Origin of the sequence: Clostridium bowmanii (assembly GCF_018861315.1) — a bacterium.
GTDB classification, from domain to species: Bacteria; Bacillota; Clostridia; order Clostridiales; family Clostridiaceae; genus Clostridium_AD; species Clostridium_AD bowmanii.
This window is the reverse complement of the sequence record NZ_JAHLDL010000020.1, coordinates 1-57,671: the sequence shown is the minus strand read 5'-3', so window position 1 is coordinate 57,671 and position 57,671 is coordinate 1. Positions and strand designations below refer to the sequence as shown.

At 31.4% G+C, this 57,671-nt stretch carries 51 protein-coding genes (1 of these 51 running past the window's edge); 14 read left to right on the top strand and 37 right to left on the bottom strand.

Annotation, left to right across the window (positions count from 1 at the left end; genetic code table 11):
* From KPL51_RS14165 to KPL51_RS14150, 4 genes are all read right to left on the bottom strand, one after another.
* Positions 1-905, bottom strand: the 5' portion of a protein-coding gene (locus KPL51_RS14165; protein ID WP_376770091.1) for a phosphodiester glycosidase family protein. The gene continues 103 nt to the left of window position 1, outside the view; 905 of the gene's 1,008 nt are visible here — the first part of the coding sequence; the start codon lies at positions 903-905; the stop codon falls past the left edge of the window.
* An 88-nt stretch (positions 906-993) separates the two neighbouring features.
* Complete coding sequence (locus KPL51_RS14160; RefSeq protein ID WP_216162834.1) at positions 994-2,853, bottom strand: M56 family metallopeptidase; 1,860 nt, start codon at positions 2,851-2,853, stop codon at positions 994-996.
* A 12-nt stretch (positions 2,854-2,865) separates the two neighbouring features.
* On the bottom strand, positions 2,866-3,249 hold the full coding sequence (locus KPL51_RS14155; RefSeq protein ID WP_216162831.1) for a BlaI/MecI/CopY family transcriptional regulator: 384 nt from the start codon (positions 3,247-3,249) through the stop codon (positions 2,866-2,868).
* Positions 3,250-3,602: 353 nt separating this feature from the next.
* Positions 3,603-3,986, bottom strand: coding sequence for a hypothetical protein (locus tag KPL51_RS14150; RefSeq protein WP_216162829.1), 384 nt, complete (start codon positions 3,984-3,986; stop codon positions 3,603-3,605).
* 295 nt (positions 3,987-4,281) lie between these two features.
* On the opposite strand from KPL51_RS14150, the gene KPL51_RS14145 reads away from it, so the two are divergent.
* The 5 genes from KPL51_RS14145 (at position 4,282) to KPL51_RS14125 (ending at position 7,687) form a co-directional block, all read left to right on the top strand.
* Positions 4,282-5,133 carry a Rossmann-like and DUF2520 domain-containing protein gene (locus KPL51_RS14145; RefSeq protein ID WP_216162826.1) on the top strand — a complete coding sequence of 284 codons (852 nt, stop codon included), beginning with the start codon at positions 4,282-4,284 and terminating at the stop codon, positions 5,131-5,133.
* Between the two features lie 3 nt (positions 5,134-5,136).
* Entirely contained in the window at positions 5,137-5,964 is an 828-nt protein-coding gene (panB, locus tag KPL51_RS14140; protein WP_216162822.1) for a 3-methyl-2-oxobutanoate hydroxymethyltransferase, read from the top strand.
* 62 nt (positions 5,965-6,026) lie between these two features.
* Complete coding sequence (gene panC, locus KPL51_RS14135; protein WP_216162819.1) at positions 6,027-6,875, top strand: pantoate--beta-alanine ligase; 849 nt, start codon at positions 6,027-6,029, stop codon at positions 6,873-6,875.
* A 67-nt stretch (positions 6,876-6,942) separates the two neighbouring features.
* A complete protein-coding gene (gene panD, locus KPL51_RS14130) occupies positions 6,943-7,326 on the top strand; it encodes an aspartate 1-decarboxylase (RefSeq protein WP_216162816.1) in 384 nt (127 codons plus the stop codon).
* Positions 7,327-7,465: 139 nt separating this feature from the next.
* Positions 7,466-7,687 carry a DUF378 domain-containing protein gene (locus KPL51_RS14125; RefSeq protein ID WP_216162813.1) on the top strand — a complete coding sequence of 74 codons (222 nt, stop codon included), beginning with the start codon at positions 7,466-7,468 and terminating at the stop codon, positions 7,685-7,687.
* A gap of 206 nt (positions 7,688-7,893) precedes the next feature.
* Here the strand turns inward: KPL51_RS14125 and KPL51_RS14120 are convergent, their stop codons facing one another.
* The gene (locus tag KPL51_RS14120) at positions 7,894-8,334 is read right to left on the bottom strand and encodes a hypothetical protein (protein ID WP_216162810.1); all 441 of its coding nucleotides are present in this window, start codon (positions 8,332-8,334) and stop codon (positions 7,894-7,896) included.
* A 57-nt stretch (positions 8,335-8,391) separates the two neighbouring features.
* Here KPL51_RS14120 and KPL51_RS14115 point away from each other — a divergent pair, with 57 nt between their 5' ends.
* On the top strand, positions 8,392-8,700 hold the full coding sequence (locus KPL51_RS14115; RefSeq protein WP_216162806.1) for a hypothetical protein: 309 nt from the start codon (positions 8,392-8,394) through the stop codon (positions 8,698-8,700).
* 153 nt (positions 8,701-8,853) lie between these two features.
* Positions 8,854-10,302 carry an NADP-dependent glyceraldehyde-3-phosphate dehydrogenase gene (locus KPL51_RS14110; protein WP_280526772.1) on the top strand — a complete coding sequence of 483 codons (1,449 nt, stop codon included), beginning with the start codon at positions 8,854-8,856 and terminating at the stop codon, positions 10,300-10,302.
* Between the two features lie 65 nt (positions 10,303-10,367).
* Here the strand turns inward: KPL51_RS14110 and KPL51_RS14105 are convergent, their stop codons facing one another.
* Positions 10,368-11,096, bottom strand: a complete 729-nt coding sequence (locus KPL51_RS14105) for a lysophospholipid acyltransferase family protein (RefSeq protein ID WP_216162803.1) — start codon at positions 11,094-11,096, stop codon at positions 10,368-10,370.
* Positions 11,097-11,305: 209 nt separating this feature from the next.
* On the opposite strand from KPL51_RS14105, the gene KPL51_RS14100 reads away from it, so the two are divergent.
* Positions 11,306-12,193 (top strand): ComEC/Rec2 family competence protein, encoded by an 888-nt coding sequence (locus KPL51_RS14100; RefSeq protein WP_216162800.1) that lies wholly within the window; start codon positions 11,306-11,308, stop codon positions 12,191-12,193.
* Positions 12,194-12,551: 358 nt separating this feature from the next.
* Here KPL51_RS14100 and KPL51_RS14095 read toward each other — a convergent pair whose 3' ends face one another.
* The 6 genes from KPL51_RS14095 to KPL51_RS14070 all read right to left on the bottom strand — a co-directional run bounded on the left by KPL51_RS14095 (position 12,552) and on the right by KPL51_RS14070 (position 19,926).
* Positions 12,552-13,334, bottom strand: coding sequence for a serine hydrolase (locus KPL51_RS14095; protein ID WP_216162797.1), 783 nt, complete (start codon positions 13,332-13,334; stop codon positions 12,552-12,554).
* A 92-nt stretch (positions 13,335-13,426) separates the two neighbouring features.
* Positions 13,427-14,524: a 6-phosphofructokinase gene (locus KPL51_RS14090; protein WP_216162794.1), complete on the bottom strand. Its 1,098-nt coding sequence runs from the start codon at positions 14,522-14,524 to the stop codon at positions 13,427-13,429.
* Between the two features lie 252 nt (positions 14,525-14,776).
* Complete coding sequence (locus tag KPL51_RS14085; protein ID WP_216162791.1) at positions 14,777-15,604, bottom strand: undecaprenyl-diphosphate phosphatase; 828 nt, start codon at positions 15,602-15,604, stop codon at positions 14,777-14,779.
* A gap of 100 nt (positions 15,605-15,704) precedes the next feature.
* Entirely contained in the window at positions 15,705-16,817 is a 1,113-nt protein-coding gene (locus KPL51_RS14080) for a hypothetical protein (RefSeq protein WP_216162789.1), read from the bottom strand.
* A 214-nt stretch (positions 16,818-17,031) separates the two neighbouring features.
* Entirely contained in the window at positions 17,032-18,609 is a 1,578-nt protein-coding gene (pckA, locus tag KPL51_RS14075) for a phosphoenolpyruvate carboxykinase (ATP) (protein ID WP_216162787.1), read from the bottom strand.
* 459 nt (positions 18,610-19,068) lie between these two features.
* A complete protein-coding gene (locus tag KPL51_RS14070) occupies positions 19,069-19,926 on the bottom strand; it encodes a DMT family transporter (protein WP_224853516.1) in 858 nt (285 codons plus the stop codon).
* 233 nt (positions 19,927-20,159) lie between these two features.
* On the opposite strand from KPL51_RS14070, the gene KPL51_RS14065 reads away from it, so the two are divergent.
* From KPL51_RS14065 to KPL51_RS14055, 3 genes are all read left to right on the top strand, one after another.
* Positions 20,160-21,368, top strand: coding sequence for a CapA family protein (locus tag KPL51_RS14065; RefSeq protein ID WP_216162784.1), 1,209 nt, complete (start codon positions 20,160-20,162; stop codon positions 21,366-21,368).
* Positions 21,369-21,558: 190 nt separating this feature from the next.
* Positions 21,559-22,917, top strand: coding sequence for a Mur ligase family protein (locus KPL51_RS14060; RefSeq protein ID WP_216162780.1), 1,359 nt, complete (start codon positions 21,559-21,561; stop codon positions 22,915-22,917).
* Between the two features lie 41 nt (positions 22,918-22,958).
* Positions 22,959-23,684, top strand: coding sequence for a type 1 glutamine amidotransferase (locus tag KPL51_RS14055; protein ID WP_216162777.1), 726 nt, complete (start codon positions 22,959-22,961; stop codon positions 23,682-23,684).
* A 127-nt stretch (positions 23,685-23,811) separates the two neighbouring features.
* Here the strand turns inward: KPL51_RS14055 and KPL51_RS14050 are convergent, their stop codons facing one another.
* From KPL51_RS14050 to KPL51_RS14035, 4 genes are all read right to left on the bottom strand, one after another.
* On the bottom strand, positions 23,812-25,104 hold the full coding sequence (locus tag KPL51_RS14050) for a helix-turn-helix domain-containing protein (protein ID WP_216162774.1): 1,293 nt from the start codon (positions 25,102-25,104) through the stop codon (positions 23,812-23,814).
* Positions 25,105-25,171: 67 nt separating this feature from the next.
* Complete coding sequence (locus KPL51_RS14045) at positions 25,172-26,470, bottom strand: helix-turn-helix domain-containing protein (RefSeq protein ID WP_216162771.1); 1,299 nt, start codon at positions 26,468-26,470, stop codon at positions 25,172-25,174.
* Between the two features lie 206 nt (positions 26,471-26,676).
* Complete coding sequence (locus KPL51_RS14040; RefSeq protein ID WP_216162768.1) at positions 26,677-26,853, bottom strand: YtxH domain-containing protein; 177 nt, start codon at positions 26,851-26,853, stop codon at positions 26,677-26,679.
* A 61-nt stretch (positions 26,854-26,914) separates the two neighbouring features.
* Positions 26,915-27,901 carry a ribonuclease H1 domain-containing protein gene (locus KPL51_RS14035; RefSeq protein WP_216162766.1) on the bottom strand — a complete coding sequence of 329 codons (987 nt, stop codon included), beginning with the start codon at positions 27,899-27,901 and terminating at the stop codon, positions 26,915-26,917.
* A 423-nt stretch (positions 27,902-28,324) separates the two neighbouring features.
* Between KPL51_RS14035 and KPL51_RS14030 the strand changes: the two genes are divergently transcribed.
* Positions 28,325-30,085, top strand: coding sequence for an ATP-dependent metallopeptidase FtsH/Yme1/Tma family protein (locus KPL51_RS14030; protein WP_216162763.1), 1,761 nt, complete (start codon positions 28,325-28,327; stop codon positions 30,083-30,085).
* Between the two features lie 193 nt (positions 30,086-30,278).
* Here the strand turns inward: KPL51_RS14030 and KPL51_RS14025 are convergent, their stop codons facing one another.
* From KPL51_RS14025 to KPL51_RS14000, 6 genes are all read right to left on the bottom strand, one after another.
* Positions 30,279-31,283: a rhomboid family intramembrane serine protease gene (locus tag KPL51_RS14025; RefSeq protein WP_216162759.1), complete on the bottom strand. Its 1,005-nt coding sequence runs from the start codon at positions 31,281-31,283 to the stop codon at positions 30,279-30,281.
* A 49-nt stretch (positions 31,284-31,332) separates the two neighbouring features.
* Positions 31,333-32,391 carry an HD-GYP domain-containing protein gene (locus tag KPL51_RS14020; RefSeq protein ID WP_216162756.1) on the bottom strand — a complete coding sequence of 353 codons (1,059 nt, stop codon included), beginning with the start codon at positions 32,389-32,391 and terminating at the stop codon, positions 31,333-31,335.
* Between the two features lie 145 nt (positions 32,392-32,536).
* Positions 32,537-32,935 carry a DUF6762 family protein gene (locus tag KPL51_RS14015; protein WP_216162753.1) on the bottom strand — a complete coding sequence of 133 codons (399 nt, stop codon included), beginning with the start codon at positions 32,933-32,935 and terminating at the stop codon, positions 32,537-32,539.
* Between the two features lie 15 nt (positions 32,936-32,950).
* A complete protein-coding gene (locus tag KPL51_RS14010) occupies positions 32,951-33,385 on the bottom strand; it encodes a Fur family transcriptional regulator (RefSeq protein WP_216162751.1) in 435 nt (144 codons plus the stop codon).
* Between the two features lie 193 nt (positions 33,386-33,578).
* On the bottom strand, positions 33,579-35,039 hold the full coding sequence (locus KPL51_RS14005) for an aminoacyl-histidine dipeptidase (RefSeq protein WP_216162748.1): 1,461 nt from the start codon (positions 35,037-35,039) through the stop codon (positions 33,579-33,581).
* Between the two features lie 17 nt (positions 35,040-35,056).
* Positions 35,057-35,605: a manganese efflux pump MntP gene (locus KPL51_RS14000; protein ID WP_216162745.1), complete on the bottom strand. Its 549-nt coding sequence runs from the start codon at positions 35,603-35,605 to the stop codon at positions 35,057-35,059.
* A 219-nt stretch (positions 35,606-35,824) separates the two neighbouring features.
* Here KPL51_RS14000 and KPL51_RS13995 point away from each other — a divergent pair, with 219 nt between their 5' ends.
* Positions 35,825-36,766 (top strand): magnesium transporter CorA family protein, encoded by a 942-nt coding sequence (locus tag KPL51_RS13995; protein WP_216162742.1) that lies wholly within the window; start codon positions 35,825-35,827, stop codon positions 36,764-36,766.
* Between the two features lie 338 nt (positions 36,767-37,104).
* Positions 37,105-38,556, top strand: a complete 1,452-nt coding sequence (locus tag KPL51_RS13990; RefSeq protein WP_216162739.1) for a polysaccharide deacetylase family protein — start codon at positions 37,105-37,107, stop codon at positions 38,554-38,556.
* 113 nt (positions 38,557-38,669) lie between these two features.
* On the opposite strand, the gene KPL51_RS13985 is transcribed toward KPL51_RS13990, so the two are convergent.
* The 15 genes from KPL51_RS13985 to KPL51_RS13915 all read right to left on the bottom strand — a co-directional run bounded on the left by KPL51_RS13985 (position 38,670) and on the right by KPL51_RS13915 (position 57,430).
* Complete coding sequence (locus tag KPL51_RS13985; RefSeq protein ID WP_216162736.1) at positions 38,670-39,035, bottom strand: hypothetical protein; 366 nt, start codon at positions 39,033-39,035, stop codon at positions 38,670-38,672.
* 149 nt (positions 39,036-39,184) lie between these two features.
* Positions 39,185-42,586 (bottom strand): cell wall-binding repeat-containing protein, encoded by a 3,402-nt coding sequence (locus tag KPL51_RS13980; protein ID WP_216162733.1) that lies wholly within the window; start codon positions 42,584-42,586, stop codon positions 39,185-39,187.
* Positions 42,587-42,847: 261 nt separating this feature from the next.
* Positions 42,848-43,678: an SLAP domain-containing protein gene (locus KPL51_RS13975; RefSeq protein WP_216162730.1), complete on the bottom strand. Its 831-nt coding sequence runs from the start codon at positions 43,676-43,678 to the stop codon at positions 42,848-42,850.
* A gap of 170 nt (positions 43,679-43,848) precedes the next feature.
* The gene (locus tag KPL51_RS13970) at positions 43,849-45,612 is read right to left on the bottom strand and encodes a transglutaminase-like domain-containing protein (protein WP_216162727.1); all 1,764 of its coding nucleotides are present in this window, start codon (positions 45,610-45,612) and stop codon (positions 43,849-43,851) included.
* 75 nt (positions 45,613-45,687) lie between these two features.
* Positions 45,688-47,214 carry an efflux RND transporter periplasmic adaptor subunit gene (locus tag KPL51_RS13965; protein ID WP_216162724.1) on the bottom strand — a complete coding sequence of 509 codons (1,527 nt, stop codon included), beginning with the start codon at positions 47,212-47,214 and terminating at the stop codon, positions 45,688-45,690.
* A 111-nt stretch (positions 47,215-47,325) separates the two neighbouring features.
* A complete protein-coding gene (locus KPL51_RS13960; protein ID WP_216162721.1) occupies positions 47,326-49,644 on the bottom strand; it encodes an ABC transporter permease in 2,319 nt (772 codons plus the stop codon).
* Between the two features lie 5 nt (positions 49,645-49,649).
* On the bottom strand, positions 49,650-50,354 hold the full coding sequence (locus tag KPL51_RS13955) for an ABC transporter ATP-binding protein (protein WP_280526771.1): 705 nt from the start codon (positions 50,352-50,354) through the stop codon (positions 49,650-49,652).
* Positions 50,355-50,490: 136 nt separating this feature from the next.
* The gene (locus tag KPL51_RS13950; protein ID WP_216162718.1) at positions 50,491-51,051 is read right to left on the bottom strand and encodes a transposase; all 561 of its coding nucleotides are present in this window, start codon (positions 51,049-51,051) and stop codon (positions 50,491-50,493) included.
* 179 nt (positions 51,052-51,230) lie between these two features.
* Complete coding sequence (locus KPL51_RS13945) at positions 51,231-52,709, bottom strand: S-layer homology domain-containing protein (RefSeq protein WP_216162715.1); 1,479 nt, start codon at positions 52,707-52,709, stop codon at positions 51,231-51,233.
* A gap of 62 nt (positions 52,710-52,771) precedes the next feature.
* Complete coding sequence (locus KPL51_RS13940; RefSeq protein WP_216162712.1) at positions 52,772-53,950, bottom strand: ABC transporter permease; 1,179 nt, start codon at positions 53,948-53,950, stop codon at positions 52,772-52,774.
* Positions 53,947-55,737 (bottom strand): ATP-binding cassette domain-containing protein, encoded by a 1,791-nt coding sequence (locus tag KPL51_RS24325; RefSeq protein WP_216162709.1) that lies wholly within the window; start codon positions 55,735-55,737, stop codon positions 53,947-53,949. The genes KPL51_RS13940 and KPL51_RS24325 overlap by 4 nt, the downstream gene beginning before the upstream one ends.
* Before the next feature lie 142 nt (positions 55,738-55,879).
* Positions 55,880-56,371, bottom strand: a complete 492-nt coding sequence (locus KPL51_RS13930; RefSeq protein WP_216162706.1) for an AAA-type ATPase lid domain-containing protein — start codon at positions 56,369-56,371, stop codon at positions 55,880-55,882.
* 5 nt (positions 56,372-56,376) lie between these two features.
* Positions 56,377-56,523, bottom strand: coding sequence for a hypothetical protein (locus KPL51_RS13925; protein ID WP_216162703.1), 147 nt, complete (start codon positions 56,521-56,523; stop codon positions 56,377-56,379).
* Positions 56,524-56,822: 299 nt separating this feature from the next.
* Positions 56,823-57,263, bottom strand: coding sequence for a Uma2 family endonuclease (locus KPL51_RS13920; protein WP_216162700.1), 441 nt, complete (start codon positions 57,261-57,263; stop codon positions 56,823-56,825).
* Positions 57,260-57,430, bottom strand: coding sequence for a DUF3990 domain-containing protein (locus KPL51_RS13915; protein WP_446681736.1), 171 nt, complete (start codon positions 57,428-57,430; stop codon positions 57,260-57,262). The genes KPL51_RS13920 and KPL51_RS13915 overlap by 4 nt, the downstream gene beginning before the upstream one ends.
* Positions 57,431-57,671: the final 241 nt, after the last annotated feature.

The following is a 57,671-nucleotide window of genomic DNA, read 5'->3' as shown; positions in this document are numbered from 1 at the left end:
GAACCTCCATCTAAATTAGTAGCATTAATAGCTCCATAATCATATAATACATCCTGTGCTTCTTTTAACGTAGCTCCTAAACTTCCCAGCTTCCTACCGTCAATTACTAAAAACATTATCGCTCCATCACCTCTTTGCGCTACACATGTTCTAGGTGCAATACCCCAACCACCATCACCTTTAGTAATAGTTTTTTGTCCACTAACTATAAGTGCTGGTCCAAAAGATATTGCCTCAGTTACTCCATCCGTTTTCATCTCAGAAAGACTATGAGGACCAACTAATAATTTACCTGAGCTAGTCATTGCTACAACTTCTGTTTTTTTATTTTCATCAGTTATATCATTCGCAACAATTTTTCCATTAGCCATTATAATTCCGGCTGGATTTGCTCCTGTCCCTGTGTATTTTGTTCCATTGTCTTCATCTTTAAATCCACCACCATTGATTGCCGCAATTGCATTATTATCCTTTGCAATATCACTAGTTAGTTGTCCTTCTTTATGAAGCAAACTAGTGTAACCTACTTTTAACCTAGTTGGGTCATTAATTATTAATATGTAACCATTAAATTTATTTCCGTTTACATCATATCTTTCTATAGTATCATCATTTTTATTTTCTACTTTTACACCGTCTAAGTTAGTTTGTACTAATGCATCTACTGTTTGCGTACTCATAATTTTTGCTATTGCCTCTTTAGACAAAAATGTCGTTGCAAGCCATTGAAGTGAATACGTAGTCATTGCCGCACCTACCATTGTCGTCTTCACATTTTTAAAAGGACCATAGTAAATCATAAATGGACCAGTAATTGCAGTAAAAATAGTTTCAAAAATTATAAAGCTTATAACAAGTTTTATTTTTATTGTTTGTTTATTTTTATTTTTTTTCATATTTACCATCCCTTTAGTTTTGTCAGCAACATAGGTGTTCTAAGGTGAACCATTGCTAATTAATTCGCATTAGAAAATATATCAAAATATTAGCTTTTTAAGGTAACACCATAAAAGTAGATCCTACTTCTCTTTCACCTTTACTGCCAGGATCATCAATCATCTTATCTCCACTTTCAATTAGTTTTCCGCACGGAGTATTAATTACTTTACCGTTATAGTACATAGTTGTTGAGCTTCCTCCATCAAGATTAGATGCGTTTACAGCCCCATACTGTAAAAGTATATTTTGTACATCTAGTAATGTAGCTCCTATAGACTTAACACTTCTACCATCAATGGTTAATAAAATTACTGAACCATCTTTTTTCTGACCTATAGCTGTTCTTGGAGCTATACCCCAACCACCCTCGCCTTGTGTAATTGTAGGTTTACCATTGACGATAAGTGCAGGTCCAAAACTAACAGCTTCCGCTACATTAAGCTTATTTAATTCATTCAAGGAATATTTACCAACTAGAAGGATACCTTTATTTGTAAAAGCGACTATATCGCTTTTACTCGTATTGTCTTTTAAATCATTGAAAATAACCTTTCCATCGTGCATTATGAGCCCTAATGGAGATAATGTTTCGCTTGAACTTTCAGCAAACCCTGTAAACCCTCCAGCATTAATAGCGCATATTGCATTACTTTCTTTTGCTATTTGACTTGTTGTTTTTGTAATTTTTGAAATATCTTTGTTAAAACCAACAACAATTTTCTTATCACCTGGTATTATTAACATTGTACCTTTAAAATGTTTGCCTGTAATATCATATTGTGTAATAGAATTTGTTTTATTATCATTATTTAAAGTTGTAATAGATTTTGAGGCCTGTTCGTATTTATTATCCGCAAGCACTGGTTTATTTTTAGCATTAGTAAGCATTACTCCGCCCAATACAGTTAATGTTACAATAGGTACAATCGACCACTTATAAGAATTTTTCTTAAATAAAGAAATCATAGTAATTCTCCTTTTAATTTGAGATTTGTCACTTATAATGGATGACATCCCATAAACCTTCGGAGTCTTTTTATAACTTTCTAACAACTTTATAATAGTTTTACCATAATTTATGTAATCATCGCATTTAACATGAGATAATACTAATGCATCACAAGCGAGTTCCTTATCATTACGCATCCTATAAAATGAATACCATATGATAGGATTAAACCAATGTATTATTTGGAGTATTCCTGATAAGCAACTTACTATTATATCGAGACGTTTTACATGGGCTAATTCATGTAAAATTATATATTCTAACTCATTTTTATTCACATAATTTTCAATACCAATAGGTAGTAATAATTTAGGGCTTATAAACCCATAAATACATGGTGTTTTAATTCCATTAGTATAGATGATTTTTATATTAGATTTTATGTTTAATTTGTTTTTGCACTGTAGTAAAAGCAGTAAAACGTCCTCATTATCACATACCTTACCACTCTTTACCTTGACCTTTAATTTCATGGTCATTACAATTGTATAAGAAGCGATTATAATAACCACCAGTAACCAAAGACAACTTATCAATTGTAAATACACTTGGCTCTGATTAGTATCGGATTTATTGGTTTGTAAATTCGTCGCCGCAATATCTGGAGCTGCATTTGTATTGCTCTCTTTATTATTAGAAATTTCGATTGCCTTGTTATTTATTGAATAAGGTACTTGTACAACAGTTGTACTTTTGAAGTTTATAATATTAAATATACTTAATGAGCTTTGTATCCCGTATGGTATTAATAATCTAATTATAACAATAAGCCAAATAGCATAGTGCCACCTGACACCTAACTTGTCTTTAATAAAAAACTTGAAGGCAAGAATTATTAAGCTTAAAATACTTGCTAAAGCGGTTGAATATAATACCCATTTAAAAATAGATATTAGTAGTATCATAAATACACCTATTTAACCTTTCTTCTTATCAAGAATGTTTTTAAGTTCTTTAATTTCCTCATCAGATAATTTTGAGTCAATTAAAAAGTTTGCAATCATACCATTTAACGAGCCATTAAACACTCGATTTATAAAGGATTCACTCTCTGCTTTTATGCATTCATTCTCTAGTAATAAAGGGAAGTAATAGTATGTTTTTTTATTGTTTTTATCTATTGTATAACCTAGTACTTCTTTTTTTACTAAACGATTTATTAAAGTTCTAATAGTATTTGCTTTCCAATCAGTATTTTTACTTAAAGCATCTACGATTTCATTAGCAGTGCAGGTATCATTTCCCCAAACACATTTCATAACTTCCCATTCTGAATTTGATATTTTAGGTGCGTTAATCATTTCATCATCCCTTTTTAAATAAATTATATTTTACAATTTATAACTTTATAATACATATTACACATGTAATATGTATTTGTCAAATGCAATATATATTTGTGAATATAAGTTATATACATATTTTCAAACTCTACTTTTGGGATTTTATGATTTTAAAAATATATGAGAAAAAATTTTTGATTAATTAGGACAATTTATTGGGTAATCCAACATTTTAATATAAATCCAGAAGAAACATATTATATTAGAGACGTGTAGATTGTAAAAAGAAATAGCAGATAAATTTTTTCCTATAATGTATATAACACAAAAGGAGTATGAATTTCTCAATGAAATTCATACTCCTTTTTTAATTATTTGTTATCATTAATATTGTTTTTAATTCTATTTGGTTTAACCTTAGGCCTCATTACAATATCGTTCTTCTTATCTTTTTTAGAAGAAGCTATGCCTGAATAATTTGTTTTAGGAATATTTTTCTTTTTGATAAATCCTGATAAATCCATAAACCATAAAAATAAAAAAACAAATGTTCCTGGTATTATGTAGTTAGCTACATATTTGGGCATAGTTGGCCATGCTAACGTAGGCACTATAAATAATACCATAGCGAGTGCAAGTATTATCCATTTATTAACTTTTACCTTATATAATACATAAGATTTTAAAACATTATATATCACAAGAATAATAATTGATAATACAACGATGCTAAGTATTGTCATAAAGGTACTCATTTTATCCCCTCTTTTCTATAATCGGCATTAAAATAGCCTATACTATATATTATCAGACATAAACTAATATATATCAATAGTTTATGCTTTAATTTATATAATTATATTTGTATTCAAAAATAATTTATGCTAAAATATTTTATGGGTAGTATCTGAAAAGAACTGCACCGAATTGTTTAACATATTATTTATAATTTTTCTGCTCATATCTTTATGAATGAGACAGCTATACAGGAGTCTCCCACCCTCAGACATTGAGGTCTTTTTTATACTGTATTGCATTGGAGGCGATATTATGGTTATCGGCTTTATTGGATGTGGAAAGGTAGGTTTTTCTCTTGGAAAATATTTTTCATCCAAAGGAATAAGTTTATCTGGATACTATAGTAAATTTTACGAAGATGCTATAGATGCATCTGTGTTTACTAATTCAAGAGCTTATGAAAACATTGATGATTTAACACGGGATAGTTCACTAATTTTTATTACTACTCCTGATGATTTCATTCATGACGTACTGCAGAGATTAGCAAATTTAGATTTAACTAATAAAATAATATGTCATACTAGTGGTTCCTTAACTTCTAGCAATTTTTTAGATATAAACAATTCGGATGCATTCGCATATTCAATTCACCCTATTTTCGCATTTTCTGATAAATATAACTCCTATAAAAGTATGCAAAACGCTTATTTCTCTATTGAAGGACCAGACATACATATACATGAGCTTAAAGATTTCATTAACTCTTTAGGTAATAAATCACTTGTTATTAACAAAGATAATAAAGTGCTTTACCACTTGGCTAGTGTCACAGTATCTAATTTAGTTTTATCTTTAATTAATACCGGTTGTAGTTACCTAAGTCAATGTGGACTTAGTGAAAATGATGCTCTAGAGGCATTATTGCCATTAATCCAAAATAACATTGATAATATAAAAGAAAATGGCTTTATTAGTGCTTTAACTGGTCCCGTTGAAAGAAATGATTTAGAAACAGTGAAGCATCATATAGATTCTATTCCTAAATATGATGCCCCCATGTATAAAAATTTATCACTAAACCTACTACACTTATCAGAAAAAAAACATAGCGAAAGAGATTATAACAAGCTTGAAGAATATTTAAAAATGCAGGAGGAGTAACAATTGAAAAATTCTATTTTAACCTTTATATCTGCAAAAAAATCAGGCAAAAAATTAACAATGCTTACAGCCTATGATTACTCCATGGCGAAACTCATTGATGAATGTGGTGTTAATGGCATTTTAGTAGGAGACTCCCTAGGCATGGTTTGCCTTGGCTACAAGGACACCTTAAGTGTAACAATGGATGATATGATACATCATACTAAAGCCGTTGCTAGAGGTACTACAAATGCCCTTGTAATTGGTGATATGCCTTTTATGTCTTATCAAACCTCACTATATGATGCAGTGAAAAATGCTGGAAGATTTGTACAAGAAGCTGGAGCTCAGGCAGTAAAACTCGAAGGTGGCGCCATAGTTTGCCCACAAATTCAAGCTATAGTGGATGCTCAAATACCTGTAATGGGTCATATTGGTTTAACTCCTCAATCTGTTAATATGTTTGGCGGCTTTAAAGTTCAAGGTAAGGATATGATCCATGCTAAAAAACTTATAGAGGATGCTAAAAAAATAGAAGCTGCAGGTGCCTTTGCTATTGTACTCGAATGTATACCCTCTAAACTGGCTGATATTATATCAAAGGAAATATCTATACCAACTATTGGAATAGGTGCTGGTGGTGGCTGTGATGGACAAATTTTAGTGTATCAAGATATGCTTAATATGTTCTCAGACCTCAAACCTAAGTTTGCAAAAAACTTTGCAAATGTTGGAGACCTTATGAGAGATGGATTTAAATCATATGTTAAAGAAGTAACTGAAGGAACTTTCCCAAGCATAGAACACTGTTTTAAAATAGACGATGAAATTTTAAACAAATTATATTAGAAAAGGAAGTGAACGTGGCATTAATAGTGTATATATAATTACATCTTAAAATGCCCCCAAAAATGAATATTGCAAAAACTATTGAAGAAGTTAGAAGTCAGGTAAACTCTTGGAAAAAAGAAGGGTATAGCATTGCCTTAGTTCCTACTATGGGATATTTACATGAAGGACACGTTAGTCTTATAAAACGTGCTGCAAATGAAAATCAAAAAGTTGTGGTAAGTATATTTGTAAATCCTATACAATTCGGTCCTAGTGAAGATTTAGCATCTTACCCAAGAGATTTAGATAGAGATAAAATTCTATGTGAAGGTGCAGGCGCCAATTTAATCTTTGCTCCAGAAGCCTCAGAAATGTATTATGTGGATGCTCAAACAAATGTCAGTGTAAATGGGCTCACAAACGGCTTATGTGGTGCTAAAAGACCTGGTCATTTTAACGGTGTATGCACTGTAGTTTCAAAACTTTTTAATATAGTTTGCGCTGATAAAGCTTATTTTGGAGAAAAAGATGCGCAGCAGTTAGCTGTAATAAAACGAATGGTTAGAGATTTAAATTTTCCTATAGAAATTATAGGTTGCCCTATTGTACGAGAAGCTGATGGACTTGCAAAAAGTTCACGTAATAATTATTTATCAACGGATGAAAGAACCGCGGCATTAATTCTAAACAAAAGCTTAAATAGTGCTAAAGAACTTTTATTGACCCATGAAAAATCTGCTGAGAATTTAACGGAAACCATAAAAAAACAAATTCAAAGTGAAGTTTTAGCTAAAATTGATTATATAGAAGTTGTAGATGCCCTATCACTTACCGCTATAGACCTTATTGATAAACCTGTCCTTGTTGCTATCGCAGTTTATATTGGCAAAACAAGATTAATAGATAATTTTATATGGCAATCAAAATAAAAAAATCAGGGGTACATAACAGTTAATAACTGTTATGTACCCCTGAGGAATACAGGAGGGTCAACAATTGATAATAACTATGTTAAAATCTAAAATACACAGAGCCACTATTACAGAAGCAAAATTAAACTATGTAGGAAGCATAACTATCGATAAATCACTAATGGACAATGCACACATCCTAGAATATGAAAAGGTTCAAATAGTTGATATCGACAACGGAGAAAGATTTGAGACCTATGCCATTGCCGGAGAATCTGATAGTGGAGTTATGTGTATAAATGGTGCCGCTGCAAGATGTGTGCAACCTGGAGATAAAATAATAATTATGACTTATTGCCAAATTCATGAAGAAGAAGCTAGAAAATTTAAGCCTACAGTAGTATTTGTTGATGAAACCAATAATGTAGAAGAAATAACCCACTACGAAATACATGGAGAAATTAAATAATTTCCTAGATATTTTTCATATTATTTCGTGGTTTATTAAATTTTTTAATAATTAATTAATTTTTTTAATAATATAGTAATAATTTCTCGAAAATTGCAAACAATAATACTGAAAACTTATTAAAAAGGAGATGTATACGTTGAAAGCATTAGATATTACTGCACTAGTATTAGTTATTATTGGAGCAATAAATTGGGGATTAATTGGATTTTTCCGATTTGACCTAGTATCAAGCTTATTTGGTACTGGCACAGCATTTACTAGAATCATATTTGCTCTAGTAGGCATTTGTGGTCTATATTCACTATCTTTTTTAGGAAGAGATAGGGGTACAGACAGAGATACAACTGAGGTTAGATAATTTCAATATAAATGTGCAAAGCACAATAAAAAGAAGCTGAGATTTCAAATTCAGCTTCTTTTTATTAGTTACGAAACAGCTTGCATAAAATAATGTGAATAACTTTCTTATAGTGTAAATTAAAATATAAATCTTTTTATACGCAAAAAAAAGTATATATTACGTATAATACATTTGAGCAAGCTTCAGAACTTCTTATTTTATTTTTAATTAAATCTTAACTGAACCAAAGCAGTTTTATCTGTAACCCTTATTACAATTAAACTGTAGGTATCTTTTTGGTCTATATCTTGTATGATCTTCGAAAATTTTTCATCTAACATCCTTAGAACACTACCTGATTTAGTTTGAATTTCATACCCTTTAGAGTTTTTTATTATAAATAGATTTTCCCACTGGTGAGGAGTATATTTATTAAAAATCATTTCAAAAATTATTCCCTGTTCATGAAGTAATCTTATTAGACTATTATACTCATCACATAACACATCGTTCTCACACTTCAAGTTTTGCATAGCATAATTATTATGTTCTAATAAATTGTTTTGCTGCATTATTTCTACTTCATACTGACTCTTTTTTTGATCCAGCTTAATAGTTTTATTTTTAATTTTCTCTAAATAATAGTCATTACCACTTTTATCCATTAACTTTACCTTGCCTTTCCTAGTATTCATTAGGTAGAATATAATCGAGGTGATTATATGAATAAGTTTATAGACTGGATTATTTCCAGTTTAAAATATATGTGTAAAAAAAACAAATCATATCTAATTGAATTTTATAATGATACAAAGTTTTTGATCAATAAGCATTCTACATTAAACAAATTATATAACCCAATTATCAGTGAAAAAATTGACATAAACAAGTCTTTACAAGAAACTTTAAAAATTTTAAAAAATAAAAACAGTGAATCCAAAAGTAATATATTAAAACTAGAAAGTAAAAATAAAGTAATTCAGTCTAAAATATCTATAATTCAAGAACTCTTAACTAAAAGACACGATTAATTATTTCCATAGATGATATATAACTAATATAATCAATAATATATTTATCTTTCGTCAATACTATAATGAGGTACAAACAAATAAATAGCAAGTTTATGCTTGTTATTCATTTCATCCTACCTAGCATACAATTTTAAAGCGAGGTGTTTTATATTGTTCCATAGTATGTGCGAAGATAAAATATACAAAAATTTATTTAATGGAGATTGGGTTGCATCAACTAATACTATAGATGTTTTTTCTCCAGTTGACAACAATTTAGTAGGCACCATCCCTGCTATGAGTAAAGATGAGGCTAATTTAGTTATTGCAAATTCAAAAGCTTCTCAAAAGGATTGGGCAAACATGGCAATTAGCTCTCGTGCGTCGATTTTGCATAAATGTGCTGCACTACTTGATGAAAATGTTGATTACTTATCAGTCATCATGCAAAATGAAATTGCAAAAGATAAACACTCCTGCGATGCTGAGATAAAAAGAACCGCAGACTTTATTAGATTTACTGCAGATGCTGGAAAAAATTTAGAAGGTGAAACTATAGGTGCAGATAATTTCCCTGGTTTTAAGAAAAACAAAATATCCTTTGTCACCAAAGTACCAGTAGGCATTGTTCTAGCAATTTCGCCTTTTAACTATCCCATTAATCTTTCTGCCTCTAAAATAGCCCCAGCCCTTATTGGTGGGAATAGTGTAATTTTAAAGCCCTCTACTCAAGGAGCTATCAGTGCACTCCATCTGGCTGCAATTTTTCATGAAGCCGGTGTTCCACATGGAGTTTTAAACACAATAACAGGTAGAGGCTCTGAAATAGGTGATTATTTAGTAACCCACAAGGATATTAATTTTATTAACTTTACTGGAAGTACGGAAGTAGGAAAACATATTGCTGTAATTGCCGGTATGGTACCTATGATTATGGAGCTTGGTGGCAAAGATGCTGCTATAGTCCTCTGTGATGCTGATATTGAAAGTGCTGGAAAAGATATTGTTGCTGGTGCCTTTAGCTATTCTGGGCAAAGATGCACCGCAGTTAAAAGAATTCTAGTTATTAATGATGTTGCAGACAGCCTCATTATTGAATTAATGAAAAATATAAAATTATTAAAGGTAGGTGCCCCACAAGATGATTGCGAAGTAACTCCACTTATAGATAATAGTGCTGCAGACTATGTTCAAGAACTCATAGATGATGCCTTGCATCATGGTGCCACACTATTATGTGGAAATAAACGAATCAATAATCTAATATACCCTACCTTATTTGATAATGTAACTACAGACATGCGGCTAGCCTGGGAGGAACCCTTTGGACCAGTACTCCCAATAATTAGAGTTAAAAATATTGAGGAGGCTATAATCATTGCTAACAGATCTGAATACGGTCTTCAAACTTCTGTATATACTAAAAATATAGATGATGCCTTCAATATTGCTAATCAATTAGATGTAGGAACCGTTCAAATTAACAATAAACCTGAAAGGGGCCCTGACCATTTTCCTTTCTCTGGAACAAAATCTTCTGGTATGGGTACTCAAGGTATAAAATATAGTATTGAAGCTATGACTAGATCAAAAGCCACAGTCTTACTAATAAATCCATAGCATAATTAAAGGGGCAGTTAAATCATCACCTCGGTGTTGCTTTAACTGCCCCTTTAATTATTTATTTACTTATTTTCATTTTCTTTATCTAAATTTGTCTGGATTATATTTCTTACCATTTCTGATACTTCCGCTTTTTCTTCCTTTGACATGTTATTCATATATATAGGTTTATCAATTATAAGCTTAGCATTTGCCTTTCTAATCTTTCCATTATTACCCTCCATTGCTTTATGAGTATCATAAAATGTTATAGGTACAATTGGCACTCCTGCCTTTATTGCTAGTCTCATACTACCTTTTTTAAATTCTCCCATATTATTACTTCTGCTTCTAGTACCTTCTGGAAAAATAATCATAGAATAACCATTCTTTAAATTTTCAACCCCTTCAGCAATTGCTTTCAAGGCCTCTCTTGGATTTTCTCTGTCCATAAATACAGAATGAATTTGCCTCATCCAATAGCTCATAATTGGTATTTTTTTCATTTCTTTTTTAGCAACAGCCCCTGTGAGTCTATTTGTATTAGCTAATATAGACGGTATATCAAAATTACTTTGGTGGTTTCCCACAAACAAACAAGGTTCATTTGGTATATTTTCTCTTCCTGTCACTGTTAAATTTAAATCTGCAATCATAAGTACGAAATTAGCCCATTTATCAGCTACCTGAGCCACATACTCTTCTGCCTCTTCCACTGTTTTATGCTTTTTTAAACTATTTAGCTTTATTTCCTTAAAGCCCGTCCCGATTAAATTAATAATAAGACGAAAATAAAAATATACGGTTTTCATATATATACCTATTCCTTTCTCATATATCATTTTAAAATTAAATCATTAGAATTTATTATACTAGTTAATAAGCCCTATTACAAATCTTTCCTTAAGATAATAGAAAACTAAAATAAGAGGCACCTATTTTTTCTTAAAAATTGATTTTAATTTACATAACTGGTTAAAATCACTTATATATTTCAAATATTCTTTAGGAGATTAATCATATGCCAAAGAAAACCTGGATAACATATACCACAATTTGCATTTTCTTAGCTTTTGTAACTATAGTTGTAGGTATAATTGTAATCTATAAATCTAGTATAAAAACTAATATAAACCTAGAAAATAATATGGTCACTCATTTTATTGATGTAGGACAGGGTGATTGTATCCTTATTCAAGTAAATAATAAAAATTTATTGATTGATAGCGGTACCAGCGATTCAAAATCAAAAGTAATTCGGTATTTAAAAAGCAATAATATTACTAAACTTGACTATGTAATTGCAACTCATCCCCATGACGATCACATAGGTGGTATGGCTAGTGTAATTAACACCTTCAAAGTAGATAAGTTCTTCGCACCCAAAATTACCGCCACCACTCAATCCTTTGAAGAGATGATCATAGCTTTAAAAAGTAAAGACCTAAAAATAAATATATGTAAACCTAATATAACTTTAGATTTAGGCCCCAATACCACCTGTATTATGTTATCACCTAATAAAACGAGCTACAAAGATACTAATAATTACTCTTGCACAATAAGAGTATCTTATAAGAATTCAACCTACCTATTTACAGGTGATATACAAAAACTAAGTGAGGATGAAATTTCAGCTAAACATTACGATATAAGTGCTGATGTGCTTAAAGTTGCACATCACGGCAGCAATACGTCAACCTCACAGGATTTTTTAAATAATGTCTCCCCAAAAATCGCAATAATATCCTGCGGAGCCTATAATAGTTATGGTCACCCCAATAGAGAAACTTTAGATGGACTTAAAGAATTAAATTGTATCATCTATAGAACAGATTTAGATAAAGACATTATCCTAATAAGCGATGGTACAAATATAACTAAGTATGAAAAAAAACAAAAAAACTAGTTACCTAGTTTTATCATTCAAGCTCCTTTTACATCCATAAACATAATTTATACATAAAGGGCATGTAGGACTGTGTCAGATAGTATATAATGAGTCTTCCAGTCTTCTAGTTTATATAATGAAAATCTTCTGTAGGCTCCGAAGTGACTTGCAATAAGAAACGACAAAACTATTGAAATTGCATTTACAAATTCTTCTTTTTCGAATATAAAATTCTCGTAAGCCTGTCAGGACGGCGAGTGTAAGCGATAGAGAATTTCATATTCGCAAAAGATTAGAATTTGTTAATGCAATTTCAAGTTTTTAGTTCGTTTGCAAGGCACGCAGGTGCCTTAGAAAAATTTTATGAATACTTATTTTATTTCCAATCTTTATCAATTATGTCCCATACCATCTTTCCCACTCTAGATATGGTGGTAATTCCATAAACATTGTTAGGTAAATTGCTGGCCATTACTGTAAAAATAAAATTCCCCTTTGGAATCATAATTAAAGCTGCATCATTTTCAACATTTTCAAGACTACCACCTTTGTTTGCAATACTCTCTTGAATATTCCTGGGAATGTAAAAAGGTATCTTATTTGTAGTCTGTTGTTTTTTTAATATATTTAGAATCAAATTACTATTTTCTTCGTTTAAATATTGCTTTAGATATAATAACTTAAAGCACTTGCTTAAATCAGAAGTAGAAGTAGTATTTTCTAATTCCTCCTGTTCTAATTTAATCTCAGTTGTAATCCTTTTCAAATTTGTGCTCTTAAGTCCCATCTCTTTGAACAATTCATCTATTCTCTTAAGACTTAAAATATTAATAATTTTATTTGCTGCAGTATTATCACTTTGTATAAGCATTGCTATTAACAAATCGCGAATCGAATATTCGCTTGCTGAAAATTCATGTATTATTCCATTTGAACCCTGGGTCTTATCCCCTGCTTCTATTTTAATTTTTGATTGTAATTCTATTTTTCCATTTTCCACTTCTTTAAGTAGCGCAATGGCTAGTGGCAATTTTATGCATCCAGCTGATAGCATTTCTTTGTTTTCATTAACACCATAAAGATACCCACTATTTATTTCTTCAAAGTAAAAACTGTAGTTGCCTTCTCTTGTCTCTAAATATTTTTTTATTACTTTCATAATATCCTCCTGGTATTCTTATTAGGTAGATAACAACCTTCAATGGCTTAATCGCTATCTACCATATTATAATGTTATGCTAAAGCAGTCTATTAATCGCCAAATGATATTCCAATAGCTCTAGCTACTTTAACTAATTCTCCGTTAGGGTTTACATTTTTAGTATCGCCTATAACATTTTCTAAGTGTGCATAAGATATCTTATTTCCTGTAAGACAAACCATATTTCCAAATTTCCCTGCATCAATCAAATCAACAGCCGCCACACCATACCTAGTAGAAAGCATTCTATCAAAAGATGATGTGATACCCCCTCTTTGAATATGACCAAGGACTGTACATCTAATCTCGTGATTCTCTACCAGCCCTTCTAAATCGTAAGCTAATTTGTTGCCTATTCCACCTAGTCTTATTGGGTCTGGACTGTCTGTTACTATTTTACTAACTACAACATCTCCACCTACTGGTTTGGCACCCTCTGCAACAACAATAATACTAAATAATTTACCTTCTCTTTCACGTTGTTCTATTTTTTCAACAATCTTATTAATATCAAACTCTATTTCTGGTATTAAAATTACATCAGCAGATCCTGAAACTCCAGATTCTAGTGCTATCCAACCTGCATTTCTTCCCATTACTTCTAGTATCATTATCCTATGGTGTGACTCAGCTGTGGTATGAAGTCTATCAAGAGCCTCTGTTGCTACTCCTACTGCAGTATTAAATCCAAAAGTAAAATCTGTAGATGCTAAATCATTGTCTATAGTTTTTGGAACTCCTATTACCTTAACACCTTTTCTACCAAAATCCCTAGCACTTGTAAGTGTACCGTCACCACCAATAACAATTAGCGCATCCACGCCTTCTTTTCTCATGTTTTCAATTGCTACATCTGATACATCCCTTTTAACTTCAATACCATTTTCTTCAACAGTGTAATCAAATAAATTGTCTTTATTAGAAGAATATAATATAGTTCCACCTTTATGTTGAATTCCTGATACCGTTTCCAATGTTAATGGCATTGTTTCATTCTTATATAGCCCTCTATATCCAAATCTATAACCAATTACTTCATAACCATAATTTAAAATTGCATTACGGGTAACTGCCCTAATTACTGCGTTAAGGCCTGGACAATCTCCCCCACCAGTTAATACTCCTATTTTTTTAATTTGATGTGCCATATACATTCCCCCAAACTCTATTTGACTTATTATACACCCTAAAGTGGTAAATATAAATGATGCGCTCCTATTAATGAAATATTCTCAACTTTTCACAAATAGCATAGCATAAATAAAAAAGATATCATAATATAGAATATTATAAGCTATAAAAGAGCCATTTATTACATATATCTAATATGTTGTATATCACATTAACGATTAATACAACATATTAGCTCACATTATACATAATATCAAAATAAACAATGTTTATATCGAAATATTAGCAAATTTAATTAAAACCAACAATACTATACCCACACTTATTCTATAAATAGCAAAAATCTTCATAGGTTTATTTTTTAGATAATCAACAAATTTTTCAACCACAACTAATGCAACTAAGAAGGCCGTTATAAACCCAATAATCAAAGTAAGAATTTCTCCACTACTAAAACTCATACCACTTTTAAATAGTGTTAAGGCTGTAGCCCCAACCATAGTAGGTATTGCTAAAAAGAATGAAAACTCCGTTGCAGCAACTGTAGAAACGCCACTAATCCAGCCTCCCATTATAGTAGATGCTGACCTAGACATTCCTGGCCATAGTGCAAAGCATTGAAAAATTCCTATTTTCAATGATTGTTTAATAGTTATTTGTTCTACATTTTTTGTTTTATCCAAATGCCTAAATTTCTTTTCTATAATAAGCATAAGAACTCCACCAACTACTAAAGCCAAAGCTACGGCACCTGGATTAAAAAGATACTCATCAATTTTATCACTTAGAAGAAACCCTAATACAGCAGCTGGTATAAATGCCACTATAATATTAGTCCAAAACTTAATCCCTGATGGTTTTGCGTGAAAAAATTCCACAACTGAACCCCATATTTTATTCCAATATAAAACTATAATTGCAAGAATAGCGCCTAATTGAATGACTACTTCAAAACTATTTGCAAATGCACCTTTAAAATCAATAGCATTTCCCACAATGATCATATGTCCAGTGGAGGAAATCGGAATAAACTCTGTTACTCCTTCTACTATAGCTATTATTATAGCTTTAAGCACTAGTATAATGTTCAAATCCATGTAATATCCGCTCCTTATAACAATAATTTATAAAATCTTTTTTCATTATACTATATTAAAGAATGAATATAATTAGAATTATAACTTATTGTTAAAATGTTTATTTTTCTATTATCACTTCCCTATCTAAGGTTTTACCATCTTGTGATAATTTAATAGAGTTTGTCCCACTAATAATTTGTAAATCAAAATATGTGTCTACCTTTATATAGTCCCCTCCATTAACCTTTATAAAATAATTTGAGAGCATATAGCTATTCATAAATGCCCCAACTGTAAAGTTTTGTATTTCTTTTGTGTCATTTTTTAAGTCTCTCTTTGCAAATATTAAAGTGGGAACTTTCTCAGTGCCGTTATTTACATATTGTTTTTTCGGTGATTCCTTAAATACTTGCGGATTATTAACAAATATTGTAGGTTGAATAAACCCCTCTTTTGTTTCTATTATAGGAAGCTTTTTATTTTTCAAAAATGTAAGTTTTGAATTACTTTTTAACTCCCCATATTTATTATTATCCACAGATATACTATAGCTTTCATAGTAACTTGACATATTTTTAATATATTTACTACTACTTTTCACATCGATAATCTTAACCGCTTCTATTCCCTTGTCTACTATTTCAACTGTACCTAAGGGAATACCACTATCGGTCATGTAACATCCATTGACGCCATCTATCATTACCCACTTATTATATTTATCACTCCATATTTCACATACATTAAAGTAGGATTTTCCACTAGTTTTTTTATCATTACTTCGAAGTACTCCTCGACGTACATTGATTCCAATAGCAGCTAAACACTCCTCATACATAATTGCATAATCACTATCCGATATCTTAGTTCCTCCAAAAGCTACTTCCATTATTTCCAAAGCATTTTTATCACTAGTCATAGACGTACTTCCAGCTTTTACTTTTCCATTAAGATATTTCATGATTCTTATTGAGTTATCGAGTTCATCAGCTTTTGGCTCTATAACTTTCTGGAGTTTATAGGTTGCTTTAATTTTTAATAGATTTTCATTCTGAGGGCTTAAATAATAAAAATGAATATTATCTCCAGTATAAAAATTTTCCCACTTAGTAATTTTAAGGCCTTCTTCTCCAGTATTAAAACCAGATTTAGCTTTTAAGCTCAAAAAAGTTAAGGCTAATGTTATAATAACAAAAAATAAAATTCTATATTGAATGCTAATTTTTTTCATACTTCCTCCTCGTTTGTACCTTTTGTATCGCTTAGTTAGACAATTGTTATTAACCACTATACACCCTATAGTAAATATGCATTTATTTAATGAGTATATCATATTTAAAGTAAAATTTACATAAAAATGCTCCCCTTTCCAGTAATAGATTCTTATTATTAAATCTGTTTACTCTAAGGCGAGCCTATAAATTTTTAGCCATCACTTTATTAAATTAACTACATAAAGGGCCAGCCATTTTTACACATTCTGAAACTCCTTTAAATTTACTGAAGTTTGCATGAAATTTAGCAGCTAATTCTTTAGCTTTTAAATTATACTTTTCTTTATCTTCCCATGTGTTTTCTGGATTTAATATCTCAGAGGGAACATTTGGCACTGCCACCGGAATCGCCACTTTAAATATTGGATGCTGTGTATATTTAATACCCTTAAGCTTACCTTCAAGAGCACCTTTTACCATAGCTCTCGTATAAGAAAGTTTCATTCTTGAACCTACACCATATCCACCACCACTCCAACCTGTGTTTACCAAAAACACCTCAGTATCATGTTTATCTATTCTCTCACCTAAAAGTTTTGCATAAACTGATGGCCTCATCATCATAAAAGGTTCTCCAAAACAAGCTGAAAATGTAGCTACCGGTTCTGTAATTCCACGTTCTGTACCCGCAAGCTTACTTGTATATCCTGACATAAAATGATACATGGCAGCTTCCTTAGATAACTTTGATATTGGCGGAATAACTCCAAAAGCATCTGCGGTTAAAAATATTATAGTACTTGGGTTCCCACCCTTTCCACTTAACTGCGCATTTGGAATATATTCTAGTGGATATGCCCCTCTTGTATTTTCTGTTAAGCTGCCATCATCATAGTCAGGCCTCTTATCATCATCAAGTACAACGTTTTCAAGCAGTGCTCCAAATTTTAAGGCGGAGTAGATTTCACTTTCTTTATCTTTATCTAGCTTTATAGTTTTAGCATAACATCCACCTTCAAAATTAAACACTCCACTATCACACCAACCATGTTCATCATCACCAATAAGCTTTCTCTCTGGATCTGCTGACAATGTAGTCTTCCCTGTACCTGAAAGGCCAAAGAATACCGCTGTCTCACCATTTTCGCCAATATTTGCAGAACAATGCATTGGGAATACACCTTTTAGAGGAAGCAAAAAATTCATTATTGAAAAAATAGATTTTTTAATTTCTCCACCATATTGAGTTCCACCTATTAACACAATTTTCTTATCAAAATTTATTATAATAAAAGCTTCAGAATTCACTCCGTCAATTTCTCCTTTTGCCTTAAACCCTGGAGCTGCAATTACTGTAAACTCAACATTATGGTCCTCTGCCGTAGGTTTATCTGTTCTTCTTAATAATTGATTAGAAAGTAGTGCCTCTGAAGCAAGCTCATTTACTACTCTAACGGGAAGGCTATACTCTTCCATAGCACCAACATAACCATCAAACACAAATATATCTTTATCACTTAAATATTTACATACCTTACTATATAAATTATCAAATATTTTTTCTTCAATAGGTAAATTTATTTCTCCCCAATTTATGGAATTCACAATACTTTCTTGTGAAACAATAAATCTATCCTTAGGAGACCTTCCTGTATATTTACCAGTATTTACAGCCAGTGCTCCTGATTCTGTTAGTGTGCCTTCTTCCTTTTTCAAAGCAAAGCTTACTAGGTCAGATACAGGTAAATTCCTGTATATTTTCTTTGATGTTTTAATATTTAAATAATTTAAATTCTGTAAATATTCCACAATATTACCCCCGATTACTATGTTATTGTTGCACCATCATAACTAAATTCATTTATTTTGTTACTATACTAATATATTACAACATTTTAGCAATAATGCAAGAAAGAAATTATGCAAAACACTATTTAATGTTTTTATGAATATATACCTTCATTATGTTGCATTTACCTTGTTATAGAATATGCTTTTACCCTATGTGTTACACTAATGGCTTTGATAATTTCCGAGTTAACTATTAATGCTCTGTGTCCTGTGATACCAAGTATATTATCGGTAAATATAATCTTACAAACTTTTGTTTTCAAGTTATTTTCAAATTCAAATATTTATTTCATTTTTTTTAAAATGAATGTTGTGAATCTTTTAAATTCACAACAAAAAAATATATATCATACCAAACGAATTTGATTTAATATATACTTCATTAAAAATTATATTTATTTCTATTACAAGATTAAATCATTTTCTTATACTGTATATTGCGTATATTACCAAACAGGTTCCAATTATTTGCATATTCCCAATTCTTTCATGTAAAATAAAAAATGATACAAGCATCGCCGTTGGTATTTCAAGATTTCCTATTATTGATACCTTTAGTGACCCTATCTGCTTTATGGCTGCATATAATAGTGTTAAAGGGATTATTTCGCAAAATAGTGCAAGTATAGCCGTATATCCAAATAACCTTGCAGTTACCTGACCTCTAAAAACAAATAGGGGGAACTTATAAATCATAAGGCATAATAATGAAAAAAGAGTAGAATAAGCATTAATAGTTAGTGGTGCCAGTCCTTGTAATTTTTCTTCACTATAAATATTCATAAAGGCATAAAACATTGCACAAATCAGGGCAAATATTACTCCCTTAAGGGAATATTTAAAGTTTCCAAATAATATATCCAAAGTTAAAATACAACCGAAAAATGCTAAAAATACAGCAAATACTTTTCTATAACTTAGGGATTCACTTTTAAACACAGCTGAGTATATAAATACCATTAAGGGATAAGTGTATAGTAATATAGCTACCATTTGAATTGGCAAATAGTTAAAAGATATATAATAGAACACTGTCATAAATGTATTTCCAATGGCGCCCAGCACCGCCAATCTTAATAGTTGAACTTTTGTCACCGTAAATGCTTCTTTTTTAAAGAGATACATAAATACAAACATTAATGGTACGGCAATAATATATTGTAAGGTTAATAAACTTATAGAATCAATTCCCCCCACAAAAGCTAGTTTTACAAAAAGCCCTGCACTTCCAAATAATACAGCAGAAAGAATTGAATAAATATATCCTTTTTTCAAAATAACACACCTTTCTGTCCTCTAATAAAATAGTATAAACATCATAAGAGCCATTTAAACTAATTTTACCAAATACATAGGTAAAAAGCTAGGGTATTTAATCTATAGTTCAATTAATATGTTAGACATTTACGCAACTATGATATAAAATTATATTGACCTAAATATAAAATTATTTTAACTTAAATATAAAAATTTTTTTTATTTAAAGTATGGTAGAGGGGGGTATTGTTTTGAAAAGGTCACGTTTTAGAATAATTAACAGAAAAAAAGCGATAAAAAACATATCTTTACTGGTATTTTGTTGTATAATTTTAACCACAGTTGCCGTTAAAGCTGTTTCATATTCATTAAAAAAGTTTAATGAATATACTATATCTAAAGAAGCAAAATCTACGACTTTGAAAGATCCTTCTAGCAATACAGATGAGCCTTATAACTCTCCAGTAGTAGATAACTCTAAGCCAGTAGAGACATCTACTGCGGTAAAAAGCACAGAGGTACTTCTATCAGCTGTGGGCGACTGTACTATAGGAACTGATAGTAAATTCGACTATGCTACTAGCCTTCCGGAAGTGGTATCAAATTCTAACAAGGATTTTTCTTATTATTTTGAAAATGTATATAGCATATTTGAAAGTGATGACGTTACAATTGCAAATTTAGAAACAACCTTTACAGATTCAACTGATAAAGCAGAAAAACAGTTTAACTTCAAGGCTAGCAGTGATTTTGCTAAGAGTTTAACTCTAGGCTCAATTGAGGGAGTGAATCTTTCTAATAACCATATTTATGACTATAAGGAAAAGGGGTTTAAAGATACTAAACTTGCCCTCCAAAAGGAAAAGGTTAACTACTTTGGAGAAGGCTCAAAGTGGACTCCCAAAATTAAGGGTCAGTCCTTTGGCTTTTTAGGCTATAGAGGTTGGTCCACAGAACAAAGTTTTCTTAATGGTGTAAAGAAAGATATTGCAGAACTCAAAAAGACTAACTCAGTTGTGATTATAAATTTTCACTGGGGGAACGAAAGTCAGTATTATCCTATAGATGCTCAAACACAACTGGCGCGCTTTGCTATTGATAATGGTGCAGATATAATTCTCGGACACCACCCACATGTAATTCAAGGCATTGAACAATATAAAAATAGGATTATCGCCTATAGTTTAGGTAATTTCTGCTTTGGTGGAAATTCTAATCCAAAGGATAAAACAACTTTTATTTTTCAAAGTAATTTGAAATTCACGAGTAATAAGTTAACTGCTATAGGTGTAAGGGTTATCCCTTGCAGTATCTCTTCCGTAGATTATAAAAATGACTATCGCCCAACCCCTCTTAAGGGTGATGCTAAGATAACCACACTAAGTAGTTTAAATACACTCTCACAAAATTCAGGTTTTAAAATAAGTGATAAGTTTTTCTATATAAATGTCAATAATTAACTATAACAATTAAATAATAATAATTAATATTAATGTTAATATTAATTATTATTATTATTATTATTATTATTATTATTATTATTATTATTATTATTATTATTATTATTATTTAGAACAATTAAACAATAATAGGTAAATGTAATATTACAAATTAATAATACTCATATATGCCTAAGTACAATTAAAGGATGTGTTGGAAATTAAAATTCAGTCATTGCTCAGTATACTCGTATCGAAGTTTATTATGAAATTATCAAAGGTATTATTTAAAGGTGGCACCAATTTTCCCGGCAAAATTGCCTTAAAGCTTGATAGAGATATTTTGAAAACCATAGCTAATAATTATGATGTCATACTTATAACCGGTACAAATGGTAAAACCACCACAACAAGCATGATTTATAGCATTATAAAAGCTAGTAACAAACCAGTAATTACAAATAATACTGGTGCAAATATGTATACAGGAATAGTTGCCTGTTTTATTTCAAATTATTCTTTTAAAAAATCTAATGAGAGAAAAGTTGCTGTTATAGAAATAGACGAAGCCAATGTTAAGTTTGTAACTGATTATATAGCTCCAAAAATCATTACTATTACCAATCTGTTTAGAGACCAGCTAGACAGATACGGTGAAGTATACACAACTCTTAAGAAGATAATAGAGGGTGTAGAAAAGATTCCTTCCTCTACTCTAATTCTTAACGGTGACGAATCACTACTTGGAAACTTAAACCTTCCAAATCCTATAATATACTATGGATTTGGTACTAAAGTTAATGACAACAAAATTGTAGACATAAATGCAGATGCTAAGTTTTGTACAATCTGCAAAGCTCCTTATGAATATAATTTTATTACCTATAATCATCTAGGTGATTTCTACTGCAGCAAATGTGGATATAAAAGGCCAGCTCTTACATATTCTATAGATAAAGTTGTTGAACTTTCCACCAGTGGTTCCACAGTTCATATTAATAATAAGGAGTACTACATAAACCAGCCAGGCACTTACAATATTTACAATGCCCTCTGTGCATATTCTGTAGCTAAGGTACTAGGTATTTCAGACAATACTATAGAAACCTCTCTTAAAACCGTTGCTAGTAGCTTTGGTAGACAAGAGACATTAAATATTGAAGGCATCGAGGTTAAAATAATATTAGTTAAAAATCCTGCTGGATATGATGAAGCTGTAAATACTATACATTTGGACAAAAGAAAAATAAATTTATCTCTTCTTTTAAATGATAATTATGCAGATGGAAAGGATGTTTCTTGGATTTGGGATGTGAATTTTGAACGTTTAACTTCTCTTAATATTAACAAGATTATGATCTCTGGAATACGCTTGTACGATATGGCAATACGACTTAAAGTAGCAGGCTTACCAGCAGAAGCCTTCCTTCTATGTAAAGACGATGGATCGCTTCTTGATGAAATTAAAGCTTGTGATGGAGAAGTAGTTTATGTACTAGCTACCTATACAGCCATGATAAACTTAAGAAAGTTTTTACATGCTAAAGGGTACATAGATAAAATTTGGTAATATGTCAAAATTAATAAAAATAAAATTAGAAGGTGAGTAATATGGAAATTAATATTTGTCATTTATATCCTGATCTACTTAATGTATATGGGGATGTAGGAAATATTTTAATATTGAAACACAGAGCTGAATCCCGAGATATAAAAGTAAACATCGTTAATGTATCCATGGGTGATATTTTTAATGAGGAAGATTATGATATTGTTTTCTTTGGTGGAGGACAAGATTATGAGCAGGCAATAGTTTCCCCAGACTTAATAAAATTTAAAAAATCTGCAATAGACAACTATATTCAAAGTGGAAAAGTATTTCTAGCCATTTGTGGAGGATATCAATTGCTTGGGAAATATTATACTACACCGGATGGCGAAAAGCTTGAGGGTCTTGGTATTCTAGATATTTACACGGAAGGTGGAGATAAACGCTTCATAGGCAACACAGTTATTCATAATGAAGCTTTTGATGAAACCTATGTAGGCTTTGAAAATCATTCCGGCAGGACTTATATAAATGGTTTAAAACCACTTGGCAAAGTTCTAGTTGGATATGGTAACAACGGAGAGGATGGTTATGAGGGTTGTGTTTATAAAAATACTTTTGGTACCTATTTTCATGGCTCTCTTTTATCTAAAAATCCTGAGCTTGCAGATAGGATACTCACACTAGCCTTAAACAATAAATATAATGAGGTAGCTTTAACAACCCTTGACGATAGTTTAGAAATCAAAGCCAAGGAATTTATAATTAATAGAGAGACTTCTAAATAAATTATATATAACATATTTACAAGTGAACTTGCCCCAAAATTAAAAAAGATGCAGGTTTAGGGAAATCCTAAACCTGCATCTTTTTTATTCTATCTAAATTTTTATATCTACATCCTTATTCTTCTAGCTACATTTTTTTCTCTAATTGTATAGCTAAACTGAAGTACTTTATAGATTCAGCAACACTACCAAGTTTATGATACATACTTCCCATCTCTAAGTAACGCATATATATATCTTGCTTCCCACCAAATTTGAGTAGTGAATCTAGTGATAAATTCATATACATCTCTGCGCTAGATGACTGTCCTTGCTTGTCTAGAATAATTGCTTTATAGTAATATCCTTTTTCAATGAATTTAATATCATCTAAGTTAATTGCATAGTTTAATACTTCATCTGAAATAGATTGTGCAAGCTCTAACACATCATTTTGAATAAGCTCATTAACACAATCCAGCATAAAGCTAACTAGTCCTACCTTATTATCCCTAGGATAGCTGCTTAACCCCTTATTTATGTATTTGATCGCCGTAGCTTTCATATTACAGTCAAACATTGTGGACCCATAATTATAAATAGCTACTGCCTTATTAGAGGCTTTATCTTTATAAAGCTCGTAGGATTTTTTTTCATATTCCTCAAACTTCCCATTGTTCATTCTTATAGATAACATTGCTAACATATGATATATCTCAGCAGCTTTAAATTCTGTATCCACATACTCTACCAAATCCAATAATCTGATACCTACGTCGTATGCTCTCTCATAATTTTTCAACATAATATTGCAAGCAGCCTCGTTATAAGTCACAATTATTAATTTTTTATAATTAGGAATTTCATTGTTTCTTAACCTATGCCTAACATTACAATAATAGCTAGATGCTTGAAGAAATTCTTCCTTTATATATAAGAGTCTTGCCATATCTATATAGTAAGTTACTTGGTTATCATCAATAGATGTTTTTAAATTCAAATCATAATACTGCGAAGTAATTGATTGAGTCTTCTCAAAGTCTCTTTTATCTAAATATAAATTAAACAACATGTGGATTAATTCAATAGCAAAGTCGTAGTAGTTATATTTTTCAGCAAACTCCAAATTATAAGATACTCTACCTTCAAAGTCATTATCCTTTAAATCTTTGTTATCCTTAGATTTGTTATCCTCTACTTCTTCTTTTAATACCACAATATTTGTGGCAACTTGTTCTTTTACATTTTCATTTAAATATCCAACATCTATGTCCAATTTTTTACTTATAAGTTCCAATACCCATGGTTCCGCCATGACTTTGTTATTTTCTATGCAACTCATCTTGGATACTGAGATTTTGTCATCACACATCTCTCTCAAGGTATACCCTTTATATATTCTAGTTCTTTTTATCTTTTCGCCCGTTGATAATATTTCCATTCTCATCACCTATCTATAGATTGGATAACTATCCAATGACGCACGCCATAAAATAGTTTTATTTAAATTACTTAATTATTCCAAGCTTGTTAAATAACTCTACACCCTCATTTAGATATCTAGCTGCCTGCTTATCTCTACCACCATCAATATAGAACTTTCCGATCATTATAGAAATCTCTGCCGCTGCCTTTGTTTGTTCTTGTTCTTTTACAAAACTCAGTGCTTGTAACAATGTGTTTTCTGCTTCATTCATATTACCTTCTAATAAATCAACCCTATATTTCAATAAATAATATTGGCGCAATGCTGTATGATTACCATCTTCCACATATTCCAAAATACGTTCTAAAGCTTCTTTAGCCTCACTTATATGTTTAAGTTTGACATAATTTTCACATATGTTAGCTAATGTGTCAATTAACTTTAAATCCTTAGTCTTTTGTCTTATTTCCTTAGCTTTATTTAAGTGAATAAAAGATTGTTCCATATTTTCAAACTCATAAAATAATCTTCCTAAATTATTCTCTATTTCAGAAACATAAGCTAAATTATTGATTTCATAAAATACCTTCAAAGTAATCTTTGAATATTTTATTGCATTTTTGATGTCACCTTTTTCATTATATTCATTTGCCAATAATAAAAGTGAATTAGCATACTCTTTTTTACTATCTATTTGCTTAAATTTTTCTTGAGCCAAATAGGAATATTTTATAGCTTTTTCCATGTCTTCTAACTTAAAATAAGTGTAGCCTATATAATAATATATTTCACCTAATAAAAAGTCATTACCCATTTCATTGTCTATAAAAACCTTTTCAGCTTGTTGGAAATAGCTTGAAGCTGACTGATATCCCTTAAGTTCAAGTGTTATTCTCCCAAGTTTTAGAAAAGTCTTTATTATTTCTTCATAAGAGTTATTCTTAATAAAGATAACATTTGAGGAAAGAAAAACCTGTTGGGCAGATGCAATCTCTTCCCTAGCCATGTATATATCCCCTCTTAATGATAAATTTCTGGCCTTCCTAAATTCCAATTTATATTTTTTAGAATAATATAGTGATTTTTCTAAATTTTGTTCAGCCTGTACTAGATCGCTATTTATAATAAGTGATTCAGCAACATTTTCATAAAACAAGCATATTTTTTCAGCTTGCGTTTCTTCTGACTCCATTAGATATTCAACCGTTGTATTTAAAGCATTTGCTAAATATTCTAGCAAATCCATGCTAGGATTAGATTTCCCAGATTCAACCAAGCTAATTTGTCCTGGAGTTATTCTCGCTCCTGCAAGGTCTTTTAATGTCATATTGAGTTCTTTTCTTTTTCTCTTGATTTTTTCACCTAAAGACAATATTTCCATAATCACTCTTCCTTCACTGCATGGTAATATATATAATATATATTATAATATTATTAATTTAAACAACCTTAGACAATTTATTCAATTATAACATAGTTTACATTTAAACTGCAAAATATTTGTATAAAATTTTAAATTTTAGGAGATATCATTAAAAAACTCCACACCATATTGTTATTATATGGTGTGGAGTTTTTTAACGATATCTATAAAATATAGTCCTTCATGCTATCAAACACATCTTCTGCCATGTTTTTTACGATTTTACCAGTTTTCCTAACTCTTCTTTTTGTACTTCTATTCATATTAGGCATTAACATCGCACTTGCAACTACTCCAATTATAGCACCTGTTGTAATTGTTGATATAAATTTACCACCCATAAGTCACACTTCCTTTCTTTGTTTATTCTTTATATCATGTGCATTTTTTAAAATAATTAGTCTATTTTTTTAAAAATTCTGAATTTCCACCAGCGATTTCCACATTACACTCTAATAAATACTTAATAAAATTTGTTTTCTCTTTGTTACTTAAATTATCTATTAATATATTTGCTGCTCCTGGATCTGTATTATATTCATTAATAATATCATTAAAGCCATATACCCTAATTTCTTCTTTATCCTTTTTATTCACATTATTATCTTTTTTATCCACATCATTATCCACAGAATTCACAACAATAATATTATTTCCATCCTTAGGCGCTAATTTAAAAATTTCTTCTTTTACATCAAGATTAGCTACATTTATAATATTTTTCTGCAACCATTTTTCAACGACCTTATCTGACTTTATCCCTAATTTTTCTTTGCATTTTTCATCAACAAGCTCATTAAACAAATCTCCCGTGTGACTATCCACCTTAACAAATAAAATTTCTAGTCCGCTCTTCATGAGTTCTTGCATTTTCTTATAATATTCCTTTGATGATTCTTCACGTCTTTCCCAAAAACCTGTAGCATGGTAACAAATTCCTACATAATCATGAAAAATCAATACTTTCTTTTCACCTCTGCCCAATGCATACTGAGCCCCTTTTACTGCACCTTCTAATTCCCCTGCTATTTGTCTTATGTTTTTTTCAGATTCACTTTTTCCAGTTCCACTCTCTATATGTAGAACTACTTCATTTTGCACAGCCACCATTCCATAAGAATACTCTTCTGTGGAAGAATTATAACTACCATCCACATAAATATGAAGGCAATCTTTCGGATAATTATTATCTGCTTTTGTAAGTGTATTTCCTGCATCATTTAGGAACTTTTTAGCTTCATTTATATCCTCAAAGCTCTTATATTTAGCTCCTTTTACACCTTTTACATATTTTAAGCACTCTGCCCAAGTGTTGACTATTTTATTTTCTATTTTTTGGTTAGTATTAGAATTGAAACCCTCTTTTATTGCGTAAACTTTCTTTCCCATATTATTTAGTCTCCTTAATGTATATGTATTTCATGCCTAAAAACTTTTTAATAATTCTGCCTCAAACTTAGAGGCATATGGAATACCTTTATATCTATCATAGATAAATTATACAACAAATTATAAATTTATCAATTGCATTTTTTACAATATTTACATTTCCAAATTCTATGAGTATCGTTGGACAAGGCCTTAAAAAGATATTATACTGTTCCTTGTAGTCCATATTACTTTAATAGGATTTTAATACCCTCCCCATTACTTTAATGTCATTTTGGTATGGTTTGTATGGTTTATAAACTATCACCTTTCACAAATATAATAGTACTTGTAGAAAAGAGAAAAAATAAAATATAAAAGGATGGTGAACGAGGCGACTTGGCAACTATATTAAAGCTATAGTGCTTTTATCGCTTTGAGCTTATGAATAAAATTAAAAACAAGTATATTTTACTTCCTGTTATAACTGCAATTTTTTCATTAGTATTCCTCATCTTTGTGAGTAATACTTTTAAAATATCTACGGATAAATTATATATAGATTTTCTAAAAGATGCCTCTTCTAAAAACATATCCACTGTATATGTAACTACCTCTCCTAAAATTCAAGTTAAACTTAAGGATGGTAGTATTTATGAAACAGATAATCCAAGAACAAATAATTTCAAGGAAAATTTGTTAAAAGATGGTATAAACGTTTCTGAGCAAACACTAACAAATCCTGCTGAAGTAGCTTCAATTGCAGGCTTTATCATATCACTTGTAGTGCTTGGAATTATGGCCTTTAAGTCATCAAAGATAAAAACAAAAAGTATGTTTTCAGCTACAAATCTTGATGTAGCTTGCGTAGAGGATATAGGTTTTAACTTTGATAATGTAGCAGGTAACGAAGAAGCTAAAGATAGTGTACAAGATATAGTAGATTTCCTTAAAAATCCTGATAAATACTCAGCTTATGGTGCTAGAATGCCAAAAGGACTGATTTTATATGGTGATCCCGGAACTGGTAAAACCTTACTAGCAAAAGCCGTGGCTGGCGAAGCGAACGTACCTTTTTATGCTGTATCTGGTTCAGATTTTGTTCAGATATATGTAGGGGTTGGAGCTGGAAGGATTAGAAGTTTATTTAAGAAAGCAAGAAGTCATGGCAAAGCAGTTATCTTTATCGATGAGATTGATGCTATTGGTAAGAAAAGAGATAATGGAAGTGGTGGTGGTTCTGACGAAAAAGATCAGACACTTAACGCGCTACTCACAGAAATGTCTGGTTTTAATGAAACAGAAGGAATAATTATAATTGCAGCAACCAATAGACTTGATATGCTAGATCCCGCTCTACTGCGTCCCGGCCGTTTTGATAGACATATTGAAGTAACATTACCTGATGTATCCGCCAGAGAGAAAATTTTAAAACTTCATCTTAAAAATAAACCTATAAAGGATATAGATTATTCGGAATGGGCACATAAAACTACATCTTTTTCAGGTGCAAAACTAGAAAACTTAGCCAATGAAGCAGCGATTATTGCCTGTAAAGATAATTCTTGTTTCATTGAAAATGAGCATTTAGATAAAGCTTATTCAATAATGCTAGCTGGTTATGAAAAAGTTGATAGAGGTTACATTAAAGATAATGATAGAAAAATTACCGCCTTCCACGAAGCAGGACATGCTTTGATTTCACTTAAGGTGTTGCCAAATGATAAAGTATCAAAAGTAACTATAATTCCAACTACCAAAGGTGCCGGAGGTTATACACTAAGTATCCCCGAAGAGACCTTGTATCATAACAAGGAACATTTAAAGAAAAAAATAATGGTTCTTTTAGGTGGTAGAGCTGCTGAAGAAATCATTTTCGGACAAGATCATGTAACCACAGGTGCTTATAATGACCTACAAAGAAGTACACAGCTAGTAACAAGCATGGTAACCGAATACGGTATGGGTGAATCACTCGGACTACTTACTATGGGCAAACTAAGTGATTCAGGGCTTGCAAATCAAGAAGCGGTGTTTTCAGAATGTAAAGACCTAATCTCTGAATTATATGAAGAGGTTAAAAATATCCTTACAGATGGAAAAGAAGTTTTAGAATCTATGACAGATTTATTAATCCAAAAGGAAACCATATGTTACGAAGATTTAATTAATATTGTCGGCGAAAAAAGCAATATTGTTGCATAAAGCGTATATTTTTAGTATAATTTGGTTTACAAAGCGAAATATGACTATATATGGAGGTGCTTATAATGTTACAATTAATTGGTGCAGTAGTTGTTATCATTATTTTGTTGAAATTTTTCGGAATTTGGTAAACATAAATTTAAAAGAGTAACAAGCTAATATACTAGCTTGTTACTCTTTTATTTGTGGTTTATTAAACTTCAGCCTTAAAACTAACTAAAAAGGCTATAAGCATTCCTCCAAGAAGTCCACCCATATGGGCAAAATTATCGATATTAGGAAGAGTTGCTCCAATAAATATATTTATAAATATCACTGATAAAATACTTCTTATAAATCCACTACCAGTTTTGCCCTTAGCCTTAACTGCAAAAATAAGTACTGCTCCAAGTAGTCCAAAGATTGCGCCAGATGCTCCAATAGAAACACTAGTTGAAAAAATATAACTGAATATAGATGCAACTATTCCAGAAACAAAATAAATAGCAATATATTTTGCCTTGCCATAAACCCTCTCAACCATTGGCCCAATAGCATAAAGCGAATACATATTAACACCTAAATGCACAATTCCACCATGTAAAAACATACAAGAAATAAGCCTGTAATACTGCCCCTTTTGGATTAACTCATTGACTTTAGCTCCAAGCAAAATTAGAACATTAGTATCACTACTAAATATACTACCTCTTGCATAAACAAAACTTAAATAAGCTGTAATTATATACATAATAACATTTATACTTATAATTCCTATAGTAATCCAAGGTTTATCCTCTAAATTTATTTTTTCCTTACTACTTTTCAAATTGTTATTGCTCATTACAGAAGCTAGCTCCTGTACTACTTGCAAATTTACATTTTGAGAATAGTTTACCTTCTTATCTTTTAGTTCTACTCTAATCGTTGGTTTTTCTGATATATTATTCATTGAAAGAGCTTGATTATCTTTTTCCAAACTGAGTTCATCATCAGAGAATAGTATATATATATTATTTTTGTCCTCTGGAATGTGGTATTCTTTTAACTTATCTAGACTCTGGGAGTTCATAAATATTAGTCTATACTGCACTGCACTTATATCTTTACTCACTGTCCATAGCTCAGAATTGCTATCCACACTTCTTATATTCTCTAATAAATATCCATATTGCCTCGTAAGACCATTCATAACTATTTCTATATTTTTTTCTCTCATATTTTACTCCTATAGGGTGCCTCCCACGTGGCAAGTGGATGGCACCGTTTTATATTATTGACTTAATTGCAACATTAGGGAATTCTAATAGATCTATTTCATAAAATTTAATAGGTTTTCTAGTTTTGTGTTCATAAAGCACTCTTACTATAGGCCTATCGGGGAAATTTTTATTTTGTTTAATTACATAGCCCTCCACTCCGTTGGACAGCTTTAAACAAACACCTAATGGAAATACTGAAAATGTTTCTTTAAATCTTTGTACTATCTCCTCGTCAAAGGCATTTCCACAGCCTGCTAAAATTAGTTCATAAGCATCGCTAGGGTTAAATTTCTCTCTATAAGTTCTATCATTACTTACAGCATCATAAACATCACAAACACAAATTATTTTTGCAAACTTAGGAATTTCATTGCCTATAAGTCCAAAAGGATAGCCGTTACCATCAACTCTTTCATGATGAAGTTCCACAGCTTTTAAAACTTCCAAAGATATAGAAAAATTCTTTTCCAATATATTCCTTCCATAAGTAGGATGCTTCTTGATTTCTTCAAATTCTTCAACTGTTAGTTTTCCCTGTTTTGTTATGATTTCTAGAGGAATTTTAGTCTTACCTATATCATGTAGTATTGCTCCAATACTTAGCTCTTTTAAATCACTTTGATTAAGGTTCATTGAAAGTCCAAGGAAAATCGCCATAATCCCAGTATCTATAGAATGAAGGTAGGTATAGTTGTCATAAGTTTGAATGTCGTACAAACTTTTAGTTACATCACCCATCTCGATAATATAATCAACTAATTCTTCCACAACTGCTAATGAATCTTTTGTGCCTTTTTTGTCTCCAAAGGTTACATTTTTCATTATCTTAGACATGTTTTTCATAGTTGCTGCTTTTAAATCACTTAACTTTTCATCTTCTATTGATATATCTTCTAGTCTAATATCTTCTACATAAACATAAAAAACACCTAATTCTTTTAGCTTTACAATATATTGCCCCGTCAATTTAACTCCTGCTCGCAGCAAAACACTTCCGTCACTAGTATATATATTTCGTCCTAAAATCTCGTCAACTTCTACTCTATTAATAAATTCAAGTCTCATGTTTACTCCTAAAAACTTCTTTCTTAATTATATATTTTTTATAAATGGCCAATATTTTTTATAAATTGCCAATATTTTTTTATAAATCGTCAATATTTTTTTATAAATCGTCAATATTTTTTATAAATCGTCAATATTTTTTGTACTATTTATATTCTTCTTCTTTTCCCTTGATATTTTCAAAAGCTTCCCTAAGTTCTTGCTTTATTAACTCACATATTTCAATTATAGCATCGGAAACAACATTATGGTCTTTAGAGTATTCAAACTTAACTAGCCAAGTTGGGTTATATTCATCATCTACAACTTCAATAGAATAACCTTTAGACGTAAAAGCTTCTTCATTAAAATAATCATAAATTGCTGTATATTGCCACTCTTCCACATCCACTTGAGTATCAAAGTACAAGTTTATTGATTCCCCATAATAATTTAACTTTGTAACAAATTGTGCCCCTTCAGAAGCTTCAAAGCTTCCAAGTTCTTTAACAAATTGATTAGTTTCTTTATCTACTTCCATTAGTACCAATGAAGAAAATTGCATAAAAACCATCCTCTCTTATTTTTTACATTTATTGCAGTCACTACATTCATTGCATTCTTTACAAATGCCCTTTAAATACACATGACTTTCTGTAAGTGTTATTCCTGTCTTTGCTTTTATTTGTTCTTCTATCTGAGGTATAGGGCAATCTATAACCATATCCTTATGACATAAATCACATTGAATTATATGTTTATGTGCATTTTTAATTACAGTATAGTTATACATATTGTTTCCCAAATCAAATTTGTTTAAAATCTTTTTACTCTCCAATAAATCTAATGTTCTATATACCGTGGATAAGTCTATTTTTATGTTATCTTTTTTTAGCAATGAATATATAAGATTTGCATTTATAGCATCTTCACTAGAAAGTATAATTTCTAGTATACTCTTCCTTGCTTTAGTAACCTTAATATTATTCTCTTTTAAGTACAAAATTATATCCATTTACATCACCTTACTAAATTATTATAACAATTATAATAATTATAATATACCTCAATCCTGTCGTGAATACAAGCATTGCATTGAATAATGCATTAAAGATATGTCTTTTTTTTTCATATTACAAAAAGGCTTCTACAAAAGTAAAAGCCTTTCAGAACCCACTAAAATGGATTAATACATTACCATTGATTAATTATTTTATTTCCTTCAATATTGCTACCAAAAAAGTAAACATTCTGTCTGTTGATGATATACTTAAATGTTCTTTAGGTGTGTGTACATCATAAACATTAGGTCCGAACGATATTTGATCAAGTTCGCCTTCAAATTTTTCACTAAATAATGCGCACTCAAGACCAGCATGTATAGCTGCTATTTCAGGCATCTTACCAAATGTATCATTATATGTCTTTTGAAGTACTGCTCTTATCTCAGAGTTTGGATTATATGCCCATTCTGGATAATCGGATTCAAATTCAATAGTTGCTCCTACCATTTCTGCAAGTACTATAGTTTCATCGCATATTGCTTGCTTTAAAGTCTTTACTGAACTTCTTATTGCAGAGTCAAATTCTACATTATCCTCATGGGTAATAAGAACTCCTATGTTTGTAGAACTTTGAACAAGGCCTTCAATTTCCATACTCATACTTTTAACTCCATTAGGAATAAGAAAAAGTACTTGAAGTGCTTTTGTAGCAGTGTCAGCTGAAAAATTTCTTTCAACTTTTTTGTCTAGTATTTCCATAGCCAAATTAACTTCTGGATCAACTGTTTTCAATTCATTTTTCAGTGTAGAATTCCACTGTGCTAATTTTTCAATAACGAGTGTCTTATCATTTTCTCTAAACAATATAATAGCATCGGCTTCGCGTGGTATTGCATTATTTTTAGCTCCGCCATTTATTGAATTTATTTTGAAATCTATAACTGATTTTAAATCCATTAAGAAACGTCCCATAATCTTGTTAGCATTTCCTCTTTCTTTGTTAATTTCCATTCCAGAGTGTCCGCCGTTTAAGCCTCTTAGTCTTATTGCACAGTTTATAAAGCTTTTATCTGCTTTTTCCCAATCTACTTTCAGCTTTATTTTTTCTCTTACTCCACCGGCGCAACTTACTAAAAGTTTTCCTTCTTCTTCTGAATCTATATTTATTAATATTTTTCCATCTAAATTTTTACGATCTAGCGCTTTAGCACCACCCATACCTGTTTCTTCTTCAGTAGTTATTAATAACTCTATTGCTGGATGAGCTATCTCAGTAGACGCAAGAACAGCAAGACCAAATGCTACTGCAATTCCATCATCAGCACCTAAAGTAGTTCCATTAGCTCTTAAAAAATCCCCTTCTACAATGAACTCAATAGGATCTTTTTCAAAATCATGAACTATTTCTAAGTTTTTTTCACAAACCATGTCCATATGGCCTTGAAGTATTATAACTGGAGCCTTCTCATAACCTTTTGTTGCAGGTTTTTTAATAATAACATTAAATGCACTATCTTGTATAACCTTCAAATTATGTTCCTTTGCAAATTTTACAAACCAATCACTTACTGCTTTCTCATTTCCAGAACCTCTTGGAATCTGATTCATTTCTTTAAAATATTTAAATGCCTCATACGAACTTAAACCTTTTAATTTTTCTAACATGTTTATCATCCTTTCGTTTAAAAAAACATCATTTTTAACCCAAAAACTATTAAAATTATTCCCCCAATATAGTCCGCATATTTCGCTACAACTTCTATCTTCTTTAAATATTTAGAAATCATAAAGGCCAATGCTGACATTACCAGAGTTATACCACCAATAAATAAGGTATCTTTAAATAATATAGCCACTGTTATATCATTTAATACTGTGAAACCTACCACCATAGCATCTATGCTAACAGACACCCCTAAAATAAAATACATTTTAGGTTTAAGTAGTGGACACTTACCTTGATTTTCAAGGCCTTCACTAATCATAAGCACTCCAACGAAAGATATGAGCATACCACCAATTATGCTTGGCATGGCCGCTACATATGTGTTGAAAAGAAAACCAAAATAAGCCCCTATGCATGAAAATGAAAATTGAAAAAAACCAAAAGAAATAATAAAACCTATCTTATTTGTGAGTCTAGTTTGACTATTTAATCCTATACATAAAGCCACCCCAAAAGCATCTAAAGATAATGCTAAAGCAATTGTAAAAAGTGAGTATAAATCCATGAATTTTCCTCCCCAAATAATACTCTACAATATATTTAGTATAATTTCTTTATTATTATTCCAATTTTCTGATTCATCATGTATAGCATTTCATATATCATTATCGATTATTCCAAGTATTTTGTCAACTGCATGTTAAAAATCATTAAATTAATTTTAGTTGTCTATACCCTCTTCTTTGGATTATAATATAAAGTGAATATACAAGGAGGTGTTATATTGATTTCAATATATAGCAGTGCAGAAAATAAGCAGCTAACCAAGCTGGAAAATATAGAGGCAGGTTGCTGGATTAATATGATAGATCCTTCTGATGAGGAACTAATATTTGTATCGAAAAAGACAAATGTTCCTATGGATTTTTTAAAGGCTGCCTTAGATGAGGAGGAAACTTCCCGAATAGATATAGATGCTTGCACCTTAATTATTCTAGATATTCCCTTTACAGATATGGATGATAATTCACTAACCTATGATACTTACCCACTGTCTATGATACATACTGATAAAGTTATAATCACTGTATGTTTAAAAAACAGCAAAATATTAGCAGATTTTACTACAGGAAAGGTTGGCTCCTTTTTTACATTTAAGCGTTCAAGATTTATGTTACAAATCTTATATAGAATTGCTAACTTTTATCTGATATATTTAAGACAAATTGATAAGAAAAGCTATATGGTAGAAAAACAATTACATAAATCCATGAAAAATAAAGAACTTCTTCAATTATTGGCACTGGAAAAGTCTCTTGTTTATTTTTCTACTTCCTTAAAAGCAAATGAACTCACCTTAGAAAAAATGCTTAAACTAGACATCCTAGAAAAGTATGAAGACGATAATGACGTATTAGAGGATGTTATTATTGAAAACAGACAGGCTATAGAGATGTGCACTATTTATAGTAACATCTTAAGTGGAACTATGGGTGCTTATGCTTCTGTTATATCCAATAACCTTAACATAGTAATGAAATTACTAGCTGCTATTACTATAGTTATGGCTATACCTAATATGATTTCTGGGCTATTTGGTATGAATGTTACTGGAGTACCTTTTGGTACTACTGGTGTAGGCATGGGCTTTTGGTATGTAGTTGCAATCGTTGGTGTTATAGGCATATTGGTTATTTATTACCTGAACAAGAAGGATATGTTTTAAAAAGACCCTAAATACTATTTTTTAACTTTTCATTGCTGGCAATTAATATTTTGTAAAAGAGCCGTGATAGAATTCACATTTTGAATTCTATCATGGCTTTTTTGTAGTACATTAAAGCCGAAAATAAATTTCCGGCTTCTTTTTTATGCTACTTCCAGTATAAAAATGTTATTTTTGTACATTTTAGGTAATACTAAAAGTATAAAGCAATTTTTTTTATATTTGTATGCTTCATTACATTATTATTACTATATTGTATATTATATACAATATAGTAATGTATCTTAAATAAGAATCCACCAACATATATTTTAGTAATCTAAAAGGGGGTATAAAAATTGAAAAAAGCTTGTGGTATTATCATTATAATAAGTTTACTAATTTCCTCTTTTTTTATCGTGGAAATTAAGATATTGCATAAACCATTAAGTGTTTTTCATCCACAGGCAACAAACTACACTTCAATAGATGCTCTTGCACCCAAAAATGAAACATTATATCAGCAGGATAATCAAATGTCTCAATCATCCTATACTATGTATAACAAATCACTACTTTTATTACAACAAGAACGTATGTCAAAGGGTGGAGTAATTGGTACAGCTGGAAAAGGAGTAGTTGCATTAAGATTTGATGATTACCAAGATGCATTTGGAGAAAAAATATATCCACTGTTAATTGCTCGTGGTCTCCCCTGTAGTATGGCTTTAATATCGCGATTTAACAAGGCGCAGAGCTGGGGCAAAGGTACAACCTGGGATGAAGTAAGGAATTGGAATAGAAATGGTGTTGAAATATGGAGTCATGGGACAGATCATAAGGACTATAGCAAAAAAGGCTTCGCAGGATTGTATAGTCAAATAGTGACTTCAAAAAAAGAAATTGAAGCACAAAATATAAAAGTAGTTGGTTGGGCACTTCCAGGAGTTCGTCCTAGCACAAAAAATTTACCTTATAATGGGTTAACAAAGCCAAGTGATTACAACGGAACGGTAGGAAGATTGCTAATGGAAACTTATGCTATAACAGAAGCCTATGCATATCTTCCTCCAAGAACATTACCAACAAATATATATCATGGATTAAGTCATTATACTGTTTCTGATAGTTTTGGGTCATTGGCAACTTCAGAAGCCAATATCGCTTTAGCTATTAAAAATAAGTCTGGTATTGAATTAATGTGCCACCCAGGTAATTTAGGGAAACCTGGACGTATGACACTTGATCAGTTTACTACCTTGCTTGATTATATCAAAACACAATGGGATAACGGTTCAATAGAGGTTTTAACACCTTCGGGACTTTTCTTTGCAGATCCTTATAGTAGCACTAGACTTAAACTAAATGCTGATGATAGTTTTGAATATTTGACAGTAGATAATCCAGGATCATGGATTGGCACAGGTAAATGGCCCGAAAACACCATTGAAACAAGTGGAGGGAGAACAGGAACTAATTTTTTACGTATAAATGACAGTATCCCTAATTCAGGTGTATTACAAAATATTATCTCCTTAGACAAATTAGGAGTTTCAGGAGAAGAATTCCTATTTGAGGGCTGGATTAGACCATATGGCATGGGAACTACTACAGGTACGGTAAAAATAAACGATTATGATAATCCTAAAGAACTCAATATAATAAAGAAAATAGTAAGTAGTAGTTCATCTTGGACAAAGGTAAACTTTATATTTTGCATACCGCCCAATACCAAAACTATAACATTATCCCTTTATAGGAGTAACGGAGCCCCTATGGATTGGGACGATGTAAGTATAAAAAAAATATAGTTTGCTGGGTGCCTGACCCCTGGGATTTACTGGGGTGCCTGACCCCTGGGATTTTTTTACACAAATAAAGCTCCAATAGCATAATTGCGATTGGAGCTTTTTATTTTATTATTCTATTTAATAGATCGTATTTGACTAATAAAATTTTCATGTTGTTCAACTTCTTCAGTTAATTTTGTAACTTTTCCTTGTATATCCGACAGTATGTACATCATTTTATCCTGCTCTGCTCTTGTTACTTTAGCATTTTCTTCTAATCCTCTTTGCATTATGTACATTTCATCTTGTCTTTTATCCATACCATCTAGCTTTTTGTTCATACCATCTTGTCTTTTGTCCATACCATCTAGCTTTTTGTCCATACCATCTTGTCTTTTGTCCATACCATCTAGCTTTTTGTCCATACCATCTTGTCTTTTGTCCATACCATCTAACTTGGTCAATATTAATTCAAACATATTTTTTGTATCTAAATCCATTTTAACACCGCCACTTATATTATTTTCATATTGCAATCAAATTATATCATTCTAAATTTGTTTTATCAACATGCAAATACTAACACATTATTCTATTTACCCCCGGGGGCTCGGGCGAAAAGAAACCCCCGGGGGTCTATCTTAATCTATTAATCTATTGTATAGTTTATATCTTTAAAGTAAGCATCAAAAGAATAATTCATAACTTTTTTACCAACTACCTTATAATCCTCGTAATTATTGTAATTGTAACTTTGAAGCATTATTGATGATAAATAAGTTTGACTACCAGTTTCATCATATAAGTATTGAGCCAATTCAATATTATCAACATAATAAACTATTTTATTGTCACCATTACACTTTATTTTAAGTGTATGCCAACCTTTTGATGGAGCTGCTACTTTTTCATTTATGGAATTTGTCCATAATCCTTGACCATTACTATTCCACCATCTCCAAATGGGTGCTTTATTTGTTGAGTCATATTTATTATCTTTATCCACATTTCCAATACCTATAATTGGGTATGAATTAACAGCATCTCCCGTAGGATTCTTTGTGCCTAACCATAATTCGGCACGGAAAGGTTTAACGCCTGCCATCATTTCATCTGAAATATAAACTTTAGATTCTACTTGCCAAGAAGTACTTTTACTAGAGTTCTCAACTTCATAACTCTTACCTTGGGTATTATAAAAATTACTTGTATAACTACTTCCTCGTACAATTGAACTTCCCTTACTATCAATGCCTAATTTATAAGCATCTAGTTTATCAAGGTCCTCTCCGAAAGTAAATGAGGCAGGTTCATACCTGTCTTTTACCCAACCATCTACTTTATCAACTACATAAGAAACAACAGGCTTTCCAGTTATTGAGCAATCTGAATTGTTGAATCCAGAACTAAATTTATATGAACTAATAGAATCTATATTAGTATTATAAATAAGATTAACATTTTCGAAGTCTATGTGTGTTCCTGCTGATGAGTATCTAAACGAAATCCCACTGTTATTGATTGCAACATTCTTCATAACATGATTTCCTGGGGAATTATAGTATATTGAGCCTCCCCATTGTTTAGCAAATTCCTTATCTTCATCTTTTGTTATATTATCGTATATAGATTCATCAATCATTGTATTAGGTTTAATAATACAATCTTCAATATCAGAGTTAGCTCCTGCTACTTCAATAATTTTATTACCATCCACCTTATTCATTAATGTTAAACCTGAAATTTTAACATTATCACCGAATATAGTTATTAGGTTTTGGGTTGACCAATTACCATTTGCAGTATATTCATTACCAAATAGAGTTGGATTGCCAATTCCTTTTATTGTGATATTATCGGCTGTTATAGGGAAATACCAACCTGTTTGATTTTCACTACTTGCACTATAGTCCTTAATAGGTTTTAGACCGTAATTGCCAGCATTTATTATCCAAGTTTGACCATCAACTTGCTTTATAATTGCCTCATTTAAATCTGCGATAGCGCCAATAACTATTAAATTGTCGTAAGTTCCTACTGGAATTGTATAATTTAGAGTTGTAGCAGTATACCCAGTAGCATTAACAACCAATGCATTTTCTGCACTTGTAATGCTTGGAACTGTAATTGTCTCTAACTTTGTTGCTGAATTATAAGAAGCTGCTATTGTGGCTTTTCCATTCCAAGTTACAGTTGTTGGAGCAACATCACAGCTAAAAGTAACAGTAGTTGCATTAATAGCACTTGTACCTGAAACCGTTGGTGTAAGCGGTGTAGGTGTTTCTCCTCCTTCAGGTACACTTTTTATAACAGTACTATTAGTACTATCTTTTGTAGTGCCATTAACCAAAGCAGAAACACCTGCAGTTACTGATGTATTCGCTGGTGTAATTGCAATAGTAGTACCATTTGCTCCTATATTTGCATTAGTTATTGACCCAGTCCCACTAACTGTAACTGCTGCATTAACATTCAAATTAAATACAGTTGAATTAGTATCTACATCTACAATAGTCTTACTTGATTTAGCATTTACGTAAAATGTAGCAATTGAAGCACTTACTACTTTTACATTAGAACCTTGTCCATTAACTTGAACAGTTTCAAATCCGCCCTTTAAAACAACAGATGAATTGTTATCAACTGTAATACTACCTTTCTTAGATGCTGATGCCTGGTCAACAATACCATTTGCAGATACCAATACCGTATCTATACTAGATGTAGCATCTGTAACTACTCTAACACTTTCACCAGTAGCCTTATCCAGTTCCACTGACTTACTGTGCATGTTGTGCAATTTAACACTATTTAAACCGCCACCGTTAATTATAATCTTACCTGCTACGATAACATTATCTAAATCAACACTGCCTTCTCCTACAGTTGAAGCTATTAATAAATCACCTGATATAGTTGTATTTTTTAAATTTACTCCCGCTGCACTTATTATTACAGAGCCACTTATATCTCCATCAGAGTATGTTCCTTCTGATGAATAATTCTTAGCAACCGCTATAGTAGCTTTATCATCTATAGCAGATTTTACTATTGAATCTGATATAATAGCTTGACCACCTAAAGCTAATATTTTAGTACTTAGGTTTTCTTTAGAAGCTAAATAGTGAGCTGTATTTGTATTCATACTGCTTCCTGCTAAAATCATTGGTGAACTAGTCTTAGAAGCTAATGCCGCACCTGCTAATGCATCGGCGAAATTATTACCTGTAGCTATAAAAACATTGTCATAACTAAATGTACTTTCAAACGCTTTTAAAACTGCTAAGTTTGTTTCATATCTATTTACACCTGCAAGTCTTACTGGACCAGTTACTTGTTTTTCAATAGCTGGTGATAATACTCCTGTTCCACCTACAAGATATGCTTTTTTTATTTCATTATTTGCAATGTACTTTTTGGCACTGTCCGATAACCCAGACTTTTCAGATAATATAATTGAATATCCCAATTTTGAAGCTATTGGAGAAACCGATAGAGCATCTGGAAAATCTTGTCCTGGTACTATCACTACTGCACTAGGCTTATTAAGTCTAGCAGCTACCAATGTGGATGTCTCATACCTATTAAGTCCACCAATACGAGTTATATCGAATAATCCAGCTTTGGTTAACTGAGCAGCTACCCCTGAAGATACAGCTCCTTCTCTACCTATTATTATGATATTCTTAGCCTGTAGCCTTCCTATCTCAGCAATTGTCCCTGCATTTATGCTAGCTTTTGAAGTCAGCAAAATTGGGGCATCGTATTTCTTTGCAAGTGGCCCAGATGTTAACGCATCTGCATAATCTTCTCCACTTGCAAGTATAACGGTGTCTGAAGCTTCCCATCCCTTTTGTGATATAGCAACTGCAGTAGCATAGCGATCGATGCCTGCTAGTCTATGTGATGCTGATCCACTTTGAGATGCCTGAGCTTCCACTGTGCTTGTACCTTTTGTGACTGCGAATACAGGTATAGCACTGGCCATGCCTGTTGTTAATGTTACTGTTAGTGCTAAAATACAACTAATCATTTTTTTTCTTTCGTTCATTAGTAAGAGCCTCCTAGACTTTGTTAACCAATTACGGTCTATATAATATAAGTAGAATACGAACTATGTCAGCGAAATAAGCTACTTATCGCATCTTTCTTAACTATAACTTCCGCTATGATTTTACCGACTGTTTCTTTCAGCCTATTGGCTTAGTACAAATGCTGGACTTAAGAAAAACTACCAAAATCTAAATTTTGATAGTCCCCTTCTATGGCTGTCGCCATTTTTTTTGTTCTGTAAAACCAACATCGCTTTATGCTATGCTTTAAAATGTACTTTGCAGCTATTTATGTCATAATCCTTATTATCAATATAATCTTCTGTTATAACAAGTTCATAAATTTTAGCTTTATGTGGGTTTACATTTACATTTTGAGTTTCAAATATGCCCTTAGCTACTATCTCGCCTTGTAAATCTTCTATTAATATTGGTAATTTCTCTAAGTTTATAACTTTATCACAGCCATTACGGATTAGTACGACTATAGAAATAGAGTTATCCATGCGCTTTTCTGTTTTAAATACATCAACATTAACATCTCCAGCTTTTATATATGGTAACATATCTAAGAATTTTATGAAGTTATTTTTTAAATCATGGTCCATACTTTCTGGCATGTCTTCAAACTCAATCTTTACAGTATTTATAGCACTAACAGAATTTTCGAATTGTATTTTCCAATCATCCATTGGAATTGTATCAACAAATACGTTTTCCTTATCAAAATAAAATTTATGTGCTCTTGCAGAATAAGAAGGTAATATACCAAACTCCTGCATGTGCATAGTTTGTTTAGCAAGTATGTCACCATTTTTATTTACAATTACTAATGGTACTTTGTCAAAATTAATTTGATTTGACAATCCATTTCTTAAATAAGCACTAACCTCAATTTTATCTCCCATATCAAAGGTATATATACCATTAATGGATACTTGTCCCTCTTCTAAAGGTGGGAGTTGCGCCAACTCTTCATTCAAAAATTGCTTTTGAAAGTCAGACATAACCCCTTTATCATATTCATTAAGATGCAGTTCTATGTCTAATGATTCTTTTTCTGATGTTATTGCAGTATCATTTTCTTTCATACTAAATTCCTCCTAATAGGCTTTATCCTAATATTAATCGTAACTAATTACAGTTTATTTCATCAAATTATAGTTTATTATATCATATGCTTTTAAATCGAATAATAAATTTTCATTTTAATTACCCATTATAAGTTACGTTAAAACTCGTAAATAGTTGCACTTGATTTTTAAGGATTGATTTCAAAGGTAAAATACCAACCATTTGTGATGCAATCACCGTTCATACTTAGAACTTTGTTACTAATGTAAACAGCATATTGTTCACCAAGTTCAAATTTACTAATTGGTGATATACTTATAATTTCCCCATTAGAAGATGCCTTGAAATTAACCAATTGTCCTTTAGAGTTTTTCATTGAAATATTATCAGTATTAACTGTTTTTTCATCAATTAATTGAGAAAATGTTATATTCCAAACCTTTGCAACATCTTTACTTTGTAGAAATGGGAAATCTGATAAATCTTTAAATTTACTATTTATTTTTTTATCTTGAATTTTAGTAGCTACTATTGACAGTCTATCTCTTAGTCTATTTGGTGCTTTTCCAAAATCAGAATCACTTAATGTTGACATCAAGTATATTGCTGAATCATAGGTACTGTAGCTTGTTTGCAATTCCGCTCTTTTAATAGCAACAAGAATTTTACCCAATTCTTTCATATTTTCATCTTTTGGATTTTTAGTTACTAAATTGTCTAATATAATATCTAGCTTTTCTAATAATGATTTTTTTTCTGTCACTGAATCATCCAACTTATAAACTAAGTTCATTGCTTTTTTATAATTATCTAATGTAAGATTATTATCTACATTTTCTATAGCAGATTTGGCTGTATCAATTGTATTAATAACTGCATCATCTACTAAATACAACGTTGAATTGGAATTAGTGCTCATGGTAGGTCTGCTAACTGTTCCACGGTTATAATTTGATGTAACAATTGCACTTCTAAACGACACACCAGTTTCGTAACTAGTGGCAATGTGTTCTGATGGTATAAGGGCTTTAGCAAAATATTGCATTAAAATATTATCTGATACTGTTTTAATTACTACACCATTATTAGCAAATACTTCAGTAGGTTCAGTTATAACCCATCCATAACTTGGCAAGTATATTTCGGGCCACATATGACTTGAACCTGTTAAATCAATAGAATTTTTATATGTCATATCCTCAGTATTCCTAAATCCAATTACCGTTCTAGCAGGTATTCCACTTGCTCTACATAAAGCAACAAATAGCTGTGCATAATCTTGACATACACCTTCTTTATAAATTAGTGCACTTAAAGCGCCTTTGTTTGCAAATTTTGAATCTAGGCTATACGTCATATTTGTGTTCACAAATCTAAATATTGCAAAAGCTTTATCATAAGGATTAACAATATTTTCAGTTAGCGATTTAGCCTTTGCCTGTATTGATGCATTATTTACTTCTACACCTACCTCTTCTTTTAAATAATCCATATAATTATCTAATTGACTATAATTAGATGTAACTTTAGACTTATCTATATTATAATCAATAGTCCCTGTTGTAAAAGTTCTTTCAATAGATATAGAATGTGAGGTATTTGGAGCTGTGCGGTCCATTATAGCCGTCAACACATAAATACCATTCGCCTCTTTAGTTATTGTTCCTTCAGATGATTTGAAATCACCTACATTTGTAATATAAGGAGAATTTAAATCAGTTCCTAAAGTTATAGAGGCTTTCGTATTGAGCAAATCTCCACTATCTCCATTTTTAGTATTGCTAATTGTATAAGTATCAACTAACTTGTACATTTTTAGAAAATCTAATGTTGGATTTGTTATACCAAAGGTTGTAGATTGTCTGACCATTATTAAAATTAATGTTATAGTTAACATTAATACTATTTTTGATATTTTTGCTAACTTTGATACATTCTTACTTATTTTCACCATCTCCAATAATTTTTTACAACAAGTTAATTTATAATGTTTATTATCTATGATTTAAGGTGTTTTTCGGTGATATCATTGCTTATTTCCAGGCAAAATTACTATAGTTCCTGAACTAAGCCCACTTCTAATTTCTACAATATAACCATTACTTGCTCCAACCTTAACTTCCTTTTCTACTACATTTTCGATGCCTTCTTTAACCTTTACTATTGATTTGCCTCCAACCTTTGTTATTGCCGCTTTGGGAAGATACAATACATTAGTTGTGCTTTTTGTTTCTATATCAGCACTTAAGTTCATTCCACCTTTAAGCATGCTCTGTATACCCTTAGCCTTAATAGTTACTACAAAGTTTGTTACACCATTTTTAGAAATCCCATCAAGGGCTATTTTTACAACCTCGCCCTCTATAGGTTTTGTTATTGTCTCAGGAATAGCATCCACAGTAAGTTTTGCCTTTTGTCCTATAGCAACTTTAGCTATTTCTAGCTCGTCTATATCTACATCAACTTGTACTACATTTGTTTCTTCTATAGTAGTTACTGCCTGTGCCATGATTATACTATCACCTTTGTTTATTTTCTGCTGCGCTATTATACCATCTATAGGTGCATATATTTTATAGTCTCCAAGTTGACTCTGCGTTGATGCTATTTGGATTTGAGAATCAGTAATCCTAGAAACACCTATTTCTTTATTTAATGTAACATCATCATTTTTGATTTTAATAACTTCGCTGCCAGAATCAATTTGTTGATTTTTCTTCATGGAAATATAATTTACTGTGCCACCGGTTTCACTTATAACGGTGGTCTTATTTATATATTCTAAAGCTTCGGTATTTGTACTAGATATACTTCCGCTTGATGTCTCTATAGATGCACTAGCTTTCATACCTTCTGAAAGAGCCCCTGGATTATTTATTGTTATTTCTACAGTATACAACTTACCTCCAGCGCTTGTAGATATTGCTTTATCACTTTTATAGATGACTTTGCCCTTAACAGATTGCATAAAAGAGGTTATATTTATATCAACGGATTGATTTACAGATATCTTATTTATATCAGCTGCATTAAATTCAACTGCCAACTTTAGTTTTGAAGTATCAGCAATAGTGAATAATTCTCCTCCTTTTTGAACTACATCACCCTGTTTTACTACAATATTCGTGATTTGACCCGAAAAAGGTGTCACAATATTGAGCTTGTTTACAAGTGTTGCATTTGCATCATTGGATAATTGATTTGTAACTAAAGCATTCTTGCTTTGACTGGCAATTAATTTAGCACCAGAATCATCAAATTCGCAAATCAAGTCGCCTGCTTTAACCCTGTCACCCTCTTTAAAATAAATGTTTGTTACTTTACTATTTACCTTTGAAGATATAGATGCAGTTTTCCCATAATAGACTGCTCCAGTACCTGACACCAAAAACTTTATATCCCCCTTCTTTACTATAGCAGTTTTGTCTACAACTACTTTGGCTGCAAGTTTATTTTGAACTATAGGTGACTTGTATAAAAGCACTGATACAATTACTATTATAACAATCCCTACGGTATATTTTAAGATTTTCTTTGAAAATATTTTTTTCATTCTAACTTATTCCCCCCTTAATTTTACTAAATTCAGTATTTGAATGTCAAATCATCATTATCATCATCTATACAACTACTCTATTGAAAGCTATTATTTTGTTAACATGAGCTACTCTACACTTTTCAAAGCCCCAAGCATATCGATTTGCTTTAGTTTTTTACTAAGAAGAATATTAACAAAAACCGAAAACATAAAGGTTAAACCTGCTGCATATAGGAATGTAACACCCTTAATATATGGACTAAATGTCATGTCTTCCTGTGCTGAGGCAGTCATTATAAATGTTGTGAGTCCTATGCCCATTGGCATTCCAATAATAATGCCAATAATAGTGAAAATTGTGTTCTCTCTTAAAACCAATGTCTTTATTTCATTATTCATAAACCCTAGTACCTTTAAAGTTGCAAGCTCTCTCATTCGTTCATAAAAATTTAAAATCCCCAAGTTATACAAAACTACTAAGGCAAGAACTCCACCAAAAACAATTAGTATGAAAGCAATTGTGTTCATTGCACTCATCTGGCTATTTATAGAATCTACTAGTTCACTTTTTTGTTTTACAGCAAGGATAAAGTCATATTCTTTTGTATTTTCTATAAAACTAGTTGGATCCTTTGTATTTATATATACAAAAGAAGGTATATATTCTTCGCCAATTTTTCTCCATAGGGATCTGCTTACATAGCAACCTGTTATGTTGTCTCTAATGGCAACTACTTTTACTTTTCTTATATCATTTTCTCCCGAAACTACAATATCAATAATATCTCCCTCATGAATATTTAACTTTTTCGCAAGAAAAGTTGATGCTATAACTCCGCCTTGCGGCATAACCATACTATCCATGGCTTCCATGGTAGGTACCATCAGCGATATTGTATCCTCCATTACACTAATTGTACTACTTTCACTTTTAGAACCTTTAGATACTTTAATGACTCCACTCATTACACTTTCAGCTTTATCTACACTAGCAAGTTTTTTTATTCTCTCAGTTTCTAATATTGATGTATCATTTTTAAATATTACCTGAATATCATATTTATACATATTAGAAAACATGTTAACCATTAGCTTTCCAGTAGTATCTCGAAATCCAAAAGCTGTGATTATAATTGCCATACAACCTGACACACCCAAAACACACATGATTAATCTCATTTTATTTCTGAAGATATTCCTTGCAATAGTCTTCTGCTCAAAGTTCATCTTTGCCCATAAAAACTTAATTCTTTCAATAAGATTTTCGCGGCCAACCTTCGGCGACTTTGGTCTCATACATTCTGCTGGGGAATATCTTATCTCACGGGCACATATAAACGCGGCTGTACCAGCACAAATAATAGTTGTAATAATCACTGATCTTATAATTGATAAAACATCAAAACTAACTATAAGTTTTGGCATAGTCATAGTACCCGTTGCCATATCTAACATTGCGCTTGTTATTAAGCTTGACAACAGGGTTCCCACAAGATTACCCAAAATAACCACTATAAAGGCATAAGAGAAAAAATAATTGAAAATAACTATTTTACTATAGCCAAATGCCTTTAATGTTCCTATCATCATTCTATTGTTTTCTACAACCCTTGACATAGTAGTAAACATAATAAATGCTGCAATCAGAAAGAATATCATAGGTAGTATACTGGCAATTGCTTTTGTATTTTTAACTTCACTTATTATAATGGAGGCCTTTTGATTATCATCAAAACTTAAAAGCTGATTTAACTTTGTTCCAAGGATTTTCTCGAGATCCACTTTAAGTTTATTTTTATCTGTATTATCCACAACTTTTAAAGTAATTTTATTATAGGACATGATCTCTTTCATCTCGCCTAGTGCATCTTCTTTTACATATGCAAACCCATGTTTATAACTATTAGGGATAAGGTCCATACCTCCAACATTATATACATTTTCTGGGCTATCAATTAGTGCACAAACGGTGAACGTTAGCTTTTTTTCCATTTCTTTAATTCGGAGCTCAATTTTATCATCAAGATTGATATTATGAGCTTTCGCATAGGAAGCATCTAGCATACATTCCCTGTTACTCTCAAAGATTCTTCCCGATATAATATAAGGTTTGTTAATATTAAAATCCCCTGATACACCACTCAGGTCAATGCTAATGTTTTCATCTCCATAATCTTCTGTTGGTATACTAATTTCTGACTGTATACTTTCCACAGAGTCAAGCTTTGCAATTTGCTTTTCATCTAATTTAGTAAACTGACTTCCATATATCCAATAATCAGCAACATTCTGACTTTTATAATAACTATTAGCTACTTTGGTAAGGTTATAACCATATCCACTCATACCAACATAAATCATTACTCCAAGGGCCGTAATAATTATTACAGCAAGAAGTCTTGGTAGTGTAGAAAATATATCTCTAAAAAAGTTACGAATTAACATCTATATCACCACTCAATCCTCTCCACAGGTATAGGTGAGGGATTCTCTTCAATGCTGACTACCTGCCCACTTTTCATTCTGATAACCATATCTCCTATGGGTGCAATTGCAAGGTTATGCGTTACAATTATGACAATTTTATTACTCTCACGGCATATTTTATGTAAAAGTGAAAGTACACTTTTGCCTGTTATATAATCTAATGCCCCAGTGGGTTCATCACATAATAATAGATCTGGATTTTTAGCAAGAGCTCTAGCTATAGCAACCCTTTGCTGTTCTCCACCGGATATTTGTGAAGGGAAATTTCTTTCTCTGTCTGATAATCCAACCAATCTTAAGCTTTCCCTTGCACTAATGGGATTTTTGCATATATGACTTGCCAGCTCTACATTTTCTAGGACATTTAGATTTGGCATAAGGTTATAAAACTGAAAAACAAAGCCAATACTGTTTCTTCTATATAATGTGAGTTTTAAATCATTATACTTTGTTATTTCTTGTCCATAAACATCAACACTTCCAGACGTCGCTGTATCCATTCCACCTAAAATATTTAAAACTGTAGATTTGCCAGCACCACTTGCTCCAATCAAAACAACCAAAGATCCCGCTTTTATGGAAAAGCTTACATCATCTACAGCAATAATTTTTGTTTCACCCATCTGATAAGACTTCACTAAATTTTTTACAACAATTGCTTCACTCAATCAATTTCCCCCCTCTACTATTCCTTTATTGGCAAGCGAAATAGCAAGATACCCCCATTTTCATATAATACGTATTTAATTAACAATTAAGTTAAATTTTAATTCAATACCCTATAGATGTCAATACATTATTTGTTTACATTATTACCCAGGGGTCTGGCCCCATAGCGCTTTCTACAAATTTTTTATATAATCCTTTTTCTTTAAAATATGAAAGTACTCTTTTTGATGTTATTAGTTTCTCATCTTTTTCTCCTGTGTACATAGTGTAGCTACTCCATCGATAATCCTCAGGTTTTTCAACCATTTTAGCCCTTACTGGATTAAGATGCACATATCTACTAACTTCTAGCATATAATTTTCGTCTCCAATTAACTCTGAGTTATATCTACCCTGGAATAAATGTCCTGTGCAATCATATTTTTTATTAAAATTCTCTGCATATCTACCATGTACTCTTTTTATAAAATCGGATATGTCACAATCTGTTGTTTCAATTACAAGATGTACATGATTTGTCATTAAAACATATGCAATTATATAATGTTTATTATCATAATATTCTATAGCCTCTTTTACGTAATATAAATATAATTTATAATCTGTTTCATCTTTAAAAATATTACTTTTATGATTTCCTCTTGCTGTAACATGCAACATAGCACCAATATACCATTTGTGTTTTTTTCTAGGCATACATATCTCCTTTTGATTTTTTTATTAATCTTTTATTTTAGCATTTATAATTATTATCTATTTGCTTTTATTTTAAACAAAAGAAGAGAACCGCCATCGAAATGACGATTCTCCTTTATGTTTTTTTACTTTCAATACTCCATATTTAATATTTACATATTTACCCAGGGGCCTGACCCCTAGTAAATATCGACAATCTTTCCATCCACACCCAAAATTAAAGTTTTAAAATCTTTAACATTAACATTAGTTAAGAAGTTTCCAATATCACCATCATAATTATTAAGTCTAGCTCTATTGAAATATTTACCGAATGTATAATTTGTATTATTAATTGTGAGTCCAGTTGGATTAAGCATATCTCCTGTAAATTCTGTAATAGTTCCAATTACAACCTTATCATTTACGTAAATAAAGGTATTCTTATTCCAAATATCTGATACAAAATAAACTACATCATAAGCATTTAATTGAGATTCCTGAATATTGGCACCTCTGTAAATATAAGAATATTTTGTATTCCTAAGCTGATCTAGAAGTGCGGCATTATCATTTTTATATACCTGTGGTTTCCCAAAATTAGCATCAACAATAATCCCATAGTCATAACCTGACTTATCACTCTTATTGGTTAGAATAATAGAGGAATAAGCTCTCACTGCTTTTACTGCAACTTCATAGTCTACGTATGCTCCATGATAGTAATATAGTGAAGCTTTTGGTAGCGACATAGTATGAGCCACATCATTGTCATCTTTATAAGCTATTAATGAAGAAGTTACACTTGTTACAGCATAGTTTTCTGTGGAATTTTCTTTTACACTTACTTTAGTAATAGTGCTTCCATCAATATAAAGTTTATATTTTACTCCAAGTTCAATTTCCCCAGCATTACTATTAACTGTGTATTTTGTTAAACTAGTTAACCCTTGGCCTGCAAGGTAAACTTGATTATCTAAAAGATCATCTGAAGTTTTTGAATTTCCAACCACTGTAACTTCTTTTAAGCTGCCTGTAATTTCAGTGTTTAAATATTCATCTTCAAAATATTTGTCAGAGAAATATTCAGTTTGAGAGCCCTTAATTAAGGTACTAAAAAGCCTGTCAAACAAAACTGCTGCTACTTTATAAGTTAACTTATCACTTTTCTTCGCTGTTATATCAGTAGTTAATCCTAATTTATAAGCCTGTTGAATATAATTATTAGGCCATGATAATTTTGAAAGGTCTGGGTCTGTATCTGTATATCCAAGCAGCCTCACCATAATTGTATCCATCTCTGCCATAGTAACGTACTGTTCAGGATGAAATAAACCGTCTGGTGTTCCAAACATTAAACCTACCCCTACCACACCGTTAACATATCCGCTAATATCACTATTAGCTTTAATATCCGGAAAAATTGTTGTGCCATTTAAGTTTGAAGATGTGGAAGATAATCCATCAGCTATTGCTATGGCTTTTGCTAATTGGCCTCTAGTTACTAGTCCATCCTCACCTTTAGTAGCCTTATCTATAACCTTTAGTTGTTGCATTTTTTCCATTGAACCTGCGTAGCTTAGAGGGCTTGAAATTGCAAAAACTTGAGAGGAACCTACAGTAGAAAGTATCATTACGCCTGCTAACATTAAACTTAAACCTACTTTTTTAAATTTCATTTTTTACACCATCCTTTTTATATCTCTTTCCTTTAACACGGTACATTTATATACTTTCTAATTTATTCATATGCTAACGCATCTATTGGATTTAAATTTGCTGCTTTGTTGGCTGGATACATTCCAAAAACCACTCCTATTAAAAGTGAGATACCAAAAGAAAGTAAAATCCATGGAATCGAATATACCTCGGGAACGATTTTAAGACCACCTATAACAAAATGTATTGTGCCGACACCAATAAGTACACCTATGATTCCTCCAAGACCAGTAACTACTAAGGCTTCAATTAAAAATTGTGTAAGTATGTTTCCTTTTTTCGCGCCAATAGCCTTTCTAATTCCTATTTCCCTTGTTCGCTCTGTTACTGATACTAGCATTATGTTCATAATTCCTATACCACCTACTACAAGTGATATCCCCGATATTCCTGCAAGTACAACTGTAAGTGTTGATGTAATTGAATCTAGTGCTGTCAGCATTGCTGCCATATTTGTAACTCTAAATGCTTTATCATCCTTATATATTTTAGTCAAAAATGTAGTTAAGATTTTAACTGATTGATCTACAGTATCAGCAGTTGTAGCCTGAGCTTGAAAGTTTTTTATTATTGCTGATTTACTAAGCCTTGTTGCAACACTTATTGGTATAATGACTCTATCATCTGTGGATGCATCCACTCCATCTGCCGTCTGCGTAAGAACTCCAACAACCTTGAACTGCTGACCAGTTATTTTCATAGTCTTACCTATTGGACTTTGTCCTTTAAATATATCATTAGCAACTGCAGTTCCTATAACTGCTATCTTTTGATTATAATCAAGATCTAATTGAATTAAAAATCTACCCTCTTGTACTGTAATACTACCGATGTCTGCATACTCAGGACTTGTACCCAGTATTGTAGTACCACGACTTAAACTCCCTACTTTTACTGTAGAATTACTTGAAGCCTGAGGAGCAATCTTAGAAATTATAGAACTATTCTTGCCCTGAAATTTTATTAGCTCATCATAGGTAACATTTCTATTACTACCTCTTCCGGTTATATTTATATATATCATGTTTGTACCAAGACCAGAAAGTGAATTAGTAATACTAGCAGTACTTCCTTGTGCAACTCCAACGGCAATAATTACTGATCCTACACCAATGATGACTCCTAGCATAGTGAGAAAAGACCTTACCTTGTTTGCGACTATACTCTTTATTGCCATTTTATAAGCCTGAATAAATTTCACTGTGCCATCTCCTTATCCTCGGTGATTTCACCATCTGAAATTCTTATAATACGCTTTGCCTCCGCTGCAAGATCATTATCATGAGTTATTAGAATTATTGTATGCCCATTTGAATTAAGTTCTTTCAAAATGCCCATAACTTCTATTCCTGTTTTACTGTCTAGAGCCCCAGTAGGCTCATCTGCAAGAAGTACAGGTGGTCTTGTAACTAATGCTCTAGCAATAGCTACTCTTTGCTGCTGACCTCCTGAGAGTTCACTAGGCCTGTGATGCATTCTTTCTTTAAGGCTAACAGTTGTTAATGCTTCTATTGCTCTTCGTTTAGCTTCTCTACTGTGGACGCCCTTATAAACCAGCGGAAGTTCCACATGTCCAGTCCGTCCGCCCATTGCACCATTTCCACCAACGCCTGCTATAGGTCCAGAACCAGCTTTACTAACATAGACAAAACTTTTTCCATCAGTTGTAGTTATAGCTTCTATAGGTAAATTCAAAACATTTTCTTTATTAGATACTAATATTTCACCATTTGCATTCATTCCACCCTTAAGCTTATCTAAATTATCGTTAACTTTAACCGTTACTACAAAAGTTGTTACTCCACTTTCTGAGGTTCCAGTTACTGCAATCTTTGAAACCGCTCCTTTAACTGGAGTTTCTGTAGTTGCTGGTAGTGCATCTACGGTAATACTTGTATCTTGTCCAACTTTAAGTTTTGCTATAGCCAGTTCATCTACAGGTATATCAAACTCCATTTGCGTTGGATCTGAAACATCAGAAAGCTCATCTCCAGCCTTTATAGTATCGCCCACTTTATTAGTCATTTTTGTTATTACTCCATTAATAGGGGCTATTATTTTATAATAATCAAGTTGTTTTGTTTTTAAGGCCATCTGCGACTGTGCACTTTCCAGTTGTAAGTCTGAGTTTTCTTTAGCTCGTGCAATCTCATCACTGCTCATTTTTATAAGCGCTTGCCCTGAACTAACCTTTTGGTTTTGTTTAATTGAGATACTTTCTACTGTTCCACCTGTTGAACTAGTAACTAGCTGTTTTTTTATATAATTAAGTTCAGCGGTGCCAGTGCTTGATATTACACCACCAGTGGCTGAAATATCTGCACTTGCAGTCATTCCCTCAACGACAGCTCCTGGATTATTAATTTGAATTTCCACTGTATATAACTTTCCACCTGCACTAGTTGCAGTTGTCTGATTACTTATATAGGTTACATTTCCGCTTACAGACTGCATAAGTGAAGTTAAATATACATTTGCAGTTTGTCCTATTGCTATTTTACCAGCAGATGAAGCATTATAGGTTAACAATACCTTAAGCTTTGTGGTATCCGCTATGGTAAAAACTGTACCTCCCTTTGAAACTGTATCGCCCTGTTTTACTAAAATATCGCTAACAAGGCCTGTAAAAGGTGCTTTAATTGATAAATCGCTTACTGCGTCATTGCTTGTACTCGCTGAAATTTGATTTTGCTTAAAACTATTAGAGTCTGAATTCAGTGCAGTCTGTGCATCAGTATCGTCTAGTTCATATATTATATCCCCAGCTTTTACACTATCTCCTTCTTTGTAATTAACCTTTGTAACTGTAGCACCAATTTTCGAATAAATTATACTTGAGTTTGTAAAGTATATAGGACCTGAACCTGATACTATAACCTTTAGATTTCCTTTTTCTGCAATAGTTGTATTTTGCTTTATTGCGACCTTTTTCGCAAAGAATTTATTTTGTATAAAACTACTTTTGAATCCAGAAACCGAAGCAATCACAACGAGTACAACAATAATTACCTTTTTAACATTTGATTATGTCAATAATTCTTTAAACTTAAACGCTTTAAACTTTTCTTTTAAATTTGATTTCAATATTTTTCACCTTCCATTCATGTTCATTATAGTTAGATATATAATATTAATTTATATTATGTTTTTGCATCCTATAAATCAATGCTGATCTTGTAATACCCAGGAGTCCTAGAATTTCTATTGGAAGTTCTGCTGCTTTAATATATGACTCCTTTGCTAATATAACAATTCTTTCTATGGCATTTTCAAGTTCACGTATATTACCTGGCCAATTATAATTTTTAAGAAGCTTCATAGCCTCAAGTGTAAATCCTTTTATTTTTCTATAAGTATCATATTTTTTAATAAATAGATCTAAAAGATCACCTACGTCTTCTTTTCTATGCCTGAGAGGTGGAATTTCAATGGGCACAACATTTAATTTATAATAAAAACCCTCTCTAAAAGTCCCATTTAAAATAGCCTCTGTTAGGTCTTTATTTGTAGAAGCTATAACTCTCACATCAATTTTTAAATTTCCCCTACTCAGATCAGAAGCTCTTTGAATTTCCTTATCTTCAAGTGCTCTTAAAAACTTAACCTGCATATTCGAGCTCATTTCTCCTACAACATCAAAGCTTTGCTATGTACTTCAAGTATTCCTGCCTTTCCATCTAGTGTTACATAAACCTGATTATCAGTGTTTTCAAAGGCCTTTTGGATAATCCATCCTATATATTCTTCATCGTCAATCACTAAAATTCTACCCACTATTCTCCCCCTCCTCACTGCAGCTAGGTATCTTTATAATAACAATCTATGTTCATTAGCAATATATTCATTAATTAACACAATTTACTTAATATTGTAATTATACAATAAAAAAATGTATGAAAGCAAACAATATTTGTCTGTTTTCATACATTTTGCATAATCATTTACATTGTCTAAAGTTCAAAAATTTCTTTCAGATTTATTTTAAGTTCTTTGAACATAGCTGATTCAAATTCTTCACCATTTTTATAAACTCCAAATTGTTCATAGAAACCCTTATCATTAATTTTATATAATTATACTGTCTTAATTTTAGGATTTACTATCCAATATTCATTTACTCCAAAGTGTTGATATAAATTCATCTTTGTAACTAAATCATGAGACTCATTTGACGGACTTAATATTTCTACAATTAATGTAGGTACCCCGGTATAGTTCCCATTTTCTATAAGCCTTTGATATACTGCACCAATGCTCCAATAATCTGGCACATTATATTTACAATCATTTACATTGTCAAAAAAACCTTTTTCTATTCTATAATCTTCTATACATCTATCCGCTACAGCTGCTATTTGTTCAGAATGAAATACATCCGCATATTCAAATATATGTCTAATAGCTTCTTCGCCTAAAAGGTTTACTATATCATAACGTTTATTTTTGGTTTCACGTCCAATAAATTCTATTAAGCTACATACATAGTATAAATTATTGCTTATTTTTGATTTCATCTTAAATTATAGCTCCTTTCATAAGTTAAACATGCTAAAGCTCTTGCTGTATGAAAGCTTATTTGATGTGTTGGATATCTAAACTTTGCTAATTCCCAGAATGCATTTCTAGATATATTACCTTCAACAAAATCCTGTACATAGTTATAAATAGTATCGTCTGCCATAGGTCTCTCTACTGAAGGACTACTTCCATAATAGCCCAGGGGTCAGGCCCCATAGCCATCAACCTAAGGCAAATTAATTTCTGCCTTAGGTATTTTTTTGCATTTTTTTCTTACTGGAAATTATATTTGAAATAAAATGAGGAATAGAGTCTACTTCTGTTTCAAAACACTAATATTTAAACACACTAATTGATCATGCGATTTTAACCGCATGATTATTCCAATAGTATAATTTTTTTAC

Bases quoted from the DNA above. Each gene is read 5' to 3' on its own strand.
- KPL51_RS14160 (WP_216162834.1), bottom strand. From the start codon at position 2,853: ATGATACTACTAATATCTATTTTTAAATGGGTATTATATTCAACCGCT.
- KPL51_RS14155 (WP_216162831.1), bottom strand. From the start codon at position 3,249: ATGATTAACGCACCTAAAATATCAAATTCAGAATGGGAAGTTATGAAA.
- KPL51_RS14150 (WP_216162829.1), bottom strand. From the start codon at position 3,986: ATGAGTACCTTTATGACAATACTTAGCATCGTTGTATTATCAATTATT.
- KPL51_RS14145 (WP_216162826.1), top strand. From the start codon at position 4,282: ATGGTTATCGGCTTTATTGGATGTGGAAAGGTAGGTTTTTCTCTTGGA.
- panC (WP_216162819.1), top strand. From the start codon at position 6,027: ATGAATATTGCAAAAACTATTGAAGAAGTTAGAAGTCAGGTAAACTCT.
- KPL51_RS14120 (WP_216162810.1), bottom strand. From the start codon at position 8,334: ATGGATAAAAGTGGTAATGACTATTATTTAGAGAAAATTAAAAATAAA.
- KPL51_RS14115 (WP_216162806.1), top strand. From the start codon at position 8,392: ATGAATAAGTTTATAGACTGGATTATTTCCAGTTTAAAATATATGTGT.
- KPL51_RS14105 (WP_216162803.1), bottom strand. From the start codon at position 11,096: ATGAAAACCGTATATTTTTATTTTCGTCTTATTATTAATTTAATCGGG.
- KPL51_RS14100 (WP_216162800.1), top strand. From the start codon at position 11,306: ATGCCAAAGAAAACCTGGATAACATATACCACAATTTGCATTTTCTTA.
- KPL51_RS14095 (WP_216162797.1), bottom strand. From the start codon at position 13,334: ATGAAAGTAATAAAAAAATATTTAGAGACAAGAGAAGGCAACTACAGT.
- KPL51_RS14090 (WP_216162794.1), bottom strand. From the start codon at position 14,524: ATGGCACATCAAATTAAAAAAATAGGAGTATTAACTGGTGGGGGAGAT.
- KPL51_RS14085 (WP_216162791.1), bottom strand. From the start codon at position 15,604: ATGGATTTGAACATTATACTAGTGCTTAAAGCTATAATAATAGCTATA.
- KPL51_RS14080 (WP_216162789.1), bottom strand. From the start codon at position 16,817: ATGAAAAAAATTAGCATTCAATATAGAATTTTATTTTTTGTTATTATA.
- KPL51_RS14055 (WP_216162777.1), top strand. From the start codon at position 22,959: ATGGAAATTAATATTTGTCATTTATATCCTGATCTACTTAATGTATAT.
- KPL51_RS14050 (WP_216162774.1), bottom strand. From the start codon at position 25,104: ATGGAAATATTATCAACGGGCGAAAAGATAAAAAGAACTAGAATATAT.
- KPL51_RS14045 (WP_216162771.1), bottom strand. From the start codon at position 26,470: ATGGAAATATTGTCTTTAGGTGAAAAAATCAAGAGAAAAAGAAAAGAA.
- KPL51_RS14040 (WP_216162768.1), bottom strand. From the start codon at position 26,853: ATGGGTGGTAAATTTATATCAACAATTACAACAGGTGCTATAATTGGA.
- KPL51_RS14035 (WP_216162766.1), bottom strand. From the start codon at position 27,901: ATGGGAAAGAAAGTTTACGCAATAAAAGAGGGTTTCAATTCTAATACT.
- KPL51_RS14030 (WP_216162763.1), top strand. From the start codon at position 28,325: ATGAATAAAATTAAAAACAAGTATATTTTACTTCCTGTTATAACTGCA.
- KPL51_RS14025 (WP_216162759.1), bottom strand. From the start codon at position 31,283: ATGAGAGAAAAAAATATAGAAATAGTTATGAATGGTCTTACGAGGCAA.
- KPL51_RS14020 (WP_216162756.1), bottom strand. From the start codon at position 32,391: ATGAGACTTGAATTTATTAATAGAGTAGAAGTTGACGAGATTTTAGGA.
- KPL51_RS14015 (WP_216162753.1), bottom strand. From the start codon at position 32,935: ATGCAATTTTCTTCATTGGTACTAATGGAAGTAGATAAAGAAACTAAT.
- KPL51_RS14010 (WP_216162751.1), bottom strand. From the start codon at position 33,385: ATGGATATAATTTTGTACTTAAAAGAGAATAATATTAAGGTTACTAAA.
- KPL51_RS14005 (WP_216162748.1), bottom strand. From the start codon at position 35,039: ATGTTAGAAAAATTAAAAGGTTTAAGTTCGTATGAGGCATTTAAATAT.
- KPL51_RS14000 (WP_216162745.1), bottom strand. From the start codon at position 35,605: ATGGATTTATACTCACTTTTTACAATTGCTTTAGCATTATCTTTAGAT.
- KPL51_RS13985 (WP_216162736.1), bottom strand. From the start codon at position 39,035: ATGGATTTAGATACAAAAAATATGTTTGAATTAATATTGACCAAGTTA.
- KPL51_RS13980 (WP_216162733.1), bottom strand. From the start codon at position 42,586: ATGAACGAAAGAAAAAAAATGATTAGTTGTATTTTAGCACTAACAGTA.
- KPL51_RS13975 (WP_216162730.1), bottom strand. From the start codon at position 43,678: ATGAAAGAAAATGATACTGCAATAACATCAGAAAAAGAATCATTAGAC.
- KPL51_RS13965 (WP_216162724.1), bottom strand. From the start codon at position 47,214: ATGAAAAAAATATTTTCAAAGAAAATCTTAAAATATACCGTAGGGATT.
- KPL51_RS13960 (WP_216162721.1), bottom strand. From the start codon at position 49,644: ATGTTAATTCGTAACTTTTTTAGAGATATATTTTCTACACTACCAAGA.
- KPL51_RS13950 (WP_216162718.1), bottom strand. From the start codon at position 51,051: ATGCCTAGAAAAAAACACAAATGGTATATTGGTGCTATGTTGCATGTT.
- KPL51_RS13945 (WP_216162715.1), bottom strand. From the start codon at position 52,709: ATGAAATTTAAAAAAGTAGGTTTAAGTTTAATGTTAGCAGGCGTAATG.
- KPL51_RS13930 (WP_216162706.1), bottom strand. From the start codon at position 56,371: ATGAGCTCGAATATGCAGGTTAAGTTTTTAAGAGCACTTGAAGATAAG.
- KPL51_RS13920 (WP_216162700.1), bottom strand. From the start codon at position 57,263: ATGAAATCAAAAATAAGCAATAATTTATACTATGTATGTAGCTTAATA.
- KPL51_RS13915 (WP_446681736.1), bottom strand. From the start codon at position 57,430: ATGGCAGACGATACTATTTATAACTATGTACAGGATTTTGTTGAAGGT.